We start from the raw sequence: 55,341 nt of genomic DNA, 5'->3' as shown, positions 1-55,341 counted from the left end.
GGCTGTTTCACAAGCGGCATCTCGTTTATCTGCGGCAGTATCAACCTTTTTGAATTATTACTTGATATCAACAAGTTTACTAAATCATATCATCTGTCATGGGGATTCGCATGTCGAAAAATTCGACCAATCTCTTTGAAGCACTATTCTCAAAATAAGCCCCATAAACCCTTCTCCCAGTAAAATCTTTTATTGATTTTACCATGTCTAAATAATCATCATCCCCTGCTAAAAGAAGCGCAATATCATAGTGATCTAAATGGGCTTTACTAATCATATCAATCGCCAAAAGAACATCAACCCCTTTTTGTCGATAATCATTGTTATTCTTGCCTGTTTTTATAAGTCTCCCAAGTTTAACTTCGTAATTATTAATTTTTTGAATCCTCTTAAAATAAGACTCTTGCTCTTGATGTTTTTCTGAATCATCTCTAAAATCAACTATTGCATCGTAATAATATACCCTTACAAGTTCCATATTGATTACCCCAAGAGAATTTGACTCTGAACAAGAAGCGATGATAATATACCAAATTTTATATTATCGTGTCCAAATGTATTCCGCATTTTATTTCTTAGATAGCACCATCTATGAATATCATAAATGAGCGATATGGGATTTTGGGGTCGGTAACATGGATATTTGGAATCTGCTACTTGTTGCCTTCGAACATATAGACTGTTTTGGTATTTTTAACTTGGTATATGTCCCGATAAAATTCCATCCATCGTTTATTTTTATCAACCGATTTTTGACAGGTGTCGCAATCAACCTAAGACCTGACAGAACCTCGGACTCAATGAACCCGACTTCACTTTGGTGTCAGGTTTTGCTGACGGATGCAGGTCATTGTAGAGAGCACGGCAGAGCTTCACCAGCCGGGGATCACAGAGAAAGGATGCTCGGTTTTAAATGAAATACATCATCACAGGGAGCAAAATCACTCCCATCCCGTGCGTTTATGGCTCAGCAAAACTCATTGACTTAAAACATATTACCATATCCAGTATGCAAAGTATATACTGAGGATCAAAACTGCAATAAATGGATATTTATAATGTTGATTTTTTATAATAAGAAATAGTATTAAAATTATATTGAGCAAGATTAGTGTTTTTCCATACGACCATGCCCATAAAACGGAAAGAAACAATAAATCATTCACTAAAATGATTGAAGCTGAATCGAATGCCCTTCTTTGTGGTTTATTATGCTCTTTAAACATTATATATAATGTTCCAAATATAGTAAATATAGTAATAATTTGTCCATAAAAAACAGCAACAAACTGAAGTACGACACTGAGGGGGTTGTTAGATGAAATATTATTCCCGAAAATTCCTATGAGAACGACCATTAACCCGATTCCTAATACCTGAAGAAATGAAAAAGTTAATAAAACATTTGACAATGAGAGAGGAATAGAACCAAAGACCTTATGCTTTGATGCTGTTCTTCCTTTGATCATTAAAAGTAATATGCCGATTGTAAGAGCGAATAGCAGGCTCATCCAAATAACTTCTTTATGATCTTGAATTGCCATGAACAAACCTCGAGATAATAAAAAAATAAAAATAGGGAGATTTTCTAACTTGCATACACAAAATCAATCCAGTAATTATAGTATCCATCATTTCTTCCTTTAATCTGATTCCAGTGCTCTACATAAGTGGCTTGGTTTTGATTCATGAAATCCCAATTATGGAATTTATTATCAACCGTTGAGAAGAGAGCCGTATAATCGGCTGAATATAAATAGCTGCCCTGGAAATTGCATGAATCCACATACCAATGTGTATTAAGGGGAGATGGATTGGCTGCCCAGCAGCTGTCTATGCGTCCTTTATATGTCACGGTTCCACTGGGATTTACGGTCCACGTCAGAGTATGGGTTGTTTTTGCAAGATCCCACAAAGCTGGATCCTTGGTAATCATCTGAATTGTCGCTAACCATGTTCCTGGTTTTACCCCTGCTGTCAAAATATTCGGGACAAGTTCATTATTGTAGATTTCAACTTTGCTTAAGACAGGCGTGAATTCGATATCATTTGAAATATTCCGTTTGATTGTTTTGTAAGTTCCCTTTGAGATATTTACTTCAATGCTGAAATATAATGCAGGCTCACCCACTCGCTTCTCACCACTGCCACCAAAGGATATTGAATCATCTGACCATCGGGTTGCATTAGATGAATTTAGGATGACTTCGCTACCAGATTCTGGTTGAAGCTGAATTATCTTCACTATTTTTTTGTTCACTTTCTCTTTTTCCGCTTGTGCGCTCACTGCAGGTACAAATAACATACTCACAATTAGCATCGCCACAAGCACTGCACCTAATTGCATTCCTTTATTTCTCATCTTATTTTCCTCCTATTGTTTATCTGTTCCCTCGGAGGCACAATTGAGCAACCTTTTAATGACCTCAAAGTATACCTTACCGTGCCTTCGGGCAAAGCTGGAGCTCAGTTGCCCTTTTGAAACGACTGAGCTCCATTTTTTTTTATGGGTCTAAGAATCCTGGTGTTTGAGTCTTTAGTTCCTATCCACCATTGCTATTCTACAAATCCACTTTTATATGAGAACAGGGGTTTATATTTCTTATGGTTTGGAATCTAATAAGCATTAAGGGCAGCTCTTAAACGAGGGGGGAATGGTAGTATATACACCGGAAGAAGTTGGGGATATGGCAAACCGGTTGATGAAGGATATTTCGGACTCAAAATATGAATTCGACATCTCTTTGGTGGCAAGTACAGGTGGATGGATCTGGCCGAGACGCTTGTAAAGAGCACGGCAGAGCTTCACCAGCCGGGGATCACAGAGAAAGGATGCTCGGTTTTAAATGAAATACATTATCACAGGCAACAATATTACCCCCATTGCATGCGTTTTTCTTATTTTTGCAAATGATGCGATCATCCCGACCGGCGTGGATATAAGGAATATGATAAATCCGAACAGGCCGGTGAGCATAAAAACCAGAAAAGACAGGCCTATTAACACAGTGGCACATAAATTCGAGTAATTGACTTTTGACAGGAAACCCGATACTCTGTCACCGAGAAAGATGGTGGTGTAATAAGAAATCACTGAGATAGATACAATTACGATCAATAAAATAATCACCATGGAAAAATCCCACTCGCTCACATTGACAAGTTTGTCGATCGCTACCATTGCCCCGCTTCTGCCCTTGTGGATAATGAAAAGCGCTATCAGACTGAAGATAGCATTTGCGGTATTTGCTCCACTTATGGAAATCAGGAATTCTTTTGACGAATTTTCATCCTTTTCCTCCGGTATAATGAGCCGGGCGATAATGGTGCCCACTGCCGAAGAGACCCCGGGAAGCCATGCCACAAAAGAACCTGCTGCGCTCCCGGTCAGTAATCCCCTGACAATTCTTTTTCGGGGAAGCACGAACGCGCTTCCCCTTTTCTGGGGTGGTATTTCGGATTTCGTCATGAGACTGATCACCAGCATTGATGCTCCGAACAATCCGGAAAGGAGGGGAAGAAGTATTGAGGGTTCACCGAATTTTACAAGCGGCGACATCCATGCCTGATTATCAAACGCGAACATCCCCAGAAAGCCTGATATCAGGAACAGGAACACCGCATACATCTTGAATTTGAGATGTACCAGCGATCCCTGTCCCTCAACCACCTCTCCGTTCTCGGTGGCTATCATCAAAAGGACAATTAAAACAAGTATCCATCCGATGAATGAGTTTATCGTGCCGTAGATGTTCAGGAAGAAAAACGCTAGCGGAACGGCCATCAATAAAGAAACAACCACTGAACCCGCGGCACCAATGGCGGATAAACGCACGGCTTCAGATCCTTTCCCCTCCGCAAGAAGCGCATGCCCGGGCAGGACTGCAAGTGCTGTATCGGCTTCCGGCGCCCCAAGAAAAATCGAGGGGATGATATCGAGGAACGTCTGGGTTATGGAATTTGAAAGGATGATCACAGCGACGTAAAAGGGAGCGAACCCCAGATCCATGAAAAGCGGTGACAATGCCACGAGGATAAGGGCAAAATTATTTACATGGATTCCCGGGGTTAGACCTGAGATAATGCCGAGGAGAAAGCCGAAAAACATTGAGATGAGCAGTAAAGTTATGGATAGTTCCATGCCAATCCCATGAACTGCCAATGAACAAAAGCATTATGCTTTGATGCGTGAGTTTTCATTTGTATGAAAATTGCTGTCACGAAACTGGAAGAAAAATCCCAGGGTATAGAAGAGCTATTTGCCCGCTACGGCCACGAAGCGATCCTGGTTCCAACCATGAAGGCAACAGATCCCACAGACCCCGGGCCTCTTCATCATCTTTGCGACATGATTTCAAAAGATAAGATCGACATCCTGATTTTCACGAGCGCTCTCGGGGTTGAGAAACTTTTTGAGAAGATAACGCCGGGAAAAAAAGTAAGGATAGTGAGTGTTGGCCCAAAAACAGCAAAGAAAGTGGAAGAATACGGCGTGGCCAGCGAGGTCATAGACTCGTTCTCATCCGAGAACTTTGTGAGGTACCTCGGGAATATCGCCGGTAAATCCATAGGCATAGCCCGCGCCGAGGTTCCGAATATTGAATTGAGAACTTCTCTTGTATCCAGAGGAGCAGTAATAGTCGAAGCTCCGGCATACGGATTAAGGTCTGTGGAAAAAAATATTTCAGAAAAATTAAAAGAAGCGGATGCAGTGATCTTTACAAGTGCCATGTCGTTTGAATCATCAGGTTTTGGTATGGAGCATGCAAGAAAGCTAAAGGTTGCCGCAATAGGCCAGAAAACCGCCGAAGCAATGCGAAAACGTGGCATATTTCCTGATATCGTGGGGAACGGTACGCTTGAAAGTTGCCTGGCTCTCCTTTCAGGATAATTCAGCCGGGTGCTTCTCTCTTTTAGATCCCACCAACACACATATCCTTCTTAGCAATGGATTATGAGGGTGTTTTCACTTGATCCCGTAATGCCATATGGCAAAAGGGAATATATCTTGTATTGGGGTTAATTGTTTAATTTCTCTATTTGCTGATGCCATTGAATACTACTAATTATTGCCAAACACATAAAGACAAAAGCTATTCCTATTAAAAATTCGTTTTCACCCAGCCCCAGATTATTGAAAAAGTAAGGTTCTGTATATATTTTCCAAAGAATAACTATTAACGCTGCAGTATACGTGGTTGTTGTGTATTTTAAGTATTCGATTTTTCTTTTAATATAATCTGTTTCAATCATATTTTCGACCCACACATTAATTGATGAGATAATATAAAGATGCATCGGAAGTTATTTGAGAAACAAAGATACTATGCTGAAGACTATATGGAATCATTTTCTCAACGGAAGGGCATTAAGCCAGTTAAAAATATTATACAAGTTGATTCTATGGATAATGAGTTGAGAAATGGTCTATGGAATGCTTTAACTGTTTCTTATTGGAATCAAATAAGTTCAGATTATAAGTGGCGTAGCTACCATAAAGAAATCTGGACCTTAATTAATAGATTATGGCATGACTACTTCAAGACTCCGATTGATACAATAAACCCTGATTGGTGGGAACTAAATTACAAAATTTTAAGGAAATACTTCTTTAAATGTGAATGGTATGAAGTTTATGATTTTACAGAATTTATAGCCAATAATTATCCTGATGAAACTAATTTAGTAAATCCCAAATTTATCGATTACTGTAATCATGTTTTAGAGAAAGAATTATCAGGTTGTCGATTTGTTGGGGGGAAGATTACACAAATAACAAAAGAAGAAGAAATTGCTGAAATAGAAGAAGCATTAGAGATTCCTGATTCATTAAAAGCTATCAAAATTCATTTAAAGACATCACTGGATTTACTTGCAGATAGAAAATCTCCTGATTATAGAAACTCTGTTAAAGAATCTATTAGTGCAGTTGAAGCAATTTGCAAGTTAATATCAAATAATAAAACTGCAACATTAACAACTGCCATAGAGGCAATAGAAAGAGGAAAAAAGATGAAGATGCATCCCGCTTTGGCACGAGCTTTTAAAGAATTATATTTTTATACAAATGCTGCAGAAGGGATTCGCCATGGATTATCAGATGAGCCTAATCTGGATTTTGAAGATGCGAAGTTCATGTTGGTATCTTGCTCAGCGTTTGTCAATTATCTTGTGGTGAAAGCATCAAAAGCGGGGGTTGAGTTATAAAAATCAGGTCGCAACAAAACTAATAGTTTAATATGCTTAACATATTACATGGATAACAAAGTATAATATCCTATTAATTAATCTGCGGTTCAGGCCGATCCTTTGATCCAGTCTCAAAAGGATTTCCAACACTTGCGAACAATGCTATTACGCGGATGCGCCCAGTCATTGTTTCATCTATTTTCGCCCCCCAGATGACGCGCTTTGTTTTTGAGACATGCTGCACCATCAGTTCCCCGATTTTCGCCACTTCATCGAGAGTCATGTCCTGCCCGCCTATGATATTTACAAGTAAACCGTGCGATGCGGAAAGATCCGGGATATCAAGGAGCGGCGCAGCTATCGCGCTTTCCACGGCTTTCACCACGCGGTTCTCACCATCTCCATCCCCGATCCCGAATGATGAAATGCCTCCTTTTTCAAGCACGGCTTTCAGGTCCGCGAAATCGAGGTTCATCAGGGCAGGTTCCGTGATGGTTTCTGTGATGCTCTTTATAAGGGAGCCGATAAGGGTATTTGCCACGGCAAAAGCCGTTTTAAGAGGCAGGTTCCCGGCGACTTTGCGAAGTTTGGTGTTGTCGATGAGCACCACGGAATCGCAGGTTTTAGAGAGCGAAAGAATTGCTTTCTTTGCATTTTCTCGGCGCAGGTACTCGATCTCAAAAGGCATTGTCAGGCAAGCGATGGTGAGTGCGCCAATAGATCGGGAAATTTCCGCTACGACGGGAGCCGAACCCGTTCCTGTCCCGCCGCCAAGCCCCGCAACAATGAATATGATGTTAATTCCTTCAAGTTCCTTCCTTATGTCAACCTCGCTTTCGCGCGCACATTCTCCCCCCACTTCCGGGAACCCGCCGCATCCTTTTCCCTTGCATCTCTCTTTTCCCAATAGCAGTAACTTATCTGCCCTCTGCAGGACAAGGTGGTTGATATCGGTGTTGGCAGCTATTATTTTAGCACCGCCGATCTTTTTCTCCGAAAGATAGGTTATGATATTGCTTCCTGCGCCCCCAAGGCCGATCACTGCCACGGATGGTCTTGCTTCCTTTCTTAATTCTGTCAGTTCCTTCATTCCAGAATTCAATTGATCCTTTTTATATAAAAACTTTCGTAAGTGTATATTTATTTCCAACGTTGACAAATCTTGGCAATCAGGCGCTTCCACAATTTTTATTTGCTCATTATTTGAAAATAATTATGGAAATGAGAAAAGATTTCATAAAATTGCATTTTGAGGATCGATGGTTTCCAGGTGAGATTCTTTGGCTTGGTCACATGCAAATGGAGTGGTGGCTCACACCGCCTTTATCTCAAACCCTTCGAACATCTTTCTCATTACGACATCCTGAATCGAACCAAACCCCGGAGTGGCTATTGTACTGCCGCTGAGATCATTTATAGAATGCTTATCTGAATCCTTTCTCACCACCAGCGCAGTACCTCCTGAAATAACTCCACTGATAATGTAGAGCTTTCCGTTATCATTTATCCAGTACCTCAAAAGTGGGGTCTCGCCAAAGGCGGCCACATCCACTTCCCTGTGAGTGAAAGCATTTGTTATTGCCAGTCCGTTCCTGAATCGCATGAACTGAAGGTTTCTGCCAGGAGTAAGGCCAACCTTATCAAAATAGCCCTCTTTTTGCGCTACATAAACCGCAAGATAGTGGATACTTCCATCTATGAAGCCGAATCTGAGGTTCCCGTTAACGGCAGGTGGGATCCAATCAGGATCAGCATCCAAATGTTTTTTGATATCGCTGTAATATCTATCAAGGGTTATTCTCGACAGAAAGCCATCAACATCATCCGGACTGTTCTTGAAACCTCCGGCTTTATCCAAAATATCAAAACCCATCTTCATCTCGTTCTTATCAGGGAATTCGATATATATCGTATTGTTGATCGCTTCCGATGCAACTTGCAGATCAACTCCCACAAACTCTGAACCATATCTTGCGACCTTTTCCCGGTTTTCTGGGTCGTTGATGAACCTTGTACCCTTTATTTGTGCCCATACAAGTGCTGTTATCATGTTTTCATCTGTAAAGTGTTCAGATATTGCCAGGACGCATCCTGGATGATTAGCCCATACGTCTTTTGAATTAACGAGATACCTGCCATAACCATCAGCCGCGGCCTTGGCAGGATAAGGCTCCCAGGAAATGAAACCGTCTATTGTTCCGTCTTTTAGAGAAGCACTCATCTCTTCCGGAGTCATTGAAACAACATATATCATCTTCTGGGCATGGGATTTTTCATAGAGACTGATACCTGCATAAGATAATATTAATACAGTTATTATAATTATAACGTAGATATATTTTTTCATTTTTTACCAAATTTTTTCAGCCTGAAATAAAAAGTACTGCCTTTCCCTGGCTCGCTTTCCACATATATTTCACTGGCATGTGCCCTTATGATCCCGCTGGAAATTGTAAGCCCAAGCCCGCTGCCGCCTATTTTTCTTCGGGAGGTGCTATCTGCCTGATAAAATTTATCAAATATCTTTGATAATTTATCGGTATCTATCCCTATGCCTGTATCTTTAACTCTGATCTCGACATTATCTTTCTCTTCCTTTGCTGACACAAGGACTCTACCACCATTATGTGTGAATTTTAATGCGTTACCAAGGAGATTATTGAGCACTATAATAAGCTTTTCTCTATCCGCAAGCACAGATGAAATGTTCTCCGGGATGTCAAGGGAAATTGTTATATTATTCTTCAATGCAAGATATTTGATATTCTCAAGAGCAACGTTCACTATTTCTGCAACATTCACCTTTTCGAATCGAAATTCCATCTTCCCGGCTTCAATCTTTGAAAGGTCCAGTATATCATTGATCAACCGGGTCAGCCGGTCGATGTTCATTATGATATTATTAAGCATTTCCTTCTCAACATCGATATCCAGGATATCTTCGGATTCCAGGAATTCGGCTGATGTCTTTATGGCCGAAAGAGGTGTCTTTAGCTCGTGCGAGACCAGAGAGATGAAATCTGATTTCAGGCTGTCCAGTTTTTTCAACTCTTCGTTGGCACGAATAAGTTCCCTGTTCTTTTCCTCCAGATCTTTATTTGCAAGCTCAATCCTGTTTTCAAGCTTTTTCCTTATATCTAACAATTCTTCGGCGGTTTGATTAAATATTTCTGTCAGTTCCCCTATCTCATTTTTTGAAGAGACTGCTACAGGTTTGAAGTGACCGCTTGGAAGACCGTATGCTCCATTTTTCAGGGATTCTATGGGTTCTGTCATTCTTTTCGAGATTACCACTGCAAGAAGAACCACGCTTAGAACGGCAAAAAGTGAAATGATCGTAGTCTCTTTTCCCAGGGTCAGAACGCCGGCATATGCCTCGTCTTTGTTCTTTTCCACTATCAGTCCCCATCTATAAAGCGGCAGCCAATAGTAAGATCCCAGTACATTTTCGCCTTTATAATTGACATAATCACCTATTCCTCTCTTTTCGTATGTCACTTCTCTGACCGCAAGATTATTATTGATTTTTTCATGCAGGATTTTAGATCTGTTTTTGTGAAAAATCAGCTCGCCTTTATTGTTAACTATGAATATCTCCCCTAATTTTCCAATATCAATGCCTTGGATTATCATGTTCAGGTTCTCCATACTGACCCTTGCACCCAGTACCCCGGTAATCGTGTCGTTCTTCTTGACCGGGTTTGTGATTATTACTTCAGGTAAACCCGTGATACCGGACAATGATACATCGGACATGAACTGTTTTCCATCCCGCGCTTCTGTAAAATAAAGTTCCTTGCCAACATTCCCAGTGCGGTTCAGAGTGGAGATTATTATATTCCCGTCAGGATCGATCATAAAGAATTCTTCATAAACGCCTTCGTGTTCATTTTCAAAAGCGCCCAGGTATTTCTGGAGCTTTTCTTTTTCAGAGGTACCGGCAATCGTGGAAATGAGATTTACGTCAACCTTTCTTGCGTACATCCAGTTATCTATTGCACGGCCGGTATTTTCGGTCGCGACAAGGAGATTTGCCATAACAGAATCACGGATATCTTCTTTGCTGTGTTCATAGGATACGTAAACGACGGCGGACAGCGGCGTTACTGATATTATCAGGAAAAAAAGGATTAGTTCTGACCGTATTCTCACATACTACCCCCTGTTATTCTTTTGATCTTCTGAGCACACTTTTTATGCGGGCTTTAAGCTCGTTGAGAATAAATGGTTTTGTAACATAATCGTCCGCACCTATTTCGAGACCTTCCACTTTGTCGTGTACTTCATCTTTGGCAGTCAACATGATCACAGGGATTTTCTCCGTATATGCATCTTTTTTTAGCTGACTGCATGCTTCAAAGCCGTTCATTCCCGGCAGCATGAGATCAAGGATAATCAGTTCCGGCATTTCTGTCTTTGATTTCTCTACTGCTTCATAACCATCATAGGCTTCGATAACATTGTAACCTTCTGCTTCAAGGGATCTCTTTAATGGAAGAAGTGTCGCCATCTCGTCATCCACGATCAATATCTTTTGTCTCACATCAGAAAAACTTCTGATCCGTCTTTCAACGTCTTTTTCCGGGATTCCCAATATCCGCGATATCTCTGAATTGGAGATATTATCATTATTTTTTATCAACTCAACGATCTTATCATCGATATTTTTCTTCATGGTTTACCACATCATTTACTCATATTTTATAGGCAGGGATTGGACTGTAAAACTTTATAATACACCCTACAAACCAGTTTCTCTATTCCACATTTATTTCACCTTTTAGAATTCTTTTTTAAATCTCTTTGCTTTGGAAGACGCGCCTTCATTATTTCTCTCCCGCTTTCTTCGAGGGCTGCTGATCGTTCAGCACGGGTTTCAGTTCTTCATAAAAAGTCATTAGAAGCTGTGTGGCTTTATTCTCTTCATTAAGAGTGAACGATCGAATCTGTTTTCCAATCTTCCTCTCGACAATTATGTTATTTTCCAAAAGAGGCCCAATTACCCTTGCCACGCTGGAATGGTATAAACCAGTGCCTTGGGCTATTCCAGAAAGATAATTTATTTCTCCTTTATTTTGCATGAGATATTCCAGCACAGTTAGCTGCGCCGTTTTACCAAATAACTTTTCGAGTGGACTCATATTTTTCATCCTTTCTATACCTGTTTGCAACTAGCTCCTTTTTTCGTAAAATTGGTGTATTAATTAATATAGTTTTGCTTATATTTACTCAATGCTCTTACTATACAATCATATAGCTTATGGTAAATATTAACTAGACTTGACTATAAATCGACAAGTTTAAGTATAAAGAAGTTGTACTAAAGATTGAGGTTTGTCTCATCGACAGATCTTGAAACGGTTAAAACCAATATAGGAGGATCAATATGGGTGAACAAGTGGCGTATGCCAGGGTTCGAATGCTTATTTCAAGCATGTTCGAAGGTCTGGTAAATGGAAATAGGATGGCTGACATCTATTTTGAAAGAAAAATAATCAGATACAGCGCAGAATTTGAACTGAAGGATATGGGAGGCGGAGTCATACTGATAAGAGAACCTCCTGTCGAACTTCTGACAGAAGGAGACCTCGTTGATATGGGATTCGGATGTTGAATCAATGGTGTTGGTGGTTCTTGATAGGGCTCAGTGAAAGGGGCCAGACGATTATTGTCGTGACCCATGATATGGCTGTTGCAGAGCAGTCGGACAGAATAATAACCATGCGCGATGGGAGGATTGCGGGCGACACAGGAGGTGCAGGATGAACGATAGATATTATAATCCCTTCTATCTTTTACTTGCGGCAATCACATTATTGCTGGGTAAATTTTTCAGGAGAGGAGAATAAGATGATGGATAAACAAAGATAACATGGAGTCAGTATGCCTGCTTCAAATATCAGGGTGGGCGATGAATATTATCGTATTACGATCGGCGAGCTAGATTGAGATGGAGAGAACATAATATATATAAATATATAATAATATTGGAAAAGGAGTATGTAATTATGAATAAGCTGAAACTTCAAAATTTACCTAAAGTATCTTTAATAACGTTCATTATAGGATTAGTAATAGTAATAAATAGTGCTGGATGGGGAATTGAAGCAGCAAATGCATATCTGAGAGCACATGGCGGTGGCATGGACACAGTCCAATTTTCGGCTATTCTTCAAGGGTCGATAAATTCATTCTGTACAATAGGAGCCGTTCTCTTTTTTCTTGGTGGTTTAGGTTGCTTAATCTCAATCATATTTCTAGAAATGCAAAAACAATAGAAGCTGAATAAAATGATTACCAGGAAGAAACTGATGATTACTTATCTATTAAATTAAAGAGGTAAAATAACTATGGAAACTAAAAATACAGCAATTATTGGCATCTGGGCATTCATGATTGTGCTATTGATACTGAGTTTTGTAAGAATGGATTTTTTAGTGGTATTTTTCCTGTTCTTTGTCGCCCTGATAGTCACTGTTTATCTAACATCTGGATCGGATGAAAATAGGAAAACCCAGAAAGAATTCGAAACAATGCTTCAACATATAGAATCCAAACTGGACGCTCAATCTAAAGATCTTGAAAACCTCAAAAAATTCATTGAAAAATAGAACTGGAAAACCTGGGAACTTCTTGGCAGGATTCCCTTGTTCAAAGGTGGGTGGCTACGTCGCCGGCAGACTAAAAACTAATGTAATTCCTTCTGGTGCAGCCAGCTGGCTCGTTGCAAGCATCATATTAATGCTTTATACGGGCATAAGTTATGGCGAGTGGCCGCGCTCTCTAGTGTTCGGGGCAGTAATGGCAATCGTATGGATTATTGGCGGAGGATTGAGAGACTTAATAGCAATCATGGGAAAAAATGAAGCCTAAGAATAAATAAAAAGGTGATAAAATGAAAAATAAAATAATATGTATTTTGCATTTTTTCATCATGGCAATCAAATCACAACTTTATGTGAGTACCATATTCAATGATTGTTTATCACGGAGGATCTCTGTAAATGAGAATGGGTAGTAATGTGGGATTAACATAGCGGGAGAGTAACGTCATGGGAAAAGATAATACAAAAATAATATCATACCTTGTTTTGTTTATACTTGTCATTTCTTTGAGCGGCTGTGTTCAATATAATAGGAAGATCTCCACTTCAACTAACACCTCAAATGAGATTGTTATAGGCGCCCTATTGCCTCTCACCGGAGAATTATCTTTTAGCGGACGGGCAGCTAAGGCTGCGTTGGAGCTGGCGGCCGAAGATATAGAGGCAAATGGAATGAAGGTCCGTCTTGTTATCGAGGATACCGAGTCTAATCCTTCGGTTGCTTTAGAAAAACTCCAGAAACTGAAAAAGTCCGGCATAATATTCGTAATCGGTCCCGACTCCAGCAAAGAGCTTGAAGCTGTTAAACCCTACGCCGATGAAAAAGGTATTATATTGATAAGTCATGGGAGTACGGCACATTCACTTGCTATCGCTGGAGACAATGTGTTCCGCCTGTTGCCTGATGACACACATCAAGCCGAAGCCATGGCTGCCCTGATGTGGAAAGACGGAATAAGAATAGTCGTACCAGTCTGGCGTGGCGACGTATGGGGTGATGGACTCTCAGAAGCTACCAAGACTAGATTTGAGAATTTAGGCGGCACAGTACCTGATGGAATACGGTACGAACAAGGGACGGATTTCTCGTCTGAATTGGATACCATGAGTTCAAAGGTGAGCCAGGCAGTAAATAAATATGGAAAGGATAAGGTTGCAGTTCACTTCATCGGCTTTAATGAAGTTGTCACTCTCTTCACTAAAGCGCAGAATCAGTCCGCGAATTCAAATACAAGTTCCTTATCTGAAGTCAAATGGTACGGCAGTGACGGCACAGCTTTTGATGATGATTTGCTCAATAATGCGGAAGCGGCACGTTTTGCAGCGGAAACAAATTTCTCAAACCCGTTCTGCTCCATAGAGATCAAAGACATTGAAGAAATGGTTAAAGAAAGAGAAGGGACGGCACATCCATTCGGTATTATCGCCTACGATGCCTTATGGTTGGCAACTTTAACATACATTGATTCAAACAAGAGTGCCGACATTAATGTGTTGAAAAAAACACTAATCCGTACAGCGGCGTCTTTTAGTGGAGCCACAGGTTCTACCGAATTTAACGAGGCGGGCGACCGCAAGTTTGCAAGTTACGACTTCTGGGTAATCAAAGAAAAGCATGGACTCTTCACATGGGAACGTGCTGCCAAATATCCATTTGATTCATTAACGAATCAGGATTGAGATTGTTTTATTATGAACAAACATGTTGGAGAATAGCAGGCCCGGATTCTGTTAAGTTAAGCAGCATATATGTTCTTGAATTTGTTAATAAAAGCGAGTGACCATAGGAAATCCAGAGGGAATACACAATTTGGATATAATATTTATGAACAGGGCCGCCCCGGAAATGAAACAATATCAGCTGATTTTGAGAAGGCCAAGAAGAATAAGCAAACATACTTCTACCAGTTCACATGGCGGCTCGGGAAATCTATAAAATCCATTTTCGAAGTTGAAGCAAACCTATTTGAATCATCAATCTCTAGTCTTCAATAAACAGAATCGGATGTGAAAAAATGGATGTTTCAAAAAACGAAGTAATTAAAAACAATGAAATAGCAACAAATAGCGCAAAGCTGCAGGATGTTCATGAAAGCATTGGATGTTGCTGTGGAAACACCTGGAAGATGATTGCAGTGGTCATTCTGTTCGCAATTTTCTGGATATTAACCAGAAGATTGGTGTGAATCCCTCATCTTTTTGAAATATTCGTTCAAGAATCATGAACGGTCATGCGAGGTAAGAGCTTGGGTACTGCTTCCATATACTCAGTATATTGCTGGCCTAACCTTGCCGTCAGATCCTCTTCTTCAGCATCTGCAATATGCGACAGTACAGCAGCAAGGATGATTGAGTAAATGAGGGCTAGAAACGAACCCGCAGACAGCGCGAGCCCGAATGCACCGATAATCCCGCCCAGGTACATGGGATGGCGGACATAGATGAAAGGTCCTACGACCCTCAGCTTATTTTCTGGAACGAAAACTGCTTTTCTAAGAGAATAACCTCCCCAGAATATTATGAAGATCCCGGCGGCAAATAACAGAAACCCCAGTGCTGAAAATATTTCGGAAATGGGGTTAAAATCTTTTAATATCAGCCAGAAATAAAGAAGTATATTTGTGACCACAATGAAAACATGAAGGGAGACAAGGAATATTTTTGAAATTTTGCCAAAATATGTAAATCCATAGGATTTCCTGTACTTCAGAGCTATGATATGATACGTGATTACCATATACAGAACTATAAGAACAAATGTAGAATAAAGATTCATAGATGCCGTTATGAAGTGAGATATTTTTGCGCAACAACCGCCATATGGTCTGAATGATAAGGTTCCAGATATATCAGTTCTTTGATCTTAAAATAATCCTCCAATTTTTTTATTTCATCATTGATAACTTCTTTTGTCTTTCTTGCAGAATCAATGCTCTTGGACTTGATCATCAAAATCAGAAAACCATCTTTCTTGAGGAAAACTTCGGCGTTTCGGATCGCTATCAATGCCTGTTCACGCTGGGCAACATCCTGGTATATGAAGTCCACTTCAGGAACCAGATTCGTGTATGAGCCGGGATGCCCGGCATCTGCAAACACCGGGATAAGGTTGATCCTTGAAATGCACACGCTGAGAAGGTCCTGCATTGCTCTTGGCGAGAATTCCACTGCAAAAACAGTGCCATCCGATACAATATCTGAAACATGGCTGACCGTGGTCCCGTTGGCAGCCCCGAGATAAAGAACCTGGGAATCCTTTTTTATCGGAATGTACGCGCCTTTTAATATTATGGCGGCAAGTTTGCTGCGGTAGGGATCCCAGATGCGGTATTCGTCTTTTCCTACAGCTACCAGCCTTTCTCCGTAAACACTTCCATGAAGGAGATTTTTCGATAACAGCCTTTTGGAACCCTCAAGTTTCAAGGTGAATACATTGTCAGGCCCGGTCTGGATTAGTTCACTCTCTTCCATAATTTAAGAACGGATGAAAAAGACCCCGCTGCAGCTTACATGAATTACAATGATATCTGCCTTTTGGCATCAGGGGATTTTCTAACCTTCCTTTATCAATCTCTCGATATCGTCTCCGACTTCGGAGGTAGTATTTGACCCTCCCATGTCGTAGGTCTTCACCTCTCCATTGACGATATTCTGCTCTATAGCCCTGACGATGGCTGATGCTGCATCTTTTTCACCTATCTGGTCAAGCAGGAGTGACCCCGCCCAGATGGTTGCGATTGGGTTGACTTTGTTCTGGCCTTTGTATTTGGGTGCGCTTCCATGTATTGGCTCGAACATGCTTGTGCCTTCCGGGTTTATGTTGCCGCCAGGGGCGAGACCAAGACCGCCCTGTATCATCGCGCCAAGATCAGTGATGATGTCGCCGAACATGTTTGGGGCCACAACTGTATCGAACCATTCGGGGTTCTTAACGAACCACATCGTTATGGCATCCACAAAATTGAAATCCGTCTTTACATCCGGGTATTCTGCAGCAATGGATGTGAACTCCTCGCGCCAGAACCCGTATATATCCGAGAGCACGTTTGCTTTATCCACTGAAGAGAGATGCTTTTTACTGTCCTTTGCAAGCTCAAAGGCATAGCGGATGACACGCCGCGTGCCTTCCTTGCTGATAAGACCTAGCTGGTAGCCTATCTCTTCGCTGTCCGAATTAATATCCAGGCCGAATTTCACGTTATACAAATTCCGTATGACCTCAAGCGTTTTCTTGCTCCTTCCTTTCTTAGCGCGCCCGCCTATGCCTATATAGAAATCCTCGGTATTCTCGCGCACCACCACGAAATCGATATCCTTCGGAGTCTTGTCTTTGAGGGGTGTCCAGACTCCTTCCAGTAATTTCACAGGGCGGAGGTTGACATACTCATCAAAATAAAAGCGGATGGTAAGAAGAATGCCTTTTTCAAGGATCCCGGGTTTTATCCTTTCATCGCCTATTGCGCCGAAATAGATGGCCTTGAATCGGGAAAGGTCCTTTAACGTATCTTCAGAAATGAGTTCGCCCGTTTCAAGGTAGTGGTCAGCGCCGTGGGGGTATTCAGTCCATTCGATATCGAAGCCGAATCTCTCGCCTGCCGCATCAAGTACCTTGCGTCCTTCTCTGATTATTTCAGGGCCGATCCCGTCGCCGGGTATAACTGGGATTTTGTATTGGGTCATATGTCTTTCCTCTTCTTCTGTCCCTTAGAATTCCTTCGAGGTTATTAAATTAACTAAAGAGATGAGATAACTTAATTAACAACAAAGCAATAACATTATGGGGGTAAAAATGGATTTTTCCTTTACTGAAGAACAGGAACTTTTCAGAAAGTCTGTGAGGGAATTCTGCAATAAAAAGCTTGCTCCGCGTGCCCGCGAAATCGATGAGAGTGGAGAGATCCCTCGTGAAGTCGTGGAAGATATGGCGGCTATGGGACTTCTTGGTATAACCATTCCAGAAGAGTACGGCGGGCAGGGTGCAGACTTCACCACGGCCGCAATAGCAGCCGAAGAAATAGCCAGAGCCGATATAAGCATGGCGACTGCTGTTTATTACCTCGTAGAAGCAGGCTGGGGTTTCCTGATGAATAGATATGGAAACAAGAAAGCCAAGGAAGAAATTCTTCCCGAAGTAACGAATGGAAAAAAATTTCTGGGTATAGCCTCGACTGAAGCTGGTGGAGGCTCGGATATAGCAGCAATGTCAACTATGATGGAAAAAAAGGGTGATAAACTGGTGGTAAATGGCGCAAAGACCTTCATAAGCGGTGTCAGGGAAGCTGCCAGATATGGAGGAGGTTATGTGGCCATCATAAAGACAAGTCCTGAACTTAAGCATAAAGGCCTGTCGCTTTGCTACCTTCCGGTAAAAGATATACCAGGGATAACTACCAGCATTTTTAAGCAGATGGGGAGAGAAGGAATATCCACGGGCACTATAAATATCAGCAATGTAGAGATACCTGCTCATTATCTCATAGGGGAATGGAATAATGGATTTTATTACGCGATGGAGGGTTTTAACTGCGCCCGGACGCTTGTGGCAGCCGCATGCATAGGTGCTGCTGAGAAAGCCCTGGAATCCGGAATTGAATATATAAAAGAAAGGCACATTTTCGGGAGCCCCCTTGCAAAGTTCGAGGGAATCCAGTTTCAAATGGCCGAGGATTTTATAAGACTTGAATCTGCAAAATTAATGGTTTACAAAGCGGTCTGGATGGTTGACCGGATGTACGCTGAAAAAAGATTCAGCCATAATGAAATAAATAAAGCGGTAGCCAGTGCCAAGCTCATTGCGCCAACCGTGGCTTTTGATATCATTAGGGACGTATTGACATGGTATGGGGCATACGGCTATACCAAAGAAGCAGGGCTTGAACGGGGATTAAGGGGCGTGGCTTCCTATATTATAGGGGCTGAGGGAGCACAAAACATCATGAAGATAATTATTGGCAGAGAGATCCTGGGAAAAGAGTTCGCGCCTTATTGAATCACTGATGCTAAGACCATAATAAAAAAAAAGAAAAAGTGATCATGGACTTTATTGCATGCATGAAGCAGATACCGATGCACATACATCCTCCCGCCATTCTTAGCCCCAGGATACTTGCCCTTCTCTACCATCAATACCTCATCTTTGCAAGCGAATAAGCTGCTGCACCCTGGCCCAGAGCCTACAATTATGACGTCGAATTTTTCGGACATTTTAAAGATCAATTACCCTTGAACCTGGGCTTTCTCTTTTCCAGGAAGGCGTTTATACCTTCCATATGATCCTGGGAGGCAAAGCATTCGGAGAACGAAATTATCTCCATCTCAAGTCCTTTTTTCATTTCCAGATTCTTATTTATCAACATTTTAGCTATTTTAATAGTTAGAGGGCTTTTTGAGCCAGAACCTGTGCAGTTTCTTCTGCCTTTTTCGCAAGCTCTTCATTCTTCACAACCATATTGACAAGCCCGATTGATTCTGCCTCTTTTGCGCCTATAATCCTACCCGTAAGTATCATCTCCTTTGCTTTCCCTATCCCCACGAGTCTTGTCAGCCGCTGGGTGCTTCCAAACCCGGGAATAAGACCAAGATTGATTTCAGTCTGGCCGAATTTTGCATCATCGGCAGCGATCCTTATGTCACAGGCAAGACAAAGTTCACATCCTCCCCCCAGTGCATAGCCTTTAATTGCAGCGATCACCGGTTTTTCAATATTTTCAAGCTGATTGAAGACTCTATGACCCAGCCTTGAAAACATTTCTGCTTCCGCCGGATGTTTTATTTTGATTTCTTTAATGTCTGCCCCCGCGCAGAAATTTTTTTCACCGGTTATAATTACGGCTCTAATCTCTTTGTCATTCTCAAGCTCGGTCAAAAAAGACCCGAATTCCTGAAGCATTCTGGTATCCAGGACATTCATAGCTTCAGGTCTGTTCAATATTAGAATCGCGATATCCTTTTTCTTCTCAATCTTTACGAGTTCATTTCCTGTATTCATAAAATCCTTCTCCGCTTTTTCTCCCGAGCTTTCCCTCAGCTACCATTCTTCGAAGCAATGGACAAGGCATATATTTCTCTCCGAGTTCTGAATGAAGGACCCCTATAATATTAAGGCAAATATCAAGGCCAATAAAATCCGCAAGCTCAAGCGGTCCCATCGGATGATTTGCCCCAAACTTCATGATGGTATCAATGTCCTCTCTGGCAGCAACCCCTTCCTGCAGGCAGTAGATGGCATTATTTACCATGGGCATAAGCAAACGGTTCACTACAAAGCCTGGTGAATCATTGACAACAGCAGGGATTTTACCCATTTTTTCAGCTATTGCTTTCACCGCATCTATTGTCTCCTCTGACGTGTGCAACCCCCGGACCACCTCCACAAGTTTCATTATGTACGCAGGGTTCATGAAATGCATACCAGCAAAGATCTTCGGTCTTTCTGTGACCCGGGCAAGTCTGGTTATTGATATTGAAGAGGTATTGGTTGTGAAAATGATATCGCTGGGGCATATTCTATCAAGCTCTTTAAAAATCTGTTTTTTAATATCTTCATTTTCTACCACCGCCTCGATCACCAGGTCAACATTTCCAAAATCCTCCAGGCTTGTGCAGGTTTTTATATTCGAGAGGATCCTGTCTTTCTCTTTGCTTTCAATTTTTCCTTCACTTACCCTTCTTTCAAGTCTTTCTTTTACTTTTGTGAATCCTGCTTTTACATATTCTTCGTTCAGGTCTTCCAGGACTACCTCATAACCGCTCTGTGCAGCGACCTGGGCTATTCCTCCTCCCATAATCCCTGCACCTATCACCCCTATTCTTTTAATTTCCATCCGTTACCTCATTTCAATGATAAATGAGCAATTAAGAGCCCCGCTGACCAGAACCGCTTCCCCAGGCATGAATTATCCCGAATCCTTTCCCCATCTTTATTCCCGTCTATTTTTTAATTAAAGGGAGAGGATTACATACATTATAAGAAATCATTGTTATTAATCGTACATAAATTTTAGCCACCGTTATGATTTCGATTCCATGCGTCTGAGGACTTTGGGGGATAAGGCTCATATTCTGCGAACAGCCCCAGAAATTCCTCCTCTTCAAGGCTCAGGAAGAGTTGGTATGACAAAGCCAAAAGGAGACATATTTAAATTTAAATCCATAATTCGATATTGCATTTAAGACAATATGCTTATCAATATATACTAAGTTATATGTTCGGTCTAACTAAAGGATGCCTATCGTCCTTAGCGGGTCAAACAAGGAAGGAGAAATGAGGCGCAAAAATGGCAGGCAATCATAACGAGATTGAAAAACGTCTGTGGTCTGCCGCAGACGAGCTACGGGCAAATTCTAAATTAAAATCTTCGGAATACTCAGTCCCGGTTCTTGGACTGATCTTTCTCCGTTACGCTGATCACAAGTTTACTATAGCCCAGAAGGAGCTGGCAGGTAAAAGTTCAGACAGGCGCGCCGTCGGCAAAACAGATTACCAGGCGCGCGGTGTGCTGTACCTGCCTGAAGCCTCAAGATTCTCCAAGCTTCTCAACCTGCCAGAAGGTGCTGATATTGGAAAGGCCATCAACGAAGCGATGCGCGCCATCGAGGCTGAGAACGAAGAGCTCAAAGACATTCTGCCCAAGACATATAATCACCTCGATAACAGCACCCTGGTTGAATTATTAAAGACATTCAACTCTGTGCCTATGGACATTGAAGGCGATGCCTTTGGAAAGATCTATGAGTATTTCCTGGGCAAGTTCGCCATGAGCGAGGGGCAGAAGGGAGGCGAGTTCTTTACACCCACCTCTATTGTTAAACTCATAGTCGAGGTCATCGAGCCCTATCACGGGCGCATCTTTGACCCTGCCTGCGGCTCAGGCGGTATGTTCGTCCAGAGTGCGCGTTTCGTGGGAAACCACAAGAAGAATCCCAATTCTGAGATAAGCGTTTATGGTCAGGAAAAAACCGCTGAAACTGTGCGCCTGTGCAAAATGAACCTCGCGGTTCATGGTCTCTCTGGAGATATTCGCGAGGGCAACAGCTACTACGAAGATATCCACAAAAGCTTTGGCAAATTCGATTTCGTGATGGCAAATCCACCGTTTAACGTCGATAGAGTGGACAAGGAGCGTATCAAGGACGACCCCCGCTTCCCATTTGGCATGCCAAAGCCTGATAATGGCAACTATCTCTGGATCCAGGTATTTTACAGCGCTCTGAATGAGGGTGGTCGCAGTGGATTCGTGATGGCAAACTCAGCCAGCGACGCCCGCGGAAGCGAGCAGGATATCCGAAAATCGCTTATTGAAGCTGGCGCCGTAGATGTAATGGTTGCCGTTGGCTCGAACTTCTTCTACACGGTAACATTGCCATGCACTCTCTGGTTCCTCGACCGCGGCAAGTTAAAAACGCCGCGCAAGGACAAAGTCCTCTTTCTGGACGCACGGTATATATTCCATCAGGTTGACCGCGCCCATCGAGACTTCATGCCTGATCAAATCGAATTCCTTGCCAATATCGTGCGGCTATATCGGGGCGAGGAGCCTGAAACAACGAACGGCAGCGCGCCGATGTTGAAAGAGAAGTTCCCCGATGTTAAATACGTGGATGTTCCCGGTTTATGCAGAGTGGCTGAACTTTCCGAGATTGAAGCGCAGGGCTGGAGCCTGAACCCGGGGCGCTATGTTGGAGTGGCTGAACGCGAGGCTGATGATTTTGATTTCAAGGAACGCCTTGAGGAACTGAACGAGGAGCTTGAAACGCTTAATGTAGAGGCGCGGGAACTGGAAGGGCGTATTGCTGAGAATGTTGAGAGGCTGCTGGAAGCCGGATGAAAAAAGAGGCTGAAACGAAGGGAGTGCTGTTATTGAACCTGGAGGATTATATGCCAGATGAATTCGAAGCCCTTGTTGAAAAAAGAACAAAAATCGCGAAGAAGCGTAAAATGGTTGAGGCATCTGATGAATAATATGACTGTTGAAATGTCGGCTTCTAATTTTGGCGCAGCCCACCGCAAAGGACGCAAAGAGCGCAAAGCACAGCCACAGTGCGGAACACGGATGACACTGATAGGACGGATTTCCACAGATCCGCGCGTATCCACGTCAACCGCGGTTTTTTTATGATGTGAATTTTCAAATTTATGACGCAGTGCGTCACGAATCGATATCGATAAATTACCCTTTTAAAATCGGCAGACACTGTCTGCCAAATTAAGCTATTGTAACCCTAAAAGATTTTATACCCACTGAGTTTCGAAAGTATTAAAACCGGTGTGGACTATTCAAGCTTAAATGGTTGATTGGAAAAGGATTGAGTTAATAGCCGGACCTGATGCTGAAGACCATATAAAAAGGCATGGTGTTAGCGTTTCGGATGTTTTCAATGTACTTAATGGGCTGACCTATTCCCGGAAGATTAAGACCGCTGGAGAAATAAGATATACTATATTGGGTGAATCTCAGGGCAGAATCCTTATGGTGGTGCTGACACAGCAATCTACTCAGAGATTCTATCTGCTTACTGCCTATGAGCCTTCGGACGGCTATAAGAATTTATATAGGGAAAGATGTAAAACATAGTATCAATGAAAAAATACACTAAAGAAGAGAGGGAAAAGGCGATAAAAGATATAGAAGCATCGCCGATCAAACCAGATGAGTGGGAAGGGCCACATGAAACAAAGGTTGTTTCTTATAAATATGTTGATGATGTGCCTGCCCGGAAAAAGAAAGGGCTGATGTCTGGAAAAATTGATGCGAAAACCGTTTCATCTTAATTCATTTCTCTCCGCAACTTTTTCTTTGATTTGAACCTAACCAAATATTTATGACTTTATAGATTAAAAACAGACCATAAAATATATTGTTGGGCATTATGGATGAGAAATATCCAGAACCGCAAAGTACGCAAAGAACGCAAAGCTCAGAAGTCTCCGCGACCTTCGCGCTCAGGTCTGGAAACGTGCTAAAACCGCAACGCAGAACACGGATAACACGGATTGGACGGATTTCCACGGATCCGCGCGCATCCGCGCAATCCGTGTTCCATCACGTTTGCTCTTCTCTGAAAAATCCGGCATCTGGCACAAAGGTATCTGCGTTTATCACGCCGAAACCCTGCGGGTTCTCGACTCCGCGCACACGTATGCCTGTGGGCATACGTCAAGGGTTGCGCCCCTTGAGGACGCCCGTCCACGTATGCCAGTGCGCTGGCATACGTGTGCACGCAATCGACTGGCGTGACAGTCGACGTGGACACGCCCTCCAGAGGCGTGACTCTGGGCGCCATCATCCGCGGTTTTTTAGTTCGGTGATTTTTCAGATGGGATTAACAGGATATGCTCTTAATCCTGTTTATCCTGTTATCCTGTCAAATTTGAAGTGCCAGCTTTCAGGACTACGGCAGAGCGAGAGAGGGAGGGAGGTGGGATGATGGCAAATAATGTAATAAATGGTGAGACAACCAAAAAAGAAAGTGAAGGAACTACTGCTGGCTGTACTTTGAACGCAAGTGTGAAGACATCTTGGAGGTTGGTCAAACTCGGAGAACACATCGATCTACTAACGGGTTTTCCGTTCAAAAGTGCCCAATACACCAATGATTCGGAATCAATCAAACTATTACGTGGCGATAATGTTGCTCAAGGCTGTTTGCGCTGGGAGGGGGTCAAGCTCTGGCCGTTATCAAAGTCAGGTGATTTCACCAGATATTTACTTAAACGTGGTGACGTAATCCTAGCGATGGATCGACCTTGGATTGAAGCTGGTCTCAAGTACGCTTGGGTTAAAAAGCACGATCCTCCTTGCCTATTAGTCCAACGGGTAGCCCGATTGCGTGGAATAAATGGATTGTTAACCGAATATCTGCGGTATGTCATCGCTGATCAATCGTTTACAGATTACATTAAGCCGATCGTAACTGGTGTGTCTGTACCACATATCAGCCCTTCACAAATTAATGCTTATATGTTCTGGCTACCATCAGTCGAATTGCAAAGCAAAATCGCCGCCATCCTCAGCGCCTACGACGACCTCATCGAGAACAACACGCGGCGCATCAAAATACTGGAAGAGATGGCGCAGGCGCTCTACCGCGAGTGGTTTGTTAATCTCAGGTTTCCGGGGCATGAGAAGGTGAGGATGGTGGAGTCGGAGCTTGGGATGATACCGCAGGGATGGGAAGTAGTAACAATTCGAGATGTTAGTGATTATATTAACCGTGGTGTTTCGCCTAAGTATGATGACCAATCGTCACAAATTGTAATCAATCAGAAATGCATTAGGGAAGGCAAATTCAATCAGGATTTAGTTCGAAGGCACGCTTCGAAAATTCCAGTGGAGAAATCCATAAAATTTGGTGATGTCCTGATAAATTCAACGGGTATCGGAACACTTGGACGTATTGCTCAAATTTATAAGGAAATTCCTGATTGTACAGTGGATTCTCATGTCACTATCGTTCGGCCGAATGATAAGGTAAGTATAGATTATTTTGGCTCTTATATGTCAACCCTTGAACCACACTTTGATAGTCAAGGCATCGGCTCTACTGGCCAAACGGAGCTTGGGAGGGAAACTATTGCTAAAACAAGTTTTTTGCTTCCTCCAAGAAGCATACAAGATAGATTTACTGAAATCAGCTCTCCGATGCATAAAAGCATTATTGAAATGTTTGCAAAAAACGCCAACTTCCGCCGCACCCGCGACCTGCTGCTGCCGAAGCTCATCTCTGGCGAGGTGGACGCGGAGAATATCGACATTTCGGTTCAGTGAATATGGAATCCCTTTAATTTAATCCTGATAAAACCAAGAACATCTTTGAATGCAACTCTATTATCAGCATTCAATCGACTGCTCAGGACATTGTTTTCTTTACCATCATGAAAATGGTTCGGAAAAGTCTCGATCTCAGGATGATCAGGGGCATTATCCCATCGATGGATCAAGCCCCTCACAGCCCTTTGCTCCCAGTGATATGAATAATCCTCCTCTTCACTAAGCCAGACATCAAGGAAACTGCCGTCTGTTAGGTATATCCTCAGCTTATTAGGCTGTGCAGACCTGCCGCCAATTAGCGCCGTATCTTTAACAATATCTGAAAATTCTGTCCTGGCTACCTCTTCAAGCGTTTTATACGTTAAAAGCATCTACTGTACCTTACCGAGGTGCGCTTTCAGGTCTTTGATGTATTTTTCCTTATTCTTCCAGATAATATAATCTTCCCAGGCTGGATGGCTTGGTATCTTTTTAGACCTGATCGCCTCGTACAGATCCTCTTTCGAGGCAACATTATATCTGTCCACAAGATCAGCTATATCCGCCTCAGCAAGCCGGATCTCCTTTTCCATAAAGGATATTAAGCCTCTGTGGATAAGCTCGGTCTCAGGTAAGCCTATCACATGACTGAGATCAGAAGTGATTTCCGAAACAGAATCTTCGCTGTACATTGTATATGCCTTAAGATTTATGATAAGTTAAAACTTATTGTTCAGCAAGAGTGAAGTTAATATATACGTATCTTTAAATAATAATCTGACATAGAGAATGGCAATGAGTGATTACTCCGAAGATTCCCTTGTTGAACAGCCCGCCATCGAACTCTTTTCAGATTTGGGCTGGAAGATCGCAAACTGCTTCTACGAAAAATTCGGAGAAAATGGCACGCTCGGGCGCGAAACCTCCAGCGAAGTCGTCCTTCTCCCCCGCCTGCGCGCCGCGCTTGTGCACCTGAATCCCGACCTGCCACCAGAAGCCATCGAGCTTGCCATCGAAGAACTGACGCGCGATCGCAGCATCATGAGCCCGGCGAATGCCAACCGGGAGGTTTACCGCTTGATGAAGAGCGGCGTGAAAGTCTCTTTCCGGGGCAAAGAAAATGAAGAGACCGTTGAGAACGTACGTGTAATCGATTGGAATGAACCTTCGAATAATGATTTCTTCCTTGCATCGCAGTTCTGGGTAACGGGTGAGATGTACAAGCGTCGCGCCGACCTTGTTGGTTTCGTAAATGGCCTGCCGCTGGTCTTTATCGAACTTAAGGCATCACACAAGCGTCTGGAACATGCATACAGGGATAACCTGCGCGACTACAAGAACGCAATCCCCCAGATCTTCTGGTACAATGGTTTAATCATTCTTTCAAACGGAAGCCAGAGCAAAATAGGCAGTATGACCGCTGAGTGGGAGCACTTCGCAGAGTGGAAAAAGATAAACAGAGAAGGCGAGGAGGGTATTGTTTCACTGGATACAATGATCAGGGGAACATGCGAGCCGGCGCGCCTTCTTGACATTATTGAGAATTTCATGCTATTCAGCGAAGCCAGCGGCGGGATTGTGAAGCTGGTTGCGAAGAACCACCAGTACCTTGGTGTGAATAACGCTACTGAGGCATTGAAGCAGATCGAAAAGAATAGAGGTCGCTTAGGGGTCTTCTGGCATACGCAGGGCAGCGGGAAAAGTTACTCCATGGTTTTCTTTTCGCAGAAAGTATTGCGAAAAATTCCCGGTAATTTCACGTTCGTTATCGTGACCGACAGACAGGATCTGGACAACCAGATATACAAGAACTTTGCAGGCGCTGGCGCCGTGACTGAAGAGCAGGTGCAGGCAGAGAGCGGAGAACACTTAAAGCAGCTGCTGCGTGAAGACCACCGCTACATATTCACACTCATCCAGAAGTTCCATAAAAAGAAGGGCGAGACCTATCCCATGCTTTCAGCTCGCAAAGATATTATTGTCATCACGGATGAGGCGCACCGCAGCCAGTACGATGCCCTTGCCCTGAACATGCGCAATGCTCTCCCCAATGCGGCATTCATCGCCTTCACAGGCACGCCTCTCATTATCGGTGAAGAAAAGACAAAAGAGGTTTTCGGGGACTACGTCAGCATCTACAACTTCAAGCAGTCTGTAGATGACGGCGCCACGGTTCCTCTTTATTATGAAAATCGCATCCCAGAGCTTCAACTGACCAACAGGGAACTGAATGAAGACCTGCAGTGCCTCATCGATGAGGCTGAACTCGATCCAGACCAGGAGAATAAACTTGAGCGTGAGTTTTCACGAGAATACCACCTGATAACAAGGGATGACCGGCTGGAGAAGATAGCCAATGACATTGTCACTCATTTCATGGGACGCGGGCAATTTGGGAAGGCAATGGTCTTCTCCATTGACAAAGCAACTGCTGTTCGGATGTACGATAAGGTGCAAAAGTACTGGAAATTGTATCAGATGGATTTGAAGATTAAGCTTGTAAAATGTGGAGAATCCGAGAAAAAGGAACTTGAAGAAAAAATCAAATTTATGGAAGATACTGACATGGCGGTCGTGGTGTCTCAATCGCAAAATGAAATTGAAGACTTTAAGAAAAAGGGATTAGATATCGCTGTCCATCGCAAGAGAATCGTAAAAGAGGACCTCGATACGAAGTTCAAGGACCCGGATGACCCGTTCCGCATCGTATTCGTGTGCGCCATGTGGATGACGGGTTTTGATGTACCATCCTGTTCCACCATCTACCTTGACAAACCCATGCGCAACCATACCCTCATGCAGACCATAGCACGGGCAAACCGGGTTTTCAGAGATAAGTCAAATGGTCTGATAGTGGATTATGTTGGAGTGTTCAGGAACCTGCAGAAAGCACTGGCAATCTACGGTTCTGGCTCAGGCGGCGGAATAGAAGAAGGCGAAACTCCGGTAAAGGACAAGAGTGTGCTCGTTGATCAACTAAAGCAGTTGATTTTGGAGACCACGGCATTTTGCACAGAACGAGGCATTGACATCTCGAAGATACAGGCAGCCTATGGTTTTGAGCGTGTCAAGTTGATTGATGATGCTACTGATGCAATATTGACCAGCGACGAATCAAAGGCAAAGTACCTTTCGATGGCAGCTAGTGTGGTCAGAATATACAGGGCTATCCTCCCTGACCCGGCAGCCAACGAGTTCGGCCCGAAACAGCTGCTTTTCACTAAAATTGCAGAAACAATTCGTTCTCTGTCTCCTGAAACTGACATTTCTGAAGTTATGGAATCAGTCGAAAATCTGCTGGACGAGTCCATCGCCACTGAAGGATATGTTATCCGGGAAAGGTCCGATGAATATCGCCTTGTGGATTTGAGCCAGATCGATTTTGAGGCGCTGAAGGAGAAATTTGAGAAAAGTCGAAAGCGGATTGAGGCTGAAAAACTGAGGGGCGCAATTAATCGCAAACTGATGCAAATGGTTCGATTAAACAAGAGCAGGGTGAATTACCTGGAGAAGTTTCAGAAACTGATAGATGAATACAATTCAGGCTCCTATAATGTGGAAACATTCTTCGCCAATCTTGTTGAATTCGCCCAGGGACTCAATGCAGAAGAAAAGAGAGGAATTTCGGAGAATCTTAGTGAGGAGGAATTAGCAGTCTTCGACCTCCTGGTAAAACCTGAGATGATTCTGAGCAAGAAGGAGGAGCAAGAGGTAAAGAAGGTGGCTCATGACCTTCTTGAAACACTTAAACAGGAGAAACTCGTTCTCGATTGGAGAAAGCGCCAGCAATCACGGGCTGCTGTGCGACAATCTATTGAAGTGGTTCTGGATGAGGAACTGCCAGTAAGCTATACAAAAGAGTTATTTCAACACAAGTGTGATGTGGTATATCAGCACATCTATGACTCGTATTTTGGACAGGGACTGAGTATTTATGCTCATCCAGTGTGAATAAAAAGAGTTTTCATTTTTTTATTGCTATCTCGTTGCCCCTGAATGAGACGCAGCCGTTCCAATCCAGAGATGTGAGAGATGTTCAAAGAAAATAAAGAACGTTTAATACACATACAAATTCCCATACGGCCGAACGGATAACGGGACAAGCTTCGTGAACTTCCCGCCCATCACTTCATTGAAATCGAACCCGAAATACTCGCAGTACTCCTTAAGGAAAGTACCAATGAGCTTCAAATCCTCTTCATTCAATTCAAGGCAGTTCACTTCTTTTCCAAGGTGATACGGGTCAACCTTTCCACGGATATATATCACTCCGCCGTGCATTCCCGTTCCCACATAATCACCCGCGATCGGATCCTTCCCGTTCAGGCCAAGAAGGATCAATATCCCGCCTGCCATATATTCCCCGAAAAAGTCACCTGCTGTACCGCCTGTCACGATTACCGGCACCTGTTTCTTATACTCCTTCATGTGTATCCCGACGCGGTATCCTGCATCTCCTTTGATGTACAGCTTCCCGCCGCGCATGCCGTAACCTATGATATCGCCCACATTGCCATGTACGATTATCTCGCCGGCATTCATGGTGTTCGCGATGCCGTCCTGGGCGTTCGCGTTGACTATGATCTTCGGACCGTTCATGAAAGCACCCAGGTCGTTCCCCGGTGTGCCGTTGATGGTGATCCTAACGGTTTCGTTCAATCCATCCCCGATATACCTCTGCCCGCCCACGTTATCTAGCTCGAACTCCTTTTCGCCTGCTGCAACCGCATCGCGGATAATTTTGTTTAACGGCCTGTAATGCATGCCTTTTGCATCGATTCTCATAAAGCGTCACGTCCCTCAATGCCACATGTTTCAGCATTAATCAAATCATCAAAAAGTAACCGCGGTTGAACTTGGATAAGGGTGGATACAAGAACAAATCTGCGTTCATCTGCGTTTATCTGCGGTTCCTTCTCATTAAAATTCTTCATACAAATCACTGTCCTATCCCGGCATGCTTGATCCCGAGTATGTCCAGCGTCTCCTGGTTAAGACCCACGCCACGCAGCCGCTCCCTGCTTCCCCGCAGCGATTCGATGGCATTAATGCCAAGTGAGCCCAGCACTTCCTGTATCTCATGACCCCATGCGGTAAGAAGATTGCAAAGCCTGTCAGCCGAAAGTTCAGGATTCAGGCGGCGCACAAGCTCAGGTTTCTGGGTTGCTATTCCCCATGCGCAATTGCCGGTGTAGCACTTCTGGCATACGCGGCAGCCCATGGCTATGAGAGAGGCCGTTCCTATAACGCAGGCGTCTGCGCCCAGCGCTATGGCTTTTACGACATCGGCGCTCTGCCTGATACTTCCGCCTACGAGTATGGATGCCCTGTTCCTTATCCCTTCCTGCCTGAGCCGGTCATCCACGGCGGCAAGTGCGAGTTCAATGGGAATCCCAACATGGTCCCTGATTATCATGGGCGCTGCTCCTGTTCCTCCGCGGAACCCATCTATCATCACTATATCCGCGCCGGCGCGAACGATCCCGCTTGCGATGGCTGCGACGTTATGCACCGCCGCTATCTTGACAGATACAGGTTTCCTGTAATCCGTTGCTTCTTTTATCGCATATATGAGCTGCGATAGGTCTTCGATAGAATATATATCGTGATGGGGGGCGGGTGATAATGCATCCGTGCCCACGGGTATCATGCGCGTCTTTGAGATATCCTCGCCTACTTTTTCACCTGGCAGGTGTCCGCCAATACCCGGCTTTGCGCCCTGCCCTATCTTGATCTCTACCACAGCGCTGTTGTTCAGGTACTTGCTTGTCACTCCGAACCTTCCCGATGCGACCTGCACAATGATCCTGTCCGTATAGGATGCAAGGTCCTCATGCAGACCGCCTTCGCCCGTATTCATCAGGGTTCCCATGCGCTTCGCTGCCATTGCCAGGGCTTTGTGTGCATTCAGGCTTATCGCGCCATAGGACATTGCAGCGAACACTATGGGTATATCCAGCTTCACCTGGGGCGCAAGCTCTGTTTTCAGGCTGATATTGTCATTCTCTCCCTCAAATTCGATAGCCTCGGGTTTTGCGCCCAGGTATGTCCGAAGCTCCATTGGCTCCCGCAGGGGATCGATGGAGGGATTTGTCACCTGGCATGCATCTATCAGCATGTGGTCCCAGTATATGGGATATGGCTTCGGGTTTCCCATGCCTGTAAGAATGATGCCGCCGCTTTCGGCCTGTTTCAGGATATTCTTCCTGATCTCTGGTGTCCAGTTATACCCGTCCTTGTAATCAAGCGGGTTCTCTGTGATGGTGATCGCGCTCTCAGGGCAGAACGTGGCGCACCTGTGGCATGCAACGCACTGCCTGTGGTTAGGTGTGACCTTATCCTTGAATTCGATAGCACCGAAGCTGCAATTGATCACGCAGCGCTTGCATCGCCTGCACCTTTCATGGTCAACGTTCACTATGAATTCCGCAGGAAGTTGTGATTCCATTATTCCACCTCTTCATTCAGGTTACCCACTACGGCAGTCCCTGCTTTCGGGCTCCACACTTCATCAAGGTCCGGCGATATCTCCCTGATTGCCGATTCTTCGGATGCCATGTACAGCATATCATCCTTGCGGGCTGCTGTCATGGGACGGAGCTTTATCCTGTCGTTCAAACCTATCATTCCCCTGTTGTGCCCTATGATAATGCTGAACGGGCCATTTAGAAGCGTACTTCCATACACCTGCCTTATCAGGGTGGCTATTTTCTTTTTTTCAGGTTCCATTCTGTCTATATCCTTCCAGAAAGGAGAGGCAAGTGCCATTACGGCCCAGGATGGCTGGAGCTTATGCCTTCTGACGAGAAGATCAAACAAATATGCAATAACCTCAGTATCCGTCCGGAGTTCAAGTTTGTACCCGAACATTTCAAGGTACCGCTTGTTTATTCCATACGAAGATATCTCGCCGTTGTGCACCACGGACCAGTCAAGAAGTGTAAATGGATGGGCGCCGCCCCACCAGCCCGGTGTGTTCGTGGGGAATCTTCCGTGTGCTGTCCAGATGTATGCGCTGTAATCCTCTAATTTATAGAACCTGCCTATGTCTTCTGGGTACCCGACGCCTTTGAATGCGCCCATGTTCTTGCCGCTTGAGGCAACAAAAGCTCCCTCGACATCTGAATTAATTTTCATCACGGTTTTCATGACATAATCCCGCTCGGAGAGAAATTCGAGTTTATTTTCAGGGACTTCAAGGAAATATCTCCAGAGCATGGGAGGATTCGATACTCCGTTCTCCCTTTGTGTGGGTATGGCTTCATCCTTGTCCACATTGAAAACATCCTTGAAGAACTCTTCCGTGGCCTCTTTTGCTTCAATATTATCATACATCATGTGAAAAGCATACATGTCTTTTCGTTTCGGATAAATACCATAGGCAGCAAAGCCTCCTCCAAGCCCGTTTGAGCGGTCATGCATGCAGGCGATGGATCTGATTACCACCCTGCCGTCAATGCGTCTGCCCTGCTCACTCATCATTCCGGAAATCGCACATCCGGATGGTATTCTTTGATGAACCCGTCCAGATGGATTGGTTATCTCCGGATTCATCACATCATGCTTCATTTTCTTCTCCTTGTTGTATTATTAGCAATAATTTTTTTAATTCCTCTCCCCCGCTCTTTGGGGGCTCGGGAAGTTTCAGTTTCTTTCGCACGGATGTCGGTTCGCCCAATCTCCCTTCTTTCTTGAACATCTCTATGCTGGCAGCAAAGCCCTTGGGTTCTTTTCCTCTTTCAAGGGCAATATGTTTCAGCTTATCAAATATCTTGTTCATGCCCATTTTCTGCGGGCAGAGTTCATAACAGGTATAACAATCAACACACCGCCATATATTGTGGGATTCTATTACTGCCTCAAGCTCGCCTGAGAGCAGCCTCCCTATTATTTCATTGGGATTGAATTCAGGATTTATCTTAACAACGGGGCAGTCATTAACACATGCTCCGCACTCGTAACATTTCCTGAGAGCCGGCAGGTCAAAAACCTCTCGCAGAGTCTTGAGATAATTGTACTTCGAATCCCACTTCGACAGGAATTCCGCTGCATCTATCCTGTGCATATCCATTCCAAGCTCTTCTGTTGTGAAACCCATGGCGAGACCCAGTAGTTCGGGATAATATATGATTGGAAGATTCAGCTTTTCACCGCTTTTTTGCATGAGATACTGGCGCGAGTCGAATTGCATAAAACATGACGGGCAGGTGAGCGATATTGCATCGGCCTTTTTAGTGACCTCAAGCAGCTTCATGCGTGCCAGGGCCGTGGCTTCATCAGGCTCATCCGCGGTGTTCAGGTTGCCGCCGCAGCAGAGCATCTTTGTCTCATAGTCGATGCTTTTTGCCCCGAGAGCTTCTATCAGTGCATCGAATTTTTTGGGTTTATTTGGGTCATCGAAAAATATTGATGAACTTGGACGCAGCATGTGGCATCCCGGATGGGCTGCTATTTTCATGCCGTCAAAGGGCTTGATAATCTGCTGCTTTATCTTGGGTATCCCGATCTCATCATGCAGCACTTCGACCAGGTGCTTTACTTCAATGGTTCCCCTGTATTCAAGACCGGCTGATGAAAGTATATTGTTCACCTGCTCCCGAAGATGCAGATCTATCCGAAGTTCAACCTCGACCGATTTTAATGTACTGTAACATCCGTTGCAGGGTACCAGAAGATTATGCCCTGTATTCTCCGCCAGAGCGAGGTTCCTCGCCGCCGTTACATACCAGGCAAGATCGCCTATGGGTTTGATGATGCTTTTTGTAGGGCAGCATGTTGCACCTGGAAGGTCATGGAGAACGCATCCAAGCTTTGACAAAACCAGCCTCGTTGATTTTTCCATGAAAGGAAAACGCGCCGGGATGATGCAGCCTAAGAACAAAGTATATTCAGACATTTTTTCTCTCGTTGGGGAAGCTGACCATAGTTGTGATAGTATATAAATCTAACTCAGCAACAGGCAAGATGCTGCCGGTCAACTTTATAAATAAAGATATGTGTATTACACAATGGGAATCAGCAATTTAAGAAAATTATCGAACCAATGAAAGCAGTCTCAAAGACGCTATCCGTGATAATATGTCGGCTCTTCTTTTTTCTTCTGAGCCTGCTGGAAGTTGATGACAGGAACGGGCATTGAGGGTGGAAGTCCCAGGGCTTTTGACAGCATTAATGCAAGGGGAGCAAGGTTCGCCACCATGGTATTTGCTATCTCGTTCTGGATATCCCCAGGTGCATTCCCGGAATCCCATTTTTCTTTTAAACCCTTGAGGTCTTCTTCGCTGTAATAATCAGATGAACCCTCAAATCTTATATGCCCTATATTGGGGCTCAGGTAATTGATGGCGAATGTATACTCAATCCTCAGTACGGATTTATCTCCGAAAGGGGTATGCTCCGACGCCAATGAAGGATTTTTGAGATTTACATCGTAATTTATATTGATATTCTTATATTTTCGAATATCCTCAGTGCTCGAAAAGACTTTGGATTCAACATGAGTAAGCTGAAAATTTAAAATCATTGTTTTCCCAGGTTCATAATACCTTTAGTGATATTAAAATTATTCCCTCACTTACAACAACGCATCGATCTCTTTAAAATCAACCCTTGCAGTCGAATCAAGCGACAGCGGAGTTATGGAAATATGCCCTTTTTTCATTACAGCCTTGACGTCTGTCCCCTCCTCGGCATCCCGGATCAATTCCCCGTTTATCCAATAATATGGCCTGCCCCTTGGATCAAATCGCTCCTCTACTCCTGTAACGAATATCTTCCTCGCAAGCCTGGTTATCTCGATCTCGGTATCCATTGTGGCGTGTCTGGGTATATTGATATTCAGCAGGTCAACCCCGGCAGGAAGCCCTTTATCCATCACATTTCCAGCGATCTTGTTAACTATCTTTATTCCCACATCGAAATCATAAATATAACCCCGGTGGTCATCGAACTTATCTCCTTCATCCAGAACCTGTATGGATGCAGCGAGTGCTGGAATGCCGTAGCTCGCGGCTTCAAGTGCGGCGCCGATCGTCCCGCTTGTAGTAACCGTGTCAGTGCTTATGTTCTCACCTACGTTGAAGCCGGAAAGCACAAGGTCGGGATGCTGTTTCATTATGGAGAACAATCCCAGGATGACCGAATCCGTTGGAGTCCCTGCCACTGCATACGCCCTGAAGCCATTTACGTTCGCAAGCGATACGCGTAATGGTTCGAAGATTGATATGCCTCTTCCCACGCCGCTTTTTTGCGTGGATGGCGCCACGACCGTAACTTCTCCCAGATCGCGCACACTTTCGTAAGCCGCTTTGAGTCCTGTGGAATACACTCCGTCATCGTTAGTCAAAAGGATCTTTTTCATTGATACCAGATACGCTCCGGTTAAAATAAATCTGTGGTTTTGTGAGGTAGGTTTTAATATTAGATACGACAAAATTAAAATTGGAGGTAGTTAGTTATGGCAGATCAATGGGATGATTTCAGAAGATTCGAAGAAATGATGAACCGGATGTTTGAGGATTTCTGGGGAAGACCCAGCAGGCGGCTCATGCTTCCTTCGGGTGAAAAAGGCGAGATTGTGCCGGCTGAATCCAGGCAGCCCTTCATCGATGTCATGGAAACCGACAAGGAAATTGTTGCAACGGCCGAAATGCCGGGGCTTGAAAAACAGGACATAAAGATCAACCTTACCGAGGACAGGCTTGAGATATCCGCAGAGACACAGCATGAAGAGAAAAAGGAGGAAAAGGGGTATGTTTACAGGGAAAGGCGCAGCGGAAGTTATTACCGTGCAATATCCCTTCCGTCGCCTGTGGATACCGATAATTCCAAAGCTTCATACAAGAACGGGGTTCTTGAAATAAAGATGCCCAAGACCGAGATAAAGAAGATGAAACCTCTGAAGATTGAGTGAACAATACTCAATCCTTTCCCTTTTTGAAAAATCAATTCAAATATTCGACAATGGAGCCCTAGATTTTCGAAAACAGGATCTCATCCCTTTTCACATCCACTTTCACGGCATCCCCCTCCGCGAACTCCTTATTGAGTATCTTCAGTGCAAGCGGATCAAGGATCCTGTGCTGGATGGTACGTTTTATAGGTCTTGCCCCATAGAGCGGGTCGTAACCTGCCTTTGCTATGAAATCCCTGGCTTTTTCGCTAAGAGAAATGGTGATCTTCCTTTCAGAAAGACGCTTGCTTAATATCCTGAACTGGATATCCACGATCTTCGTGATCTGCGGGAGCTTTAATGAATTGAAAATAATTATCTCATCCAGGCGATTCAGGAACTCGGGTTTGAACTGCCGGTGAACCATCTCCATCACTTTCTCCCTCATTTCATCCTCCTTGTCCCCGAGTTCGAATATCCACTGGCTACCGATGTTGGATGTCATGATGATAACAGTGTTCTTGAAATCAACCGTGCGCCCGTGTCCGTCCGTAAGCCTGCCGTCGTCCAGTATCTGGAGTAACAGGTTGAACACATCGGGATGCGCCTTCTCGATCTCATCGAAAAGAATGACGGCGTACGGACGCCGTCTCACAGCCTCAGTTAGCTGGCCGCCCTCTTCATAACCCACATAGCCAGGTGGAGCGCCTATGAGCCTTGCAACAGTGTGCTTTTCCATGTACTCGCTCATATCCAGCCGGATCATGGCAGCCTCGTCATCGAACAGGAACTCCGCAAGCGCGCGCCCAAGTTCAGTCTTGCCCACGCCCGTGGGGCCCAGGAACATGAACGAGCCTATTGGCCGCTTGGGGTCCGATATGCCTGCGCGGCCTCTCCTGACAGCGTTAGCCACAGCAATGACGGCTTCATCCTGCCCCACCACCCGCTGCTTTATTCGTTCCTCCATGTGGACCAGTTTCTGCATCTCACCCTCGAGCATCCTGCTCACAGGTATGTGCGTCCATCGTGAGACGACCTCGGCGATATCCTCTTCATCCACTTCTTCCTTGAGCATCTTCTGGTCTTTCTGGAGCTCTACGAGTTTCCTGTTTTCCTCCTCAAGCTGTTTTTGCAGGTTTATCAGAACGCCATAGCGAAGCTCGGATGCCTTCTCAAGATTGCCCTCAAGTTCCGCTTTTTCAGAATCCATGCGCGTTCTCTCGATATCCTCCTTTATCTTCCTTATTTTCTGGATGGAATCTTTCTCAAGCTGCCAGTGGGCTTTCATCTGGCTGCTTCTCTCTTTCAGGTCTGAGAGCTCTTTATCTATCTTTTCGAGGCGTTCCTTTGAATATTCGTCTTTTTCCTTCTTCACCGCCTGGCGCTCTATCTCAAGCTGTCTTATCTTCCTCTCGATGTCATCGAGTTCTGCAGGCATGCTGTCTATCTCTATCCGGAGCTTCGATGCAGCCTCATCGATAAGATCGATGGCCTTATCGGGCAGGAACCTGTCTGTAATGTAGCGTTGGGACAGGATTGCGGCTGCGATGAGCGCGGCATCCTGTATCCGCACGCCGTGATGCACTTCGTATTTTTCCTTGAGCCCACGCAGGATGGATATCGTTTCATCGACAGTGGGTTCTCCCACAAGTATTGGCTGGAACCGCCTCTCAAGCGCAGCATCCTTTTCGATGTATTTTCGGTATTCATTCAGCGTGGTTGCACCAATGCAGCGCAGTTCCCCTCTGGCAAGGGCGGGCTTGAGTAAGTTGGAGGCGTCGATAGCACCTTCCGCCGCTCCAGCGCCCACTACGGTGTGTAGCTCATCTATGAAAAGAATGACCTTGCCTTCCGAATCTTGAACCTCTTTTATCACGGCCTTCAGGCGCTCCTCGAACTCACCCCTGAACTTGGTGCCGGCCACAAGCGCGCCCAAATCGAGGGCAACCACTCTTTTGTCCTTGATATTCTCAGGAACATCTCCAGCAAATATCCGGAGCGCCAAGCCTTCGGCTATTGCGGTTTTCCCGACCCCCGGTTCCCCGATGAGCACAGGGTTGTTCTTTGTCCTTCTCGAGAGCACCTGGAGCACCCTGCGTATCTCGTTGTCACGCCCTATCACAGGGTCAAGCTTGCCGCGCGCAGCCATGTCTGTGAGGTCGCGACCATATTTTTTGAGCGCCTCGTATTTCTCTTCAGGGTTCTGGTCAGTAACCCGGGATGAACCTCTTACTTCCTTCAGGGCTTTCATGAGAGCGTCCTTTGATACTCCGTTCTCTTTCAGTATGCGCGCCGAAATACCATTTTTCTCATTAGCAATTGCAAGCAGGAGATGTTCAGTGCTCAGGTATTCATCGCGAAGGTTCTTCATTTCATTAAAAGCGGCTTCTGCGACATTATTCAATCTTGTTGACATGTATATCTGACCGGCGCCTGCGCCTTCCACACGCGGGAGCTTATCGATTTCGTCTTCAAGCTGGGAGGTTATCCCTGCAACATTAGCACCGAGTTTTTGCAGAAGTTGCAGTGTCAAGCCCTCTTTCTGGTTGATGAGCGCAAGTAAAAGGTGCTCAACATCAAGCTGCTGCTGGCCTCTTTCAAGGGCTATATTCTGTGCGTCCTGGAATGCTTCCTGGGCTTTGATGGTGAATCTGTCGAATCGAATGGGCATGTGAATCTCTTATGGATAATTGGCGGTTTGGGATTAAAAGGTTGCTTTTCTATCCTAATTTATATCCTGCCCGCATCCTCTCCACCTCGCCCCCTTGCCTGAGCAATGCCCGGCGCGCCTGCCAGCAGATTAGAATCATGCGTAATGTAATGGAGTAACTATTTTATATTGTCTAAATCATTTACAATATTATAATTCAGGTGCAAGAAATGGAAGATTCTATACAGACTCTCAAAAGCCGCATAGATACCCTGGAAACAGAGCTGAACGCTATGCGCAGGATGCTTGGTGCAAAAATGGAGAAAAAAAACCCAAAAGCATGGGACAGGCTGCATGCTGTTGGCAGGGAAATAACCAGAGAATGGAAAAGCAAAAAACCGAGTTGGCAGCTAATATCTGAAGCAAGAAGATAATATGTACTAGATGCCAGTGTCTTTATAAACTCTGAGATAGAAAGCGAACAATTTCATGAGTACAGCGCGAGGCTCATGCAAAACATCAGAAAGCGGGGAATTACAGTCATAGTTCCGGAAATTGTCTTGCCTGAGATATCTTCTGCAATAGCAAGGGGTACAGATGACCCAGAAAAGGCGCTGGAGTTTGTAAAAGAGCTAAAACAAATCCCGAACATTGTATTTGTTCCCATAGATCGGGAGCTTGCCGACGAATCTTCAAGACTTGCGGCAGAGTACAGGCTTAGAGGATGCGATGCAATCTATGTAGCTGTTGCTTTTATATTCAGTGCAAAATTAATCAGCCTCGACAAACAGCAGACCGATAGGGCAAAGGAATGTATCGAGGTAGCAACGCCGCAGGAAGAACTTAAGAATCTTTGAGGCTGCATGTTTTGGAAATTGTCTCTGGAGTGCCGCTCGATAAAATACGAAGAGTCCGCGAATATCATTTAAGTCCCTTCTGGACCTGCTTTTTGGACTCGACACCATCTCCTTGTGCTTTTGCCAGCCCGATTATATCTTTCAACGTCCTTTTTTTCCTTGGCTGCACCAGTATCCCTTCATTTTCTTCTATGAAAAGCATGTCTCCCTCATCATCTTTTTATGCCAGGAGCTGCATCCCGGGAAGCTTTAACCTAAAATCTCGTTCTCGTGCCCCTGAATATCTGTATTCTAAGGATGCGCTTAATAAATTCAATGGCTTTATCCAGCCTCAGCCTGAACCTGATAAATGGAACCACCCTGTCCCTGAGAAATGAACTTCCCCTGCTCTCGAAATATCTTATGTAAAGATATGCTAACAAGAATGGAAGGATGAAAACAAGGAACCATTTCACTATATCCTCGCCAGTTACGGGGGAGCTGAAAAATTCCGGATATGCCTTTTTGAACGTATCCACGTCGAACATAGTTAATAATTATGTTACAAACCTATAAATAATATTGCAGGAAAGCATAAACCCATGAAAATAATGGTCGCCGAGTACGCTATTGGAGCAGGAGTTCCTGAATTCATGCTCGAAGGGCGTGCCATGCTCGGAGTGCTTGCCGGGAGCTTTGCCTCCTGCGGGCATGAAGTGATCTATCCGACAGCGGGTGTGCGACTTGATGTAGGGAAAGCCATCCAGGCAGAAAGATTTGAGGAGGCGATCGAGACAATATCCAGAGATTGCGATGCTGCCCTGGTAATCGCTCCCGATGAACTCCTCGGCCACCTTACGGAGATCGTGGAGGAGAACTCGGTGAACCTGGGCTGCCCTTCAGACTCTGTACGCCTCTGCGCAGATAAGCTTGAATGCACCAATGCGCTCCTGTCTGAAAATATACCCGTACCTGAAACGCTGGGCTTCGGTGACTATAGCGGGGATTACGTGATCAAGCCAAGGTTCGGCTGCGCTTCCGAGGGAATCCATAGGAGCCGCGAAGGTACTTTGAAAGAAGGTGACATAGCTACCGGCTTTATTGAGGGAGAACACCTGAGCGTGAGCCTGATTTGCGGAAAAACGCTGCTTCCCCTGACTGTCAACAAACAGTTGATCGAGATCAACCACAAAATATCATATAAAGGCGGGATAGTACCCTATTATTGCAGCCGGAACGGGGAGATCATTGAGGTTGCAAAAAAGACTGTAAAAACCCTGGGATGCCGTGGGTATGCAGGCGTTGATATAGTGCTTGCCGACAGACCATATGTGGTGGATGTAAATCCCAGACCCACGACTTCCATCCTGGGTATAGCAAAGGTGCTGGATGCCCAAATTGCAGACCTGATCCTGAGAGCAAGGTTTGGCGAACTTCCCGCATCTGTAAAGGTGAAAGGAAGTTTTTCCTTCAAAAAAGATGATCTAGCCGTTCTTTATTGAAATCCCAAGATAAAAAGCTCCGAGGATCGTGTTAAACCAGTATGACGCCAGCCTGTAAAGCATCGTAGCGAGTATGGCGATCTCCACAGGCACGCCTCCGAAAATAAAAAGGCCGGCCATGGTCCCGTCCACAATGCCAAGACCTCCCGGAAGGAATAAAGGAAGCCAGCCGCTGATCATGGAAATCGTATATGTGATTATAAGCACACTGGCATGGATATTTGCGTCCGGGATGGAAAGAAATACAGCGTATATCGCCAGAATATCGAAGACCCAGCCAAGATAAGAGAACACTATGGCTTTTCTGACACCGGTTTTATTGTGACCTATGTTCTGTAGTCCGCCGTGGAAAGAATTGATCGATTCCTCCACTGCATCGGTGTATGCTCTGTGGTCAAAACCTTTTTTCACCAGTCCGATGAAAGGAGCAAAAAACCGGATCGTTGAATGAACAAATGATGAAAGTTTATCTTTCCTGGTATAGAAATAAATTAGAAGAGCGAGCAATCCAAATCCGGCACCGAGAGAAAATACAAGCCCTGCGATCTCCCAGGTCCCGAGTTTAAGTTCTGGTTTGGAAAACAGAAGTCCGATACCCACGATTCCGATCGTCAGAAAAGGGAACATGTTGATCATCCTCTGTGAAACAACACTCGCAAAACATTCGGCTTTGCTTGTACCCGTCTCTTTTCCAAGAAGCATAGCCTTTACAGGTTCACCTCCCGTCCCGAAGGAAGGGGTGATATTATTGATGAACGTGCCTGCCATATAGAACTTGAATAATCTGTAAAAACTGATGTTTGCAGTGGTAAGAAATCGCCATGTCATCGTGAACATTATAAGATTCAGCAGATTAAAAACAACCACAAGAAGAACAAGCGGTTTGTTGACATTGCTTATCAGAGACAAAAGCCTTTGAAAACCTATCTCATTTGCGAACACAGCAAAAACTATTGCGCCGATCAATGCAACGAACAGGATGTTCCTCGATTTGAACCGTTCCATAAAACCGTCCGATACTTGACTTCACAATTAATAAGATTGCTGGTATGACGCAGTCAAATGATTTAAATATCTAAAAGTTATATCGAATATGCCTTTAAAGATCTAACTTTGGAGGCAGAGGGTATAATATGTCAAACATGAGCGAAGATGCATTATTCAAAGCATTATTGAAAAATAAACCTCCAGTACAGGCAGCGCCGAAGCCGCAGGTACGAAAAGAGCCAGTAAAACCCGTCCCTCCTGCACCGCCAGTTGAAACCTACGAAGAAAAGCCAGTTGTTGAAGTAAGACATGAGATAGCGCCATTACAGGCAGATGCTGTGGCAGAATCAATTAAAAACCTGACAGCGAATGTCAATATGATATATGGGTTGATGAAGACCGTAATAGTTCCTGTGCTGGTTTTGATCCTTATAGTCGGGATCGGGATTCTTATCAAAAGATAAATTTGATCTGGCATCTCTTCATTTTCTGTTCTGATTTTTGTCACAGGTCAGTCATGAAAAGACATTATCAGGCGTATCCTGCTGTGTAACAGGTGAATTATTTAACGAACGAAGGATACATTTAAAATATTCCGGGGGTTACCACGTATGATAAAATTAAAACGGATTTATGACGAGCCCTCAAAAGATGATGGGCAGAGAATACTGGTCGAGAGGCTCTGGCCGCGTGGGTTCACAAAGGAGAGGGCAGCTGTGGATTTGTGGTTGAAAGAAGTGGCTCCAAGCACTGAATTAAGAAAATGGTTTGGCCATGAACCCGAGAAATGGGAAGAGTTCCGTGATCGCTACTGGAAAGAACTTGAAAATAAAATAGACCTGGTACACCTTCTGAAACAGAAAAGCAATGAAGGAATAGTTACGTTTGTTTACGCTGCAAAGGATGAGAAATACAATGCCGCAGTCGCCCTGAAAACATTCCTGGAAAGCCGCTGAAATTCCCCAATAATATTACAATATCACCCGTACACCCACTATAGTTGCCTGAGTGAGAGCAAGAGATATCCTTTCGTTCGCAGGCGCTATGAGGCTTGAAAGAAAAGGTGTTACTGCTGCTAATGTTCGCCTATCATCGGTGATTAAGCGATTAAGGTTATTATTATTTATCGGAGCAATCAAACTTATAAGTTAACAAATATAAATAGATTTATTGAACAAGATGGATTATAAGAGGAGGCTTTGAGCGTGAATTTTGATCCGCGGAGACTTACGAAAAAGCAGATTCTTTTGATACTGGTTTTCGTAATCGAAGGCGCTGTTGCCTTTGGTCTATGGTCTGTGTATTCCGCACCCGGAGTTCATGAAAACGAGACGCAGCTTGAAAAAACCCAATATAAATATGTGTATAAACCTAGTGTGAGCATTGGGTGCAGCAGGGTTGAATGGAAGGATGCAGAGATTCATCTTTCAGCTTCCACTAACATGAGGTCTCCGTCGTACCAGTGGTTATCAGATAATAAAACACTGGGGACAGAGCGGAATCTTGTTTATACCTTTAAAACTGGAGAGAATTCACTCATTTTGAAAGCTGCATCGGGTAACGATTCCGCGCAGGATGAGATTGAGATTATCATTGTGGATTCAACGGATGGGATTTCGGCAGAGAACGTGGCTGGAAGCATGATTAATGAACGCGTTTTCCTGACAAAGTTCAAAGATGCAGTATATTATGTAGACGGGGTTTCAGTTATCCTCGATGAAAAGGACATGGGAAGCATTCCGGAATGCAGAAAGCTGACCGTTTCCGGTCTTTATGCAGGGGCGCATACGTGGAAAGCCATGTTTCGAGGTAAAGATATCGGTAGCGGGAGTTTCAGCCTGGAGTCACTGGCAAAACTAAAAATAACAAGGGTCGATATTGCTGGAAGCTATCGTGCCGGTGATACGGTGGATGGAAAGATATTCCTTCAGAACGCGGGCACGGTTCCTGTAAAAGATTATGCCATCAAGACACTTGTGGTGAACCATAATTTCGAATGGATGGGCGATATTTCGAAAAAAGAGTTTACCGATACTTTTGATTATGAACTTAAGCCCGGAGATTCTGTTCAGATACCTGTGCAAGTGAAAATACCTGAAAAAGTTAGCGGTATAAGGCCGGTGGGGGATTACTCGATAACTATTCAGCTTTTAATGAACAATCAAGTTGAAGAGACGCAGCTGGTAAAAACAGTTGTAGTTTGAATTGGGCCGGTAACCTGACGTTTATTTTGGAATATAGAAGATAATTTTATATATCTCATCATTCTAATAATGGTAATATAATGTTGAAAGTGTCTGGAGTAAAGGCAACCAGCATGAGAAATGGGTCATAGATAATGGGATTTACACACCAGAATTCCCGATTTAAGAAAAACTGGGAAATTTAGAGGCTACAATGGCGGTACAAAAACAGATACTTGTGGTTGAGGATGAGATCATCGTAGCTGAGGATATTCGGAAAAGACTGGAGAATATGGGTTATACAGTTCCAGTCGTGGTATCTTCGGGAATAGAGGCTATCATGAAAGCCGGAGAGAATAATCCCGATCTGGTGCTGATGGACATTATGCTTCGTGGCGAAATGGATGGCATCGAGGCTGCGGAGAAAATACGTTGTGATTTCGATATCCCGGTTATTTATCTCACAGCCTATGCGGATGAAAAAACACTGGAACGTGCGAGAATCACGGAGCCTTATGGGTATATAATAAAACCTTTCAACCAGAGGGAATTGCAGGTCAATCTTGAGATAGCCATCTACAAACATATTATGGAGGGAAGGTTGAAAGAAAGCGAACAATGGCTTGCGGCAGCACTTAAAAGTATAGGGGATGGAGTGATTGCTACGGATCCGGGCGGAATGGTCAAATTCATGAACCCAATCGCAGAAGCGCTGACTGGCTGGAAGCAGGAAGATGCTATGGGAAAGCCCCTGACAACGGTGTTCAATATTGTGAGCGAAGAAAAAGGCAAAAAGGTCGAAGATCCTGTAGCAAAGGTAATAAGAGAAGGGATATTCTATGGCCTGGTTGACAATACTTTTTTGAAATCAAAGGGAGGGACTGAAATACCGATTGATATAATTGGTACCCCTATCAAAAACAGGAAGGATAACATGGTTGGCATAATTGTGACATTCTGCGATATTATTGAGCGCAAGAGGGTTGAGGAGGAACTGAAAAGGGCTGCTGTAAAATCAAATTCTTAAATGTGAATTTCGATTATTGAAAGACTTCACAACCCCATTCTTCTCGCAATCTCTCCTACTCCGCGCAACGCCGTCGAATCCGGTGGTAATTCAGCCAGAGGTCTTCCCTCAAGATCGAAGTTGGCAAGAACCTCATCAAAAGGCACAACTCCTACAAGATCCATCTTCAGCTCTTTTGCATATTCCTCGATCCTTGCGCGATTCTCTGGTGTTACCTTGTTCGCTATCACATGCATTTTTTTGATATTGAGGTTCAGAGACCCGGCAAGCTCTCTTATCCTCTCCGCTGTCTGCAAACCCCGGCGCGAGCCGTCCGTGACCACGAGGAGTTCGTCCACGTCGCGGATGATCCTGCGCGAGAGATGCTCGAGTCCTGCCGCTGTGTCTATTATGGTAAGGTCGTAGTTCTTCAATATCCTGTCCATTATCCCGCGCAGGAGATTGTTCGCAAAGCAATAGCATCCTGAGCCCTCCGGACGCCCCATAACCAGAATATCATAGTGAGGCATCTCGGTCAGGACCTCGTATATCTTTGATTCCAGCACCCGCTCTTTATTGGTGTCAGGCGGCATCCTGTCACGCTCCTGCAGCATGAACTCCCGCATGTCCCCAATGGTCTTATCGACCTTGACGCCGAGTACGTCGGGGAGGTTGGAATCAGGGTCAGCATCGATGGCAAGCAGCGTCTTATTGCCTGACGATAGACACTTTATCAGCATTCCTGCCACCGCGGTTTTTCCTGTCCCGCCCTTACCAGTTATTGCAATTATTTTCATACTTGTGTCCTTTTGAAAATGTCACATTTTTAAAATGTATGTTCAAAATATCACAGGTCCTCTGCTTCATGAGTTCCTGCTATATTGAAAACCACAATGCACACAGAGCAAAATCAACGATTCAGAACGACCTTCAGACATTTAATGGTCGAATAAATTCGTTGTCAGGATTTTCATGACTCATTTTTCCTTGCTTTTGAACACAATGCGGTCTATTGATATCTTGGCGTTCTTGAAAGTGAGTTTAACACCCTCACCTCCACCGAAATGCGGCATGGCAGGCATTCCTGATGGCATTGTCATCGCAGGCGCAGACCATGCAGGCGCGGCTGTAGCAGAAACCTCCGAAGACGCAGCCTCGGCAGCAGCCTCTTCCTTTGCCCAGCGCTGGGTTATAGGATGCTGCTTTTTCTCAAGATAGTCCCGGAGAGTCTTCAAGTCCGCTGCATCTTCTTCCGTGGGAACTTTATCAATAAGTTCAGCAGGTATATCTGCTTTTATCTTTTCTTTCAGATTCTTGGGCATCCACACGACACGGTTCCATCCTCCGTCTGCCTGTATGAACTTGGGAGATCGGAAATAATTCACCCCTACTCCCAGGAAGCCGATGATCTGCTTTCCTCCCCCTGTTTGTCCCGCCATGGTCGAGAAAGCAAGACCGTTTGGAGCAGTGCCACTGAAATCTCGGTCAACCCAGGCGATGCCATCCACCTCAGGTATGTAGAAACCTACGACTTCAAAGCATCCGCAGCTCGTGTGCGGGTACTCGAAAAAAGAATGCAGCTTGATGCGGGAAAATTCACCTCCCGATAGCGAGGCAGCTTTTTCATTCACGCCAGAGTATTCGCCACCTGCATTGTCTATGACCTCGCCTTTTTGTATGGCGAACTGGGGGCCTTCGGGGTCAACTTTGGCTGCCGCACGCCCATCGAACCAGTTAATTGCGCCGCACAGGGATATCCTGTCAGGTGTCACGACGCATACATTTGTAGGGGCAAAGCTCTGGCAGAGGGTACAGCCGTAAAAAACATCTACATCCTCGTCATGGAGGCCCTTTGTCCTGGCGTCCCTTGCTTCGTATATCTTCAAGGCTTCATTTCTTTGTCTCTCGACTTCCTCAGGGTCAGTGATGTAAGTAGCTTCTATCTTCTCGATAAAAGGCAGTTCATTCTTAAAAAGCATCATCGTGGCTTTGGCTATCTGTTCAAACGATTTCAGTCCCTTTTTGATTGCGTCCTTGTTTATCCGTACCCAGATATCATAACGCTGGTTCAGGTGCATGTATCCCTGTATATAGTTCTGGAAATCGTGGTTTCGCCTCTCTACTATTGCCTCAAGGTCGGGCTCCACGAGTTTTCCCGCTATTCGGTAGATCATTGCATAGGGATGGCGAGAACCTTCCTGCATCTGAGAGATATCCGGCCCGATGAGTGTAAACTTCCCGTTCTCGAGCTCATCTGATGCTGCCGCCCTCACGAGTTCAAATCCCCGCGATTTGGGACCTGCGAGTTCAACAAACATATCATCTTTTCGTACACGTTCACCCTCGAACATGGGTGAGATTTCAAAGGGAAATTCGTTTGCCATGATTGTCGTCCTGTCTTTTATCAGTCCCCGTATTTAAATACGGGGTACTTGGGTCTTTATCTTTTCGGCAACTCTTTTATGACCTCGTCAAGAGCTGCAATGAACACGTCTTTCTTAAGGTTGCCGAATGACATAAACGCATTCGGATGATAGTATTTATCCAGGGATATGACCTTGATGTCTGAGAAATTCTTAAGTGCCGATATCGCCTGCGATGCGTAATAATACGTAATTCCGAAAAACACCACTAGGTCGTATCCGCCTTTTCCATCCAGTCCGCGCCAATTCGGATCGCACAGGTATGATGCAAGCGCATGCAAGTTCGCATAATGGACATCCAGTCCCTTATCGCCGAGGGATTTGTAGGCATTCCCAATGGCAGCTATCTGTATTCCTGCATGTCCCATGTCCACAACTTTTGCGAGCACATCTTCCTCGTGGATCTGGGAGCCAACTATCAGCAGGGGCCGTTTCGCTCTTGCGAGCATTTTTCCCGATACTGCCGGCATAACAGCTTTTGCCATCTTCGGTCCCGGTATATTCCCCGTATCAAAAGGCACGGCCTGGCGCGTTGTATCGATAATCTTCTCAGGAGGCTTTTCCACCGATTTTATGGAGACTTCTTCAACAGGCTTCTCAACATGCTTTTCAATATGTTTTTCAGCATGCCCCTCAGCAGGTGCCTTGTGCCCTGATGGCTTTACGTGTGTCTTCGCGGTCATTTCTTAACCTCCTTGCAGAGGCGCGGGACATTGGTGGGCTGGAACGAGACATCCACTTTACGAAGTGGTCCTTCAGTAATTTTCTTTTTCTCCCAGTCGATCTTCCATCCTTTCTCCTCAAGCAGTTTCAGGAGCTGTTCTCTCTTAGCCACAGGAAGGTCAGCCTCATTTCGGACATAGATATGCCAGTCATCAGGCATCATTTTCAGGTACTTTTCACTGAGTTCGATATAATGTGTGAGCTTGATGGCTCTTCCCAGGCTGTTATCGCTTGGCCTGAAACAGAGTTTCGCAAGAAGGGGCATGAGCTCATCTTTAGTTTCAGCTGTTATCATCAGGTGCTCAGGTGCAGGTTCGACATTGACAACCGAGCCATCTCTCCCATCCAGTACATTCCAGTTGTCTTTCCTGTAAGGCTTGCCGATAAAAGCGCGCCTGTATTTTGTCCCGTGCGGTCCCACAACCACGGGAATGCCAAGCCTGTTGCAACCTGTTCCGATGGCAAATGCTTTCTGGGAGTACGCGCCCCAGGCTATTCCTACTGCTCCAACCCTGTTGAGCACATAATCCGCGATCTCTTCCCAGTTTCCTTTCGTCTTTCGCCCGGCGAATATTGACGCTACTTTTATAGTGGTGGCAGCTATATGGGCATTTGAGACGCACGAACCTGTGTTCAAGAGATTTCCTTTGATAAACCTTCCAGGGTAGCGCTCATAGAGGGTCTTACCTTCCTTATCCTTGTACATCCCAATGTCCATTGCAGAGCATCCTGAAGAAATTATTATATAACTGCGCTGGATCATTTCTTCAACAACATCGTAAACATCCTTCGTGCCGTCGGGGTAATTTCCGCATCCCACGAAGGCGAGCACTCCTGGTGTGGTGCCGAGCACAAGGTTCCTTCCCTCCTCGCGTATCTCAGGATCGCCTATCTGTCCTCTTCCGATCCTTACCTTGCCTTTTTCTTCTCTTATCACTCGCTGGGCCGCCTTCTCGATGACGTTCAGCACTGGTATGTCAACAGGGCAGCTGTAATCGCATCTTCCGCAGCCCACGCATTTGTCATGGAGCACTTCAAATGGTGAGAGGTCCCCATTAACTGCAGCTGTCATCGCTTCTGCAATTGGAAGGCTCTGCGGGCAATCCCGCGTGCACTGGAGACATTTGGTACATTTTGATACGAGTTTCCTGAATTCTTCGTCATCGGGAAGCGCTGTCAACCCTTTGGCTTTCCTGATCGGTCCTATCTTCATTGCAAGTTTAGGGACAAGTTCCCCGATTTTTTCAAAATCAAGAAGCAGTACACCTGCCTGTTTTCCACTCACCAGGTCATCTATGATGGCATCCACACTGTCATTTGACCTATCAGGTAGTCCGTATGTGATTTTTTCGTTAGTGGCAATTACAGGAATATGAAGTTTCTGTGCTTCCTTCAGTATATCGGCTCTAACGCACTGCTCATCGGTAACCAGTACATCGGGTATTCCCGACCTGATATATTTCAGTTCCTTGCTCATGGAACCAATTATTTTTGAAGCCCTGTTATAACGGGCCATGTCATGAGCAGTACAGCACAATCCCGCTATCTCAATTTTATCGAATTGTCCATTCCGGTCCATATAATCAAGGATGTATGCAGGTGCCGCAATATTATGTCCCACGCATATTACCACCGGTTTTTTAGGGTCAAGGATTCCCATTCCCACTTCTGCCAGAGATGTATTCTCATCAGATTTCGGAAGTCCCATACATGATATCTGGATTATATCCGCCACTTCCATTCCCAGAAGATCAAGCATTCCAGCGTGGAGCGCTTTGGATTCAAAATCACGTGCAGAGCCTTCCTGCCCTGTATTGGCAGCCGCTATGAGCTGCGTCAGCTGCTCCTCCACGTAATCAAGTACCGGAAGGAAATCGCCTATCGTCGTGGGCGCAAGCCCCATTATGGTTTCGGTGAGGGGGGCTTTCAGGTTGCTCGGTCCCACATCTATGGGGTGGTCTTCCCCGTATTTCTTGATCAGGTAATGCAAAAGATGGCGTCCGTGGGCTGTATGGCATGCCGCTCCCATTATACTCGTCATCAGGGCCTGTCTTGCTGACTGTCCTTCTAGGTCGATGCCGCATGCCCCCTCCTTGTTGCCAGTGAGGTCGCATTTTCCGTATGTGCAATAATCGCACATATCGCTCGTGGGAGTGTAAACAGGATTATATCTGTCAAGGATGCGGTAGTCCCAGTTCCTGAGGGCAATAATCTCTGGCCTCGGCGTAGGTCCTTCGGCAACCTGCTCCTGCCCTTCGCTAACCTTTCCAATATTTATCTGGACGTTCTCTAATTCTTCTATTACAAAACTTCCTTTTTTGACTATCATTTATTATCTCCGATGGTTGTGTGTGGTTTGCTGGACTTTCGTACCCTGCTACTTCTCATAATATTATGCTATAACGGTGCTGTTTGAAGTCTTCTTTCACTCCAGTGAGGGTTTAATCCTATTCGCATCAATGTATTTAACGTTTTTGTATTTATCATTATCGTCCATTATATTTTACAACCCAAAGACTTAAGTGAACGCACGCAGAAAATCAACCGGGTAGTTTTATGCAAAAAGCGATTATCGTTGCGGATATGTTACATGATTTCGTAACAGGAAAACTGGGGAGCGTTCGAGCCCGGAAAATCGTGCCAAACATCGCAAATTTATTGAAAAAGGCAAGACAACAGGGCATTCCAATTATATACCTGCGCGATTCCCACACCCCGACAGACAGAGAGATGAAAATCTGGGGAGAACATGCCATGAAAGGTACGGAAGGCTCAGAGATAATACCTGAACTCAGACCTGAAAAAAACGATATTGTGATCGAAAAGAGATGGTATGGCGGTTTTGCGAATACTGATTTACCGGATATCTTGAAAAAAATGGGAATAGATACTGTGATTTTTACGGGCGTGAGTACGGATATCTGCATCCAGAATGATGTTGCTTTAGCTTATTTTTCTGGATACAAAACGATCGTGCCCCCCGATTGTACTGCTTCGATAGATGAAGGTACCCATGAATATGCCCTTAAGTACATGAAAAAGATCTATGACACGGAGATTATAAGTTCGGATAAAGTGCTGTAGATAATGACTTAATGATTGCTGGAATAGACGAGGCTGGAAAAGGGCCGGTACTGGGTCCTATGTGTGTGGCAGGTGTTTTAATGGATGAGAACAAACTTGATGCACTTGCCAAGATAGGAGTGAGGGATTCAAAGCAATTGACACCTGAAAAGAGGGAGAATCTTGAAATCGAGATCAAAAAGCTCGCGCATAGATATTTTATACTTGAGGTCAGCCCAATACAGATAGATGAGCTTCGAAAAATAATGACCATGAATGAAATAATGGTCGCATGCTATGCCAGAATTCTTGATAACCTGAAACCCGATCATGCTTTTGTGGATGCTGCGGATGTAATTGCAGAACGTTTTGGCAAGAATATCAGAAAAAGATATTCCAGAACGATAGAAATCACCTCTGAACACAGGGCAGACGAAAAATACCCGATTGTTTCAGCAGCATCCATAATTGCAAAAGTGCAAAGGGACGCGTTGGTAAAACAAATAGAAAAAACAAGGGGTGTTGAGATAGGAAGCGGGTACCCGTCGGATCCGATAACAATTAAGTTCCTTGAAGAGTGGGTACAGGAACACGGTTCGCTTCCGGATTTTGCCCGAAGTTCATGGGAAACTTCAAAAAGAATAGTTGAGAAATTTGATAAGAATCAGAGAAAATTCTCTGATTTTTGATCCGGATTAGAAATACGGTCCCTGTCCCACCTTTACCACTTTGCTTAATTCAAGTAGTTTCCTTTTTTTCCTCTTTTGCCATCTCTGCATCCATCTTATAATCGTCATACCCCATCCAGGCAACGATCAATCCTATGAATACAAGGAAAAGTCCGATAGTTGCTTTCAACAAGCTAAGAAGCTCAACCCAATATCCAAGATATCCAGAGACTCCTGTATACCAGACAATACCCACGATCAACACAACTATTCCTATCAACATCTTTAATATATTATTCGCTGAGGACATTATATCACCCATGCTTAATTATTTTATTCTATATTAAGTTTTTTTATAGATTACAGGAAACCTTATTATCCCACTTATTAATAATACTATGATGAATGGAACGATTTTGCCGGTTACTATAAAAGGGGTATATTTGATAGAAAAACCCGGAGGACCCATACCACTTGTCCTTCTTGAGGATGACCTCAAAAATATAATGCCGATATACATCGGATTATCTGAAGCGATATCAATAAATGCTGCCATAAATCACGAAATACCGCCAAGACCGATGACACATGACCTCTTTATTTCGCTGCTTGATCGAACAAGCTCGAAGGTCGATGATATATTGATTGATGAATTGAATGAAGGGATTTACTATGCAAGGATGTCTGTTTCGATGGATGGAAAACAGTTTGAACTGGACGCAAGACCGAGTGACTGCATAGCCATAGCACTTCGCTGCGGAGCACCCATTCATGTGAGGGAAGGCATTCTTTCCGAAGCTATGATCAATAAAGAACAGATTGAAGGAATCCTGTCGCTGGACAATTATCTCTCTTGATCTGAAATATTAGTTTCACTCTGCTACCGCAAGTCAAATACAGCCTTGATAGAATTAACGACTATGTCTTTTCAAGAGAAGGGCATCTATACAGTCCATGAATTCACACTGGCAATAAAAAGCATCCTTACAGACGGTAAATTCAATGATGTCTGGCTGCGAGGAGAGGTATCGAATTTTAAGAATCACAGTTCAGGCCATCGCTATTTTACCCTGAAGGACAAAAATAGCTCATTGCAGTGCGTCATGTTCAAATGGCATGGTCAAAACCTGAGGTTCGAACCTCAGCATGGAATGAAGGTGATCGTCCTGGGGGATCTGGACGTATATGAACAGAAAGGTCAGTACCAGTTGAAAGCAAGAGCGATGCGGCCCGATGGTATCGGAGAGCTTTATAAAGCCTATGAAATGTTAAAGAACAAACTGGCGATGGAAGGGCTGTTCTCTCCTGAGCATAAAAAAACTCTGCCTAAATTCCCGAAAAAGATAGGTGTGGCGACATCCCCCACAGGTGCGGTCCTTCATGACATCCTGACCGTTGTAAATCGCCGGTACCCCTTGAACATATTATTTGTGCCTACGATCGTGCAGGGAGAATATGCTGCGCACAGCATCGTTAGATCGATTTCCATGCTGAACAGGACTGATGTGGACGTTATTGTATTGGGAAGGGGGGGTGGTTCGATAGAAGATCTCTGGGCCTTCAATGAGGAAATAGTGGCGAGGGCAATATTCAATTCAAGAATACCCATAATATCGGCCGTGGGGCATGAGACCGATTACACAATTGCCGATTTTGTGGCGGATGCGCGTGCCCCGACGCCATCTGCTGCTGCAGAGATCGTGGTTCCTGACCGGTTGGAGCTGTTCAACACGATTTTCAGACTGAATGAAAGGTTGATCAAATGCCAGAGAAACAATATTGGTGATAAGATATCCCATGTTCTGGAATTAACAAAAAGCGTCGATCCGCATGCATTCCTTGAATGCATTGCAGATCATGAGCAGTGTATCGATAAATTAACCCGGCAACAGATCATAGATATCAAGAGGATACTGGAAATTAAAAAATCCTTATTCAATGCCTATGCCGGTAAACTTGATGCGGTTAGTCCGCTCAATACACTCTCAAGGGGGTACAGCATAACATTGAGGCTCCCGGATAAGTCTCTGGTCAGGAGTATCGATGATGTGCAAAAAATGGACGAACTCCAGATTATCGTAAATGATGGAAAAATTAAATGCAATGTAGATGACAAAGAGGTATGCAAATGGAAATGAGTTTTGAAGAGAAACTTCTGGAACTTGAGAACATAGTGGAAAAACTTGAAAATGGCCAGCTTTCCCTTGATGAAAGCCTGTTGATCTTTGAGAATGGAATAAAGCTTGTCAAGGAATGCAATACATTGCTGACAAACGCCCGGCAGAAAGTCGAGAAATTAATAGAAGAAAACGATGAACTGGGGATAGAGCCATTAGAGTTACAGGGGGAAAGCACGCAGGAGAAATAATCATACCTGCTATCGGAACTTCTTTATTTACTTAAAATTCCAGTTATTTTTGCAAAACTATAAATAAGGTACAAAACATATAGTCCTTGGGTTGAAGCAATGGCAAAACCGGGTCGAGTCCCCACAGGCATTTATGGTCTTGATGATCTCATAGGAGGAGGTTTTCGAAAGAACACCATCAATATAATCCGGGGAGGCACAGGTGTTGGAAAAACAACCTTCGCTCTGCAATATTCCCTTTTCGGTCTTAATCGAGGTGAAAAGGTAATTTATGTTTCTTTTGAGATGTCACAGGAACAAATAATACGCGATTCCATCGATATGGGATGGGGGGAAATCGAGGATCATATCAAAAATGGGAATTTGAAGATTATTCATGTATTCGGAGAGGACCTCACCTTCCCTTCTCTTGACTTTACAGAAATGGTCCAGAATTCAATGGCCTGCGACAATATGAAAATTGTGGTAGATCCGCTGACCTACCCAACATTCTATTCA

63 protein-coding genes and 1 pseudogene (1 of these 64 running past the window's edge) are annotated in these 55,341 nt (G+C 44.4%); 32 read left to right on the top strand and 32 right to left on the bottom strand.

Features of this window, described 5'->3' with window-relative positions:
• Nucleotides 1-79: 79 nt before the first annotated feature.
• The 3 genes from O8C65_02510 to O8C65_02500 all read right to left on the bottom strand — a co-directional run bounded on the left by O8C65_02510 (nt 80) and on the right by O8C65_02500 (nt 2,362).
• Complete coding sequence (locus O8C65_02510; protein ID MCZ7355781.1) at nt 80-478, bottom strand: NYN domain-containing protein; 399 nt, start codon at nt 476-478, stop codon at nt 80-82.
• A gap of 517 nt (nt 479-995) precedes the next feature.
• Nucleotides 996-1,544, bottom strand: a complete 549-nt coding sequence (locus O8C65_02505) for a hypothetical protein (protein MCZ7355780.1) — start codon at nt 1,542-1,544, stop codon at nt 996-998.
• A 44-nt stretch (nt 1,545-1,588) separates the two neighbouring features.
• Nucleotides 1,589-2,362 carry a hypothetical protein gene (locus O8C65_02500; GenBank protein ID MCZ7355779.1) on the bottom strand — a complete coding sequence of 258 codons (774 nt, stop codon included), beginning with the start codon at nt 2,360-2,362 and terminating at the stop codon, nt 1,589-1,591.
• A gap of 292 nt (nt 2,363-2,654) precedes the next feature.
• On the opposite strand from O8C65_02500, the gene O8C65_02495 reads away from it, so the two are divergent.
• Nucleotides 2,655-2,789: a hypothetical protein gene (locus tag O8C65_02495; GenBank protein MCZ7355778.1), complete on the top strand. Its 135-nt coding sequence runs from the start codon at nt 2,655-2,657 to the stop codon at nt 2,787-2,789.
• A 53-nt stretch (nt 2,790-2,842) separates the two neighbouring features.
• Here the strand turns inward: O8C65_02495 and O8C65_02490 are convergent, their stop codons facing one another.
• Nucleotides 2,843-4,141, bottom strand: a complete 1,299-nt coding sequence (locus O8C65_02490; protein MCZ7355777.1) for a tripartite tricarboxylate transporter permease — start codon at nt 4,139-4,141, stop codon at nt 2,843-2,845.
• Nucleotides 4,142-4,204: 63 nt separating this feature from the next.
• Between O8C65_02490 and O8C65_02485 the strand changes: the two genes are divergently transcribed.
• The gene (locus O8C65_02485) at nt 4,205-4,891 is read left to right on the top strand and encodes a uroporphyrinogen-III synthase (GenBank protein MCZ7355776.1); all 687 of its coding nucleotides are present in this window, start codon (nt 4,205-4,207) and stop codon (nt 4,889-4,891) included.
• Between the two features lie 128 nt (nt 4,892-5,019).
• On the opposite strand, the gene O8C65_02480 is transcribed toward O8C65_02485, so the two are convergent.
• Nucleotides 5,020-5,253: a hypothetical protein gene (locus O8C65_02480; GenBank protein MCZ7355775.1), complete on the bottom strand. Its 234-nt coding sequence runs from the start codon at nt 5,251-5,253 to the stop codon at nt 5,020-5,022.
• Nucleotides 5,254-5,340: 87 nt separating this feature from the next.
• Between O8C65_02480 and O8C65_02475 the strand changes: the two genes are divergently transcribed.
• Nucleotides 5,341-6,207 carry a hypothetical protein gene (locus O8C65_02475; protein ID MCZ7355774.1) on the top strand — a complete coding sequence of 289 codons (867 nt, stop codon included), beginning with the start codon at nt 5,341-5,343 and terminating at the stop codon, nt 6,205-6,207.
• Nucleotides 6,208-6,280: 73 nt separating this feature from the next.
• Here O8C65_02475 and ftsZ read toward each other — a convergent pair whose 3' ends face one another.
• The 5 genes from ftsZ to O8C65_02450 form a co-directional block, all read right to left on the bottom strand.
• A complete protein-coding gene (gene ftsZ, locus O8C65_02470) occupies nt 6,281-7,279 on the bottom strand; it encodes a cell division protein FtsZ (protein ID MCZ7355773.1) in 999 nt (332 codons plus the stop codon).
• 222 nt (nt 7,280-7,501) lie between these two features.
• Nucleotides 7,502-8,536, bottom strand: coding sequence for an ABC transporter substrate-binding protein (locus tag O8C65_02465; GenBank protein ID MCZ7355772.1), 1,035 nt, complete (start codon nt 8,534-8,536; stop codon nt 7,502-7,504).
• On the bottom strand, nt 8,533-10,341 hold the full coding sequence (locus tag O8C65_02460) for an ATP-binding protein (GenBank protein ID MCZ7355771.1): 1,809 nt from the start codon (nt 10,339-10,341) through the stop codon (nt 8,533-8,535). Before O8C65_02460 ends, O8C65_02465 begins: the two co-directional genes overlap by 4 nt.
• 13 nt (nt 10,342-10,354) lie before the next feature.
• On the bottom strand, nt 10,355-10,864 hold the full coding sequence (locus tag O8C65_02455; GenBank protein ID MCZ7355770.1) for a response regulator: 510 nt from the start codon (nt 10,862-10,864) through the stop codon (nt 10,355-10,357).
• Nucleotides 10,865-11,015: 151 nt separating this feature from the next.
• A complete protein-coding gene (locus tag O8C65_02450) occupies nt 11,016-11,330 on the bottom strand; it encodes a MarR family transcriptional regulator (GenBank protein ID MCZ7355769.1) in 315 nt (104 codons plus the stop codon).
• Nucleotides 11,331-11,575: 245 nt separating this feature from the next.
• On the opposite strand from O8C65_02450, the gene O8C65_02445 reads away from it, so the two are divergent.
• From O8C65_02445 to O8C65_02415, 7 genes are all read left to right on the top strand, one after another.
• On the top strand, nt 11,576-11,803 hold the full coding sequence (locus O8C65_02445; GenBank protein ID MCZ7355768.1) for a hypothetical protein: 228 nt from the start codon (nt 11,576-11,578) through the stop codon (nt 11,801-11,803).
• 20 nt (nt 11,804-11,823) lie between these two features.
• Entirely contained in the window at nt 11,824-11,955 is a 132-nt protein-coding gene (locus tag O8C65_02440) for a hypothetical protein (protein ID MCZ7355767.1), read from the top strand.
• Nucleotides 11,956-12,197: 242 nt separating this feature from the next.
• The gene (locus O8C65_02435) at nt 12,198-12,467 is read left to right on the top strand and encodes a hypothetical protein (GenBank protein ID MCZ7355766.1); all 270 of its coding nucleotides are present in this window, start codon (nt 12,198-12,200) and stop codon (nt 12,465-12,467) included.
• Between the two features lie 72 nt (nt 12,468-12,539).
• On the top strand, nt 12,540-12,800 hold the full coding sequence (locus O8C65_02430; protein MCZ7355765.1) for a hypothetical protein: 261 nt from the start codon (nt 12,540-12,542) through the stop codon (nt 12,798-12,800).
• A gap of 22 nt (nt 12,801-12,822) precedes the next feature.
• Entirely contained in the window at nt 12,823-13,062 is a 240-nt protein-coding gene (locus O8C65_02425; protein ID MCZ7355764.1) for a hypothetical protein, read from the top strand.
• A 179-nt stretch (nt 13,063-13,241) separates the two neighbouring features.
• Nucleotides 13,242-14,474 carry a penicillin-binding protein activator gene (locus O8C65_02420; protein MCZ7355763.1) on the top strand — a complete coding sequence of 411 codons (1,233 nt, stop codon included), beginning with the start codon at nt 13,242-13,244 and terminating at the stop codon, nt 14,472-14,474.
• 335 nt (nt 14,475-14,809) lie between these two features.
• Nucleotides 14,810-14,980, top strand: a complete 171-nt coding sequence (locus tag O8C65_02415; protein ID MCZ7355762.1) for a hypothetical protein — start codon at nt 14,810-14,812, stop codon at nt 14,978-14,980.
• A 26-nt stretch (nt 14,981-15,006) separates the two neighbouring features.
• Here O8C65_02415 and O8C65_02410 read toward each other — a convergent pair whose 3' ends face one another.
• From O8C65_02410 to O8C65_02400, 3 genes are all read right to left on the bottom strand, one after another.
• The gene (locus O8C65_02410; GenBank protein ID MCZ7355761.1) at nt 15,007-15,531 is read right to left on the bottom strand and encodes an isoprenylcysteine carboxylmethyltransferase family protein; all 525 of its coding nucleotides are present in this window, start codon (nt 15,529-15,531) and stop codon (nt 15,007-15,009) included.
• Nucleotides 15,532-15,578: 47 nt separating this feature from the next.
• Complete coding sequence (locus O8C65_02405; GenBank protein MCZ7355760.1) at nt 15,579-16,265, bottom strand: fibrillarin-like rRNA/tRNA 2'-O-methyltransferase; 687 nt, start codon at nt 16,263-16,265, stop codon at nt 15,579-15,581.
• 81 nt (nt 16,266-16,346) lie between these two features.
• Nucleotides 16,347-17,474: an isocitrate/isopropylmalate dehydrogenase family protein gene (locus tag O8C65_02400; protein MCZ7355759.1), complete on the bottom strand. Its 1,128-nt coding sequence runs from the start codon at nt 17,472-17,474 to the stop codon at nt 16,347-16,349.
• Nucleotides 17,475-17,583: 109 nt separating this feature from the next.
• Between O8C65_02400 and O8C65_02395 the strand changes: the two genes are divergently transcribed.
• The gene (locus O8C65_02395; protein ID MCZ7355758.1) at nt 17,584-18,783 is read left to right on the top strand and encodes an acyl-CoA/acyl-ACP dehydrogenase; all 1,200 of its coding nucleotides are present in this window, start codon (nt 17,584-17,586) and stop codon (nt 18,781-18,783) included.
• Between the two features lie 384 nt (nt 18,784-19,167).
• Here O8C65_02395 and O8C65_02390 read toward each other — a convergent pair whose 3' ends face one another.
• Entirely contained in the window at nt 19,168-19,782 is a 615-nt protein-coding gene (locus O8C65_02390) for an enoyl-CoA hydratase/isomerase family protein (GenBank protein MCZ7355757.1), read from the bottom strand.
• On the bottom strand, nt 19,766-20,617 hold the full coding sequence (locus tag O8C65_02385) for a 3-hydroxyacyl-CoA dehydrogenase NAD-binding domain-containing protein (GenBank protein ID MCZ7355756.1): 852 nt from the start codon (nt 20,615-20,617) through the stop codon (nt 19,766-19,768). The genes O8C65_02390 and O8C65_02385 overlap by 17 nt, the downstream gene beginning before the upstream one ends.
• A gap of 453 nt (nt 20,618-21,070) precedes the next feature.
• On the opposite strand from O8C65_02385, the gene O8C65_02380 reads away from it, so the two are divergent.
• The 6 genes from O8C65_02380 to O8C65_02355 all read left to right on the top strand — a co-directional run bounded on the left by O8C65_02380 (nt 21,071) and on the right by O8C65_02355 (nt 25,561).
• Nucleotides 21,071-22,621 carry a class I SAM-dependent DNA methyltransferase gene (locus O8C65_02380; protein MCZ7355755.1) on the top strand — a complete coding sequence of 517 codons (1,551 nt, stop codon included), beginning with the start codon at nt 21,071-21,073 and terminating at the stop codon, nt 22,619-22,621.
• Nucleotides 22,618-22,755: a hypothetical protein gene (locus O8C65_02375; GenBank protein ID MCZ7355754.1), complete on the top strand. Its 138-nt coding sequence runs from the start codon at nt 22,618-22,620 to the stop codon at nt 22,753-22,755. Before O8C65_02380 ends, O8C65_02375 begins: the two co-directional genes overlap by 4 nt.
• Nucleotides 22,748-22,912: a hypothetical protein gene (locus O8C65_02370; GenBank protein ID MCZ7355753.1), complete on the top strand. Its 165-nt coding sequence runs from the start codon at nt 22,748-22,750 to the stop codon at nt 22,910-22,912. Before O8C65_02375 ends, O8C65_02370 begins: the two co-directional genes overlap by 8 nt.
• A gap of 168 nt (nt 22,913-23,080) precedes the next feature.
• A complete protein-coding gene (locus tag O8C65_02365; protein MCZ7355752.1) occupies nt 23,081-23,368 on the top strand; it encodes a hypothetical protein in 288 nt (95 codons plus the stop codon).
• 5 nt (nt 23,369-23,373) lie between these two features.
• Nucleotides 23,374-23,565: a hypothetical protein gene (locus tag O8C65_02360; protein MCZ7355751.1), complete on the top strand. Its 192-nt coding sequence runs from the start codon at nt 23,374-23,376 to the stop codon at nt 23,563-23,565.
• A 652-nt stretch (nt 23,566-24,217) separates the two neighbouring features.
• A complete protein-coding gene (locus O8C65_02355; protein MCZ7355750.1) occupies nt 24,218-25,561 on the top strand; it encodes a restriction endonuclease subunit S in 1,344 nt (447 codons plus the stop codon).
• Here the strand turns inward: O8C65_02355 and O8C65_02350 are convergent.
• Entirely contained in the window at nt 25,555-25,935 is a 381-nt protein-coding gene (locus tag O8C65_02350) for a DUF6516 family protein (GenBank protein MCZ7355749.1), read from the bottom strand. The two genes, O8C65_02355 and O8C65_02350, sit on opposite strands and share 7 nt — an antisense overlap.
• Nucleotides 25,936-26,235, bottom strand: a complete 300-nt coding sequence (locus O8C65_02345) for a hypothetical protein (protein MCZ7355748.1) — start codon at nt 26,233-26,235, stop codon at nt 25,936-25,938.
• A gap of 103 nt (nt 26,236-26,338) precedes the next feature.
• Here O8C65_02345 and O8C65_02340 point away from each other — a divergent pair, with 103 nt between their 5' ends.
• Nucleotides 26,339-29,494, top strand: coding sequence for a type I restriction endonuclease subunit R (locus O8C65_02340; GenBank protein ID MCZ7355747.1), 3,156 nt, complete (start codon nt 26,339-26,341; stop codon nt 29,492-29,494).
• 105 nt (nt 29,495-29,599) lie between these two features.
• Here the strand turns inward: O8C65_02340 and O8C65_02335 are convergent, their stop codons facing one another.
• The 6 genes from O8C65_02335 to surE all read right to left on the bottom strand — a co-directional run bounded on the left by O8C65_02335 (nt 29,600) and on the right by surE (nt 35,903).
• Entirely contained in the window at nt 29,600-30,328 is a 729-nt protein-coding gene (locus tag O8C65_02335; protein MCZ7355746.1) for a hypothetical protein, read from the bottom strand.
• A 154-nt stretch (nt 30,329-30,482) separates the two neighbouring features.
• Entirely contained in the window at nt 30,483-31,991 is a 1,509-nt protein-coding gene (locus tag O8C65_02330; GenBank protein ID MCZ7355745.1) for a glutamate synthase-related protein, read from the bottom strand.
• Nucleotides 31,991-33,112 carry a glutamine amidotransferase family protein gene (locus tag O8C65_02325; protein ID MCZ7355744.1) on the bottom strand — a complete coding sequence of 374 codons (1,122 nt, stop codon included), beginning with the start codon at nt 33,110-33,112 and terminating at the stop codon, nt 31,991-31,993. Before O8C65_02325 ends, O8C65_02330 begins: the two co-directional genes overlap by 1 nt.
• On the bottom strand, nt 33,102-34,439 hold the full coding sequence (locus O8C65_02320; GenBank protein MCZ7355743.1) for a heterodisulfide reductase-related iron-sulfur binding cluster: 1,338 nt from the start codon (nt 34,437-34,439) through the stop codon (nt 33,102-33,104). Before O8C65_02320 ends, O8C65_02325 begins: the two co-directional genes overlap by 11 nt.
• Before the next feature lie 168 nt (nt 34,440-34,607).
• The gene (locus tag O8C65_02315; protein ID MCZ7355742.1) at nt 34,608-35,066 is read right to left on the bottom strand and encodes a hypothetical protein; all 459 of its coding nucleotides are present in this window, start codon (nt 35,064-35,066) and stop codon (nt 34,608-34,610) included.
• A gap of 51 nt (nt 35,067-35,117) precedes the next feature.
• Nucleotides 35,118-35,903 carry a 5'/3'-nucleotidase SurE gene (gene surE, locus O8C65_02310; protein ID MCZ7355741.1) on the bottom strand — a complete coding sequence of 262 codons (786 nt, stop codon included), beginning with the start codon at nt 35,901-35,903 and terminating at the stop codon, nt 35,118-35,120.
• A 96-nt stretch (nt 35,904-35,999) separates the two neighbouring features.
• Here surE and O8C65_02305 point away from each other — a divergent pair, with 96 nt between their 5' ends.
• A complete protein-coding gene (locus tag O8C65_02305) occupies nt 36,000-36,455 on the top strand; it encodes an Hsp20/alpha crystallin family protein (protein MCZ7355740.1) in 456 nt (151 codons plus the stop codon).
• A gap of 58 nt (nt 36,456-36,513) precedes the next feature.
• Here the strand turns inward: O8C65_02305 and clpB are convergent, their stop codons facing one another.
• Nucleotides 36,514-39,105 carry an ATP-dependent chaperone ClpB gene (gene clpB, locus O8C65_02300; protein ID MCZ7355739.1) on the bottom strand — a complete coding sequence of 864 codons (2,592 nt, stop codon included), beginning with the start codon at nt 39,103-39,105 and terminating at the stop codon, nt 36,514-36,516.
• Nucleotides 39,106-39,314: 209 nt separating this feature from the next.
• On the opposite strand from clpB, the gene O8C65_02295 reads away from it, so the two are divergent.
• Together O8C65_02295 and O8C65_02290 are read left to right on the top strand one after the other, a co-directional pair.
• Complete coding sequence (locus tag O8C65_02295) at nt 39,315-39,518, top strand: hypothetical protein (protein ID MCZ7355738.1); 204 nt, start codon at nt 39,315-39,317, stop codon at nt 39,516-39,518.
• Between the two features lie 15 nt (nt 39,519-39,533).
• A pseudogene (locus O8C65_02290) lies at nt 39,534-39,941 on the top strand (type II toxin-antitoxin system VapC family toxin).
• 64 nt (nt 39,942-40,005) lie between these two features.
• On the opposite strand, the gene O8C65_02285 reads toward O8C65_02290, so the two are convergent.
• Together O8C65_02285 and O8C65_02280 are read right to left on the bottom strand one after the other, a co-directional pair.
• A complete protein-coding gene (locus O8C65_02285) occupies nt 40,006-40,143 on the bottom strand; it encodes a hypothetical protein (protein ID MCZ7355737.1) in 138 nt (45 codons plus the stop codon).
• Nucleotides 40,144-40,195: 52 nt separating this feature from the next.
• A complete protein-coding gene (locus O8C65_02280) occupies nt 40,196-40,468 on the bottom strand; it encodes a hypothetical protein (protein MCZ7355736.1) in 273 nt (90 codons plus the stop codon).
• 54 nt (nt 40,469-40,522) lie between these two features.
• Here O8C65_02280 and O8C65_02275 point away from each other — a divergent pair, with 54 nt between their 5' ends.
• Nucleotides 40,523-41,422: an ATP-grasp domain-containing protein gene (locus O8C65_02275; protein ID MCZ7355735.1), complete on the top strand. Its 900-nt coding sequence runs from the start codon at nt 40,523-40,525 to the stop codon at nt 41,420-41,422.
• Here the strand turns inward: O8C65_02275 and O8C65_02270 are convergent.
• The gene (locus tag O8C65_02270; GenBank protein ID MCZ7355734.1) at nt 41,405-42,427 is read right to left on the bottom strand and encodes a flippase-like domain-containing protein; all 1,023 of its coding nucleotides are present in this window, start codon (nt 42,425-42,427) and stop codon (nt 41,405-41,407) included. The two genes, O8C65_02275 and O8C65_02270, sit on opposite strands and share 18 nt — an antisense overlap.
• A 128-nt stretch (nt 42,428-42,555) precedes the next feature.
• Between O8C65_02270 and O8C65_02265 the strand changes: the two genes are divergently transcribed.
• The 4 genes from O8C65_02265 (at nt 42,556) to O8C65_02250 (ending at nt 45,619) form a co-directional block, all read left to right on the top strand.
• Nucleotides 42,556-42,873, top strand: a complete 318-nt coding sequence (locus O8C65_02265; protein MCZ7355733.1) for a hypothetical protein — start codon at nt 42,556-42,558, stop codon at nt 42,871-42,873.
• Between the two features lie 147 nt (nt 42,874-43,020).
• The gene (locus O8C65_02260; protein ID MCZ7355732.1) at nt 43,021-43,365 is read left to right on the top strand and encodes a DUF488 domain-containing protein; all 345 of its coding nucleotides are present in this window, start codon (nt 43,021-43,023) and stop codon (nt 43,363-43,365) included.
• A gap of 249 nt (nt 43,366-43,614) precedes the next feature.
• Complete coding sequence (locus O8C65_02255) at nt 43,615-44,613, top strand: hypothetical protein (GenBank protein MCZ7355731.1); 999 nt, start codon at nt 43,615-43,617, stop codon at nt 44,611-44,613.
• A 193-nt stretch (nt 44,614-44,806) separates the two neighbouring features.
• Complete coding sequence (locus O8C65_02250; protein ID MCZ7355730.1) at nt 44,807-45,619, top strand: response regulator; 813 nt, start codon at nt 44,807-44,809, stop codon at nt 45,617-45,619.
• Between the two features lie 26 nt (nt 45,620-45,645).
• Here the strand turns inward: O8C65_02250 and O8C65_02245 are convergent, their stop codons facing one another.
• From O8C65_02245 to cdhA, 4 genes are all read right to left on the bottom strand, one after another.
• Nucleotides 45,646-46,395: an AAA family ATPase gene (locus tag O8C65_02245; protein ID MCZ7355729.1), complete on the bottom strand. Its 750-nt coding sequence runs from the start codon at nt 46,393-46,395 to the stop codon at nt 45,646-45,648.
• Between the two features lie 180 nt (nt 46,396-46,575).
• Nucleotides 46,576-47,982 carry a CO dehydrogenase/CO-methylating acetyl-CoA synthase complex subunit beta gene (gene cdhC, locus O8C65_02240; protein ID MCZ7355728.1) on the bottom strand — a complete coding sequence of 469 codons (1,407 nt, stop codon included), beginning with the start codon at nt 47,980-47,982 and terminating at the stop codon, nt 46,576-46,578.
• A 56-nt stretch (nt 47,983-48,038) separates the two neighbouring features.
• Nucleotides 48,039-48,704: a CO dehydrogenase/acetyl-CoA synthase complex subunit epsilon gene (gene cdhB, locus O8C65_02235; protein MCZ7355727.1), complete on the bottom strand. Its 666-nt coding sequence runs from the start codon at nt 48,702-48,704 to the stop codon at nt 48,039-48,041.
• Nucleotides 48,701-51,073: a CO dehydrogenase/acetyl-CoA synthase complex subunit alpha gene (gene cdhA / locus O8C65_02230; GenBank protein MCZ7355726.1), complete on the bottom strand. Its 2,373-nt coding sequence runs from the start codon at nt 51,071-51,073 to the stop codon at nt 48,701-48,703. The genes cdhB and cdhA overlap by 4 nt, the downstream gene beginning before the upstream one ends.
• Nucleotides 51,074-51,300: 227 nt before the next feature.
• Here cdhA and O8C65_02225 point away from each other — a divergent pair, with 227 nt between their 5' ends.
• Together O8C65_02225 and rnhB are read left to right on the top strand one after the other, a co-directional pair.
• Nucleotides 51,301-51,828: a cysteine hydrolase gene (locus O8C65_02225; GenBank protein MCZ7355725.1), complete on the top strand. Its 528-nt coding sequence runs from the start codon at nt 51,301-51,303 to the stop codon at nt 51,826-51,828.
• A gap of 11 nt (nt 51,829-51,839) precedes the next feature.
• Complete coding sequence (gene rnhB / locus O8C65_02220) at nt 51,840-52,496, top strand: ribonuclease HII (GenBank protein ID MCZ7355724.1); 657 nt, start codon at nt 51,840-51,842, stop codon at nt 52,494-52,496.
• Between the two features lie 49 nt (nt 52,497-52,545).
• Here rnhB and O8C65_02215 read toward each other — a convergent pair whose 3' ends face one another.
• The gene (locus tag O8C65_02215) at nt 52,546-52,785 is read right to left on the bottom strand and encodes a hypothetical protein (protein ID MCZ7355723.1); all 240 of its coding nucleotides are present in this window, start codon (nt 52,783-52,785) and stop codon (nt 52,546-52,548) included.
• Nucleotides 52,786-52,873: 88 nt separating this feature from the next.
• Between O8C65_02215 and O8C65_02210 the strand changes: the two genes are divergently transcribed.
• The 4 genes from O8C65_02210 to O8C65_02195 all read left to right on the top strand — a co-directional run.
• Complete coding sequence (locus O8C65_02210) at nt 52,874-53,332, top strand: bifunctional nuclease family protein (protein MCZ7355722.1); 459 nt, start codon at nt 52,874-52,876, stop codon at nt 53,330-53,332.
• Nucleotides 53,333-53,395: 63 nt separating this feature from the next.
• Nucleotides 53,396-54,613: an exodeoxyribonuclease VII large subunit gene (gene xseA, locus O8C65_02205; protein ID MCZ7355721.1), complete on the top strand. Its 1,218-nt coding sequence runs from the start codon at nt 53,396-53,398 to the stop codon at nt 54,611-54,613.
• A complete protein-coding gene (gene xseB / locus O8C65_02200; GenBank protein MCZ7355720.1) occupies nt 54,604-54,843 on the top strand; it encodes an exodeoxyribonuclease VII small subunit in 240 nt (79 codons plus the stop codon). The genes xseA and xseB overlap by 10 nt, the downstream gene beginning before the upstream one ends.
• Before the next feature lie 99 nt (nt 54,844-54,942).
• On the top strand, nt 54,943-55,341 hold the 5' portion of the coding sequence (locus tag O8C65_02195; GenBank protein ID MCZ7355719.1) for a hypothetical protein. Its footprint extends 495 nt past the window's final position; 399 of the gene's 894 nt are visible here — the first part of the coding sequence; it begins with the start codon at nt 54,943-54,945; its stop codon lies beyond the right edge, outside the window.

Source organism: Candidatus Methanoperedens sp. (assembly GCA_027460535.1).
Lineage (GTDB): Archaea > Halobacteriota > Methanosarcinia > Methanosarcinales > Methanoperedenaceae > Methanoperedens.
Note: the sequence above shows the minus strand (reverse complement) of the source record. Positions and strands in the feature narration are given on the sequence as shown.

Excerpts from the sequence above, each read along its gene's own strand:
- O8C65_02465 (MCZ7355772.1), bottom strand. The coding sequence starts at position 8,536 with ATGAAAAAATATATCTACGTTATAATTATAATAACTGTATTAATATTA.
- O8C65_02400 (MCZ7355759.1), bottom strand. The coding sequence starts at position 17,474 with ATGACCCAATACAAAATCCCAGTTATACCCGGCGACGGGATCGGCCCT.
- O8C65_02380 (MCZ7355755.1), top strand. The coding sequence starts at position 21,071 with ATGGCAGGCAATCATAACGAGATTGAAAAACGTCTGTGGTCTGCCGCA.
- O8C65_02285 (MCZ7355737.1), bottom strand. The coding sequence starts at position 40,143 with ATGCTTTTCATAGAAGAAAATGAAGGGATACTGGTGCAGCCAAGGAAA.
- O8C65_02500 (MCZ7355779.1), bottom strand. The coding sequence starts at position 2,362 with ATGAGAAATAAAGGAATGCAATTAGGTGCAGTGCTTGTGGCGATGCTA.
- O8C65_02510 (MCZ7355781.1), bottom strand. The coding sequence starts at position 478 with ATGGAACTTGTAAGGGTATATTATTACGATGCAATAGTTGATTTTAGA.
- O8C65_02295 (MCZ7355738.1), top strand. The coding sequence starts at position 39,315 with ATGGAAGATTCTATACAGACTCTCAAAAGCCGCATAGATACCCTGGAA.
- O8C65_02355 (MCZ7355750.1), top strand. The coding sequence starts at position 24,218 with ATGATGGCAAATAATGTAATAAATGGTGAGACAACCAAAAAAGAAAGT.
- cdhC (MCZ7355728.1), bottom strand. The coding sequence starts at position 47,982 with ATGGCAAACGAATTTCCCTTTGAAATCTCACCCATGTTCGAGGGTGAA.
- O8C65_02485 (MCZ7355776.1), top strand. The coding sequence starts at position 4,205 with ATGAAAATTGCTGTCACGAAACTGGAAGAAAAATCCCAGGGTATAGAA.
- O8C65_02265 (MCZ7355733.1), top strand. The coding sequence starts at position 42,556 with ATGTCAAACATGAGCGAAGATGCATTATTCAAAGCATTATTGAAAAAT.
- O8C65_02375 (MCZ7355754.1), top strand. The coding sequence starts at position 22,618 with ATGAAAAAAGAGGCTGAAACGAAGGGAGTGCTGTTATTGAACCTGGAG.
- clpB (MCZ7355739.1), bottom strand. The coding sequence starts at position 39,105 with ATGCCCATTCGATTCGACAGATTCACCATCAAAGCCCAGGAAGCATTC.
- O8C65_02325 (MCZ7355744.1), bottom strand. The coding sequence starts at position 33,112 with ATGAAGCATGATGTGATGAATCCGGAGATAACCAATCCATCTGGACGG.
- O8C65_02210 (MCZ7355722.1), top strand. The coding sequence starts at position 52,874 with ATGATGAATGGAACGATTTTGCCGGTTACTATAAAAGGGGTATATTTG.
- O8C65_02250 (MCZ7355730.1), top strand. The coding sequence starts at position 44,807 with ATGGCGGTACAAAAACAGATACTTGTGGTTGAGGATGAGATCATCGTA.
- O8C65_02410 (MCZ7355761.1), bottom strand. The coding sequence starts at position 15,531 with ATGGTAATCACGTATCATATCATAGCTCTGAAGTACAGGAAATCCTAT.
- O8C65_02405 (MCZ7355760.1), bottom strand. The coding sequence starts at position 16,265 with ATGGAAGAGAGTGAACTAATCCAGACCGGGCCTGACAATGTATTCACC.
- O8C65_02385 (MCZ7355756.1), bottom strand. The coding sequence starts at position 20,617 with ATGGAAATTAAAAGAATAGGGGTGATAGGTGCAGGGATTATGGGAGGA.
- O8C65_02480 (MCZ7355775.1), bottom strand. The coding sequence starts at position 5,253 with ATGATTGAAACAGATTATATTAAAAGAAAAATCGAATACTTAAAATAC.
- cdhA (MCZ7355726.1), bottom strand. The coding sequence starts at position 51,073 with ATGATAGTCAAAAAAGGAAGTTTTGTAATAGAAGAATTAGAGAACGTC.
- O8C65_02340 (MCZ7355747.1), top strand. The coding sequence starts at position 26,339 with ATGAGTGATTACTCCGAAGATTCCCTTGTTGAACAGCCCGCCATCGAA.
- O8C65_02430 (MCZ7355765.1), top strand. The coding sequence starts at position 12,540 with ATGGAAACTAAAAATACAGCAATTATTGGCATCTGGGCATTCATGATT.
- O8C65_02370 (MCZ7355753.1), top strand. The coding sequence starts at position 22,748 with ATGAATAATATGACTGTTGAAATGTCGGCTTCTAATTTTGGCGCAGCC.
- O8C65_02395 (MCZ7355758.1), top strand. The coding sequence starts at position 17,584 with ATGGATTTTTCCTTTACTGAAGAACAGGAACTTTTCAGAAAGTCTGTG.
- O8C65_02415 (MCZ7355762.1), top strand. The coding sequence starts at position 14,810 with ATGGATGTTTCAAAAAACGAAGTAATTAAAAACAATGAAATAGCAACA.
- rnhB (MCZ7355724.1), top strand. The coding sequence starts at position 51,840 with ATGATTGCTGGAATAGACGAGGCTGGAAAAGGGCCGGTACTGGGTCCT.
- O8C65_02435 (MCZ7355766.1), top strand. The coding sequence starts at position 12,198 with ATGAATAAGCTGAAACTTCAAAATTTACCTAAAGTATCTTTAATAACG.
- O8C65_02345 (MCZ7355748.1), bottom strand. The coding sequence starts at position 26,235 with ATGTACAGCGAAGATTCTGTTTCGGAAATCACTTCTGATCTCAGTCAT.
- O8C65_02270 (MCZ7355734.1), bottom strand. The coding sequence starts at position 42,427 with ATGGAACGGTTCAAATCGAGGAACATCCTGTTCGTTGCATTGATCGGC.
- O8C65_02475 (MCZ7355774.1), top strand. The coding sequence starts at position 5,341 with ATGGAATCATTTTCTCAACGGAAGGGCATTAAGCCAGTTAAAAATATT.
- O8C65_02490 (MCZ7355777.1), bottom strand. The coding sequence starts at position 4,141 with ATGGAACTATCCATAACTTTACTGCTCATCTCAATGTTTTTCGGCTTT.
- O8C65_02390 (MCZ7355757.1), bottom strand. The coding sequence starts at position 19,782 with ATGAATACAGGAAATGAACTCGTAAAGATTGAGAAGAAAAAGGATATC.
- O8C65_02280 (MCZ7355736.1), bottom strand. The coding sequence starts at position 40,468 with ATGTTCGACGTGGATACGTTCAAAAAGGCATATCCGGAATTTTTCAGC.
- cdhB (MCZ7355727.1), bottom strand. The coding sequence starts at position 48,704 with ATGACCGCGAAGACACACGTAAAGCCATCAGGGCACAAGGCACCTGCT.
- O8C65_02215 (MCZ7355723.1), bottom strand. The coding sequence starts at position 52,785 with ATGTCCTCAGCGAATAATATATTAAAGATGTTGATAGGAATAGTTGTG.
- O8C65_02445 (MCZ7355768.1), top strand. The coding sequence starts at position 11,576 with ATGGGTGAACAAGTGGCGTATGCCAGGGTTCGAATGCTTATTTCAAGC.
- O8C65_02495 (MCZ7355778.1), top strand. The coding sequence starts at position 2,655 with ATGGTAGTATATACACCGGAAGAAGTTGGGGATATGGCAAACCGGTTG.
- xseA (MCZ7355721.1), top strand. The coding sequence starts at position 53,396 with ATGTCTTTTCAAGAGAAGGGCATCTATACAGTCCATGAATTCACACTG.
- O8C65_02245 (MCZ7355729.1), bottom strand. The coding sequence starts at position 46,395 with ATGAAAATAATTGCAATAACTGGTAAGGGCGGGACAGGAAAAACCGCG.
- O8C65_02350 (MCZ7355749.1), bottom strand. The coding sequence starts at position 25,935 with ATGCTTTTAACGTATAAAACGCTTGAAGAGGTAGCCAGGACAGAATTT.
- O8C65_02305 (MCZ7355740.1), top strand. The coding sequence starts at position 36,000 with ATGGCAGATCAATGGGATGATTTCAGAAGATTCGAAGAAATGATGAAC.
- O8C65_02420 (MCZ7355763.1), top strand. The coding sequence starts at position 13,242 with ATGGGAAAAGATAATACAAAAATAATATCATACCTTGTTTTGTTTATA.
- ftsZ (MCZ7355773.1), bottom strand. The coding sequence starts at position 7,279 with ATGAAGGAACTGACAGAATTAAGAAAGGAAGCAAGACCATCCGTGGCA.
- O8C65_02275 (MCZ7355735.1), top strand. The coding sequence starts at position 40,523 with ATGAAAATAATGGTCGCCGAGTACGCTATTGGAGCAGGAGTTCCTGAA.
- O8C65_02335 (MCZ7355746.1), bottom strand. The coding sequence starts at position 30,328 with ATGAGAATCGATGCAAAAGGCATGCATTACAGGCCGTTAAACAAAATT.
- O8C65_02360 (MCZ7355751.1), top strand. The coding sequence starts at position 23,374 with ATGAAAAAATACACTAAAGAAGAGAGGGAAAAGGCGATAAAAGATATA.
- O8C65_02330 (MCZ7355745.1), bottom strand. The coding sequence starts at position 31,991 with ATGGAATCACAACTTCCTGCGGAATTCATAGTGAACGTTGACCATGAA.
- surE (MCZ7355741.1), bottom strand. The coding sequence starts at position 35,903 with ATGAAAAAGATCCTTTTGACTAACGATGACGGAGTGTATTCCACAGGA.
- O8C65_02260 (MCZ7355732.1), top strand. The coding sequence starts at position 43,021 with ATGATAAAATTAAAACGGATTTATGACGAGCCCTCAAAAGATGATGGG.
- O8C65_02365 (MCZ7355752.1), top strand. The coding sequence starts at position 23,081 with ATGGTTGATTGGAAAAGGATTGAGTTAATAGCCGGACCTGATGCTGAA.
- xseB (MCZ7355720.1), top strand. The coding sequence starts at position 54,604 with ATGGAAATGAGTTTTGAAGAGAAACTTCTGGAACTTGAGAACATAGTG.
- O8C65_02505 (MCZ7355780.1), bottom strand. The coding sequence starts at position 1,544 with ATGGCAATTCAAGATCATAAAGAAGTTATTTGGATGAGCCTGCTATTC.
- O8C65_02225 (MCZ7355725.1), top strand. The coding sequence starts at position 51,301 with ATGCAAAAAGCGATTATCGTTGCGGATATGTTACATGATTTCGTAACA.
- O8C65_02455 (MCZ7355770.1), bottom strand. The coding sequence starts at position 10,864 with ATGAAGAAAAATATCGATGATAAGATCGTTGAGTTGATAAAAAATAAT.
- O8C65_02315 (MCZ7355742.1), bottom strand. The coding sequence starts at position 35,066 with ATGATTTTAAATTTTCAGCTTACTCATGTTGAATCCAAAGTCTTTTCG.
- O8C65_02450 (MCZ7355769.1), bottom strand. The coding sequence starts at position 11,330 with ATGAGTCCACTCGAAAAGTTATTTGGTAAAACGGCGCAGCTAACTGTG.
- O8C65_02320 (MCZ7355743.1), bottom strand. The coding sequence starts at position 34,439 with ATGTCTGAATATACTTTGTTCTTAGGCTGCATCATCCCGGCGCGTTTT.